A 42,816-nucleotide genomic window follows, 5' to 3' on the forward strand; every position below is an offset into this window, starting at 1 on the left:
TCGTCGTATCGTCTCGCATGGTGGTGGCACCTCTTCTGTCGTCTGAAATCAGTGATTGGTCTTACTAATTTCAGCAGGTGGGTGCCGCCTCCTTCAATCGCTCATACACCAGAAATGAGCGTAGCTCTCGCATCGCTTCTGAGTACCAGTTCGAGACCCGAACCGTTCGATGTGTGGTCGTACAGGCTCAGCACGGGGCGTCCGGTACCGGTCAGGCCCGCCAGCACCAGCTGGAAGCCGCCGTTGCCCTGTGAGACGAAGGCCACGGGATAAGCCGAGCTGGCGAAAGCCCGGTCGAGGGTGGATTGTGCGGGCATGGCGTATCGCCTTTCGTTGCGTGATGGGATCAGGCGGCGTCGATCAGACGATCCACGCGCGCACTGCTGGCGGCGCCTTTCCAGCCGCAGTCGCCGCAGCACATGCCGTTGCCGTCCGTCCAGCGGGTCATGTCCGGCGCGTCCGGGCGATCCACGCCGTCCACGCGGCGCAGACGCGCCTTGACGATGAACATCACGCTCAGGTCGTCCTGGGAACCGCAGTCCGGGCAGGCATAGTCAGCGGGGGTGTCGCGATCGCGCGGCGCTTCGTTGCGCTGTTTGAACAGTCCCTGAAGAAATCCCTTGCTCATGGTGGTGCTCGTGGTGTGCTTGAGTGCCTCCAGACTGCCCCGGCCCACGCGCGCCGCAAGCCTGCGCGAATCTGTTTGACGATCACGAGTGCCCCATCATCCACGCGATAGTTCGACACGTGCAGCGCGCAAGCCGATATGTCCCGCGTGGCTGCGACCAGCGGCTCGATGGAACGACGACAGATCCGGTCGATCGTGTCAGGTGTATTGCCTTGCCAGATCAGGTGGCGGGTCATGCGGCCCGAGAGCCTGCCACCCAGTCGCAGGGGCCAGATCAAGCGTCAATGGGTCGCCGGGCGCCTGAGTCAGTCCGTCGCGAGGTCATGACGAGGCGCTTGTGCAGGCAAAAAAAAGGGTGTTATATACTTAACGAACCCAGAGTATTTCGGTATGGTTGAGGCTCGTCAAAAACGAGAGCCACCATGTTTGACTACAAAGAGAATAAGAACGCGAAGCTTGACCTACCGTGTCCTAGTTGCGAGAGGAAGAGCCCGCACAGAATCGTCGATCTTGAGAAGAACGAATCTTTCGTCTGCCCTCATTGCGACACGACCGTTCAACTTGAGGGGGACGGATTGGATACTATCAAGCAGTTGAAAAAAACGATGGCAAATCTCGGCAAGCGATAGGCGCTCGCTCTGCGACTCCTTTAGTAGTGCCGCTACGCACTCTTTCGCTTCGTCATCGAATGACAAGTTTAGCTTGACCATATTTAGCCTCCACAAAAAAAGCCCGCTCACTTGGCGGGCTTTTTCTTGTCTTTAGGTTGCCGCTTGGGGGGCGGTGGCGTGTTGAGCATGCGCAATAAGACCGCTCGCTCCTTATGCTCAACGTTCTTATAGTCGGTCATCACTCGTCATCCTCAGGTTTAAAGACACGAGCCGAATGTATAACGACTTCATCGTTATCAAACGAATAAACGACTTGTACAACCGGCACATCGCTCATCACCCAGTTGGGTGTTTTCGCTGTGTAAACATTGCCCCTCGCGTGCGGGAGCTTTACGCCGTCCTCAGGTCTCCTGGCTAACCTCCATTTAAGACCTGAGAATACGTCATCTACACGAGGCCAACAGCGGGAAGCACTATCAATTATATCGCTAGCTGCCTCATCTTCTGCGACAGTTCTAGCATGGAAAAAGCCTTTGCCTACCATTACGCGGCAATATCCTTGGCCTCATCTTCAGCCCAGCTCATATCATGTTCATCGACTTCACCCAACTGGCTGACTAAGACCGCTTCGTAAGGAATTGATTCGCCAATCTTGGCCATTTCCCAAATCTCGTCGTGAGTCTTATCGCTTATAGAAGTCGCGGTGTAGTTGTTACAGATCTTATGCACGACCTCATCGATCAGTTCGATTTCATCGCTGCTAAATACCTCTGATACATCCGGCGTTTTGAGAGAAATAAATTCTTTTTTGGGATACCCAAAATGCTCAGCACGCCGGACGGTAATTAGCTTGTCGTCCGACAGAGAATTTAACGCACTCATTACACGAGATGGGACGGGGCCAAATTGTCTTTTGAGGTAGGTTTCCCCGGTTATTGGGCTGCCATGTTTCAAGTACGAGATGACGTCCGAATACCAAAGTATTTTGTTCAGCTTAGTCGCGCCAAGCTGAGAAACGTCCTCGCAGCTTGCGCATACGTAATGGATAAGCGATTTGAATTTATCTTCAGAGTAATTCATTTTTTGATGCCCCTGTTCAGGCTCGCATTTGTTTCAGCTTCCGTACAAAAGACGTTTACCGCCAATTTGCTTCAACAGAACTGCGGCGCGCTGATTGTCGTTGTAGCCATTGCGCGCCCGGTAATTGTAACGAAAATCGAATTCACCCGCGTATCGCTTTAGATGCTGTTCGCCCACATGATGGAACGTGCCGATCAGACCACGCTTGAGCAGGCTAAAGAAACCTTCAATCGTGTTCGTGTGAATCGGGCCGCGCACGTACTCGCCGATACCGTGGCTAACAACGCCGTGACTCGCGAACTTGCGGCCGATCTTCGTGTACTGAGACGCCTCATCGGTCATTAGGTTCGCATCTGCGGCGATCTGTTCTTCCATTATCGGCGCGAGCGTCTTTGAATTGACCGCAGGCACCGTGAAGCTGCGCGCCTTGCCGTCGCGCTCCAACAAGGTAAAGACCTTCATCTTGTGCGCGTAGCCGCGACCCTTCTTGCCCTGGGTGCGCTGCTTCTTGCTCTTGCCGCCCCAGAAGGTTTCGTCTACTTCGACCGTGCCGCCACCGCCGCCGAGCGGGCTACCGCCTTCGCTCATGGCCTCACGAATGCGGTGGGTCATGAACCACGCGGTTTTATACGTGACGCCAATCATGCGGTGAACCTGATGGCTGCTGATGCCTTTCTTGCTGGCGCACATTAGGTGAACAGCCATAAGCCACTTGTTCAGCGGTACGCGGCTGCGCTCGAAGACGGTGCCGACCGTTACCGTGAACTGCTTACGGCAGTCAGCGCACTTGTACAGGCCGGGGCGCGTGCTTTTGCCTTCCAGCTTGTAGGCATTGCCTTCTACGCCACAGTGCGGGCAGACCGGACCATTCGGCCACCGCAGAGCTTCCAAATACTCGCGGGCCTTGTCGGAGTCCTGAAACTCGGGCTTGGTTAGATCGCACATGGTCTTCTCTCCTTATGCGTCTATTATCTCCCGATCATCTGGGTTTGTAAAGTATATAACTCCCAAAAAAAAGCCCGCGTCATCGGAACGCGGGCCTTTCGGTAGTTTGGTGCGACGCTCAGTCTTCGTCGCCGGCGTGCCCGAGGCAGTAGACGACGGCAAGCATGGTTCCCATGCCGATAACGACAGTCGCACCGAAAGCGATGTAGTCCATCATGACCGTTCGACCTCTCTTACTGCGCGAGCATTTCGTATAAGCATAATACACACGCAGGCCAGAATCACGGCGCAGGCCAGCGTACCCCCCAGGCAGAGCCAGATCATGCCTGTCTCGCCCTTATAGAACGCGATGCCGCCGCGTCCGACGCAGGAAAGCAGGCCGACACTGAAAACCGTCAGAAGAATATTCAGTGAGCGTTGATAGAAATCAAGCTGCTGATAACGGGTCATAGCGGTACTGTCGTGGGTGGTTGTTCATGCCTACAGGTTAGGCCGTGCCGGCGTCGCCGCAAGCCGCTGGAAAATAGCGCATGGTGTGCATCGCGCTGGGGCTGCATCCGATGCCCGTGGGGGACATTGTGCCTCGGTGTGTTTGCGTGCTTGCGCACTGGCCCCGACGCGCGCCGTCAGGCTCTATTCGACACCGCGACCCCGAGCGACTCAGAAGGCCAGCGTCCCTACGGTCTTGTCGCTGAACAGGTGGGGCGGCTGGCCCCGGCGCTTGAGGCGCTCGAGGCAGTGTTGGAGCCATAGCGTCGTCACGCTGCTCTGCAAGACCTGAAGGGGGCTGGCCATCTCCCGGGGGTTGTCCGGCTGCAAGAGCGTGTCCACCAGCTCGATCAACGTATTGCGGCCGTCCCGTTCGGCGCGGATGTCGCCATGCGTGCGCATCGGTTTGTAGTGCGTGTCAGCGAGACTGTGAACCCGCCGTTGGGTCAGCAGCTCGATGGTCTGGCCGTGCTGACCCAGACGCAGGGTGATGTTATCGCTCTCAACGCGCATATCATCATCCCCCAGCCGGTAGACGCCGAAATGCACGGATCGCGGCGTGCTGATCATCGGCTGTTGATGCACGGACCAGTACGGGTTCTGATTGCCCTTGCCTGACAGGTACCGCTCGTTGAGGTCGGTCATGTCCATCGCCGGGCCGATGCTGTCCGGGCTCAGGGACTGGAAGTGCGACTTGCCGGCGGCGCTCATGACTTCGATCACGATTTCGGGCTTATCGTGGGCGCGCATGAGGCACGGGCGGGAGAAGGCGGGCATGTGAGTCATTGCGGTCATGGGATGCTCGTATCGGATGCTTGGATCAGTCGGGCCGGGTCGCTCAGAAGGCCAGCAGGCCATCGGCAGCGTTGAGCACAGGCGACTTTCTCGTGGGGGTCGCGGTCATTCGAGCCAGACAGGCATCCAGCCACATCGCCGAGCTGCCCAGCAGGTGCAGGGGGCTTTTCATCTGGTGCGGCTGGCCGCTGTGTATCAGGTCTTGGGCATGCGCCTGCACGATCTGGCGGCCTTCGTCGTCGGCTTGGATGAGGCCGAACGACTCGCTCGCTTCGACGCTGAGGGTGTCGTGGTCGTAATACTGGCGCTCGGTGCCCAGTTCGAGCGTGCCGGGTTCGCTACCCAGTGCGAGCGTGAGCACATCGGTTTCCACGCGAAAGCGATCGCTGTCGATGCGATAGATGCCCACGTTGATGCAACGCGGCCGGGGCAGGGGCGCCAGGTCTCGTTTGATCTCGAAATGCGGCATGCCGTCCTGTGCGGCCATCTGACGATGCCGGGTGAAGTCTTGCAGGGTCATCTTGGTGCTGATGCTGTTCGGACGCAGCCAGTGCCAGCACAGCGCGCCTTGTGCGTTGACGCACTGGATCACGATTTCGGGCTCGTCATTCAGGCGGAACAGACAGGGGCGGGTGATGATCGGATCGGGTGACAGCTGCATGATGGTCTCGCTGGAGGTGAGATCTACAGGCTGGCCCGCGCGGCGAGCGCCGCAAGGCAAAAAAAAAGCCGCCGGGCACTCAAGAACCCGACGGCTTAAATAGATCGCGCAGCACCCACTGCACTTGACCGAAGTTCACATTCCGCGGGTCCGTCGCGGGGGAGAGGGGTTGTAAACGACCCAGCCAGCACGCTTTACCCTTGGCCATCGGGCGAATCACTCGGGGCGTGCTCCCTTTGCTCTGATGGGTACAGATTGACCCGCCTGAAGCGCGCCGCAACCCCTATATCGCGACTTTTCGACAAAACCTGAAGAGCGGGCCGAGTTCGTTACAACGCGGCGTACGACGTGACCCTGGCCCTACAACAGCGCCCCCGATGTCAGCCTCACGCCGAACCGGGCCGCAGCCCCGACAGTCCATGTTTGGCCCCCGTCCCCACGATCGCGCACCCCACGCGAACCAACGGGCCAATGCCCGCCCGCACGTCATCACCGACCCGCGCGGCGTCAATGTCTGCCCGCACCCGGTCAGCCCTTTGCGCGCCCTGCCAAACCTGCCTTGAGCAACGCACGCCTCGTGCTGTGATCTCGCCTCAAGGCCAGCCCTCACCCCCGCACCCACCGTCGCGAGCCTATAGAGGGCGCAGACACTAGGGCGCCACGCCTGCCTGTCTCATGTCTGTCCGGGGGAGTGGGCCACCGGGGCGATAGCGCTCAGACAGGGGGAGCCACACACAGGTGAGCCCTGGCGCCTCGCCCCGCTTCGGGGGAGACCGACAGAGTCGTTCGCTGTCGTCACACCGGGGGGAGGTGACACTCGGTTGGAGAGAGCACAGGGGAGGAACCACACGCAAAGGGCAGGGCGCACGTCAGGCGCCCTGACCCGGTTGGAGATGGCTACCGAGGGGTAGGCGGGGCACCCAGGGTGGGTGTGGTCAACTCGGTGGAGGCGTGCCGGCCGGTTCTCCGGCCGGGGCGCTGGAACGGATCCGCTATGTCGTCAGACGATCGATCGGCGCGATAGTCAGCGACGACTGCGCGGCGGCGACCCTGGCGCCGCCGCGCCTCTCAGAAGCCCGGACTGGCCGATCCATTAGCGGAACCCTCGACAGCACCGTTGCTCCTGGTGGCAGCGGAGGGCGCCGCTGCTGCGGCGCCCGTAGCGTCCGTAGCTTTGCCCGCACCCGTGGCGCTGGTCGAAGTCGTGGCCTCGTCCTTCTTTGCGGTCGAGGTCTCGGCTGCTGCCGCATTCTTTTCCGTGGCCGAAGATGTGTCCTTCTTCGGCTTCGAGGCCTTCGGGTTTGCGTTGGTTGCGCTCTGCCCGTTCGAGGTCGTGGCCTTCTTGTTCGTCCCTTTCCCTTGGGTGGGATTCGCACGGCCATTGCTGCGCTGGGCTCGACTGCGGTTGCGGCCGCCGTCGTCGATTTCGGAGATGCCACTTTCCAGATGCCCAAGCATCGCGCGACATTTGCTGCGAATCTCTTCATAGCGCGATTCGCTCATCTGACCTCGGCCATACCGTTCGTCGGCACGACGCACGATTCGATCGAGTCGCTTTGCCTGTTCGACCAGGCGCGCGGTGTAGGGCGACGAGATGATTACCTTCTCGGACGGCTTGTTGGAGATCTGCTGGGGGATGTTGGCTTCGGCCATAGTTCTTCTCGCTGATGTACCTGCCCCATAAAAGGGGTCGGCACAACAGCATTCGAGTCTATTCTTGACCGAATCCCGGAATTGCGCTCGCGATTGAGACGCAGCGATCGTGAACATTCATCGAATGCTCGATCATCATCAGATGGAAATCATGCGCCTTCGGGATCACCAACTGCGGCAGATCCACAGTCACGGTGTTGTACGCGAGGTAGATCGGGTAGCACGCGACTTGTGGCCGGGCTGCTGCGGGGTTCAATGCGACCTGGACGCACATCAGGATGATCCCGATGACGGCGATGAGTCGTAGCGTTTTTGCGAAAGGGCCTGCGCCGCTGGCGTTATCAGCCATCGTGCGCCGTAAATCTGATGGTCATCCCGTACCTCACTCTCAGTTGGTGTCTGATCGCGTCGAGGGACATGCCGCTGCGGCTCATCGCTGATGCAACTCGCATCATGGATTCCTCGTCAGCGACAGGTTCGACTCCACAACTAGAAAGCAGGCGGTCGTGGAGCATTCGGGATACATCAGTGAGATTCAGCCGTAGCCGGTATAGCCGGGCGATACGGTCCGTGTGCGCGGCTGAGAACTCGTCGGTGAGGCGAATGATCTGCTGGGCAATGAACACGCCACCATTGATCGCGTCGTGCGTCATGTCGTGAACGGTCTCGACACGGCCCCCAGCGCGCAGAGCGTCGACGTCGTCCTCGCCCTCGCGAGTGACGCTGAAAGACGTGACGATTCCTAGAGGTTCGCAACACGCGATCGTGCGGAGAATACCCTCGTAGCCGGCCTCGCCCGCATCCGCCAGGAAAATCAGCTCACGCACTCCGTTGGACGCCAGGGTAGCCGCTTGGTCAGCGGTAACCTGGTTCTGACCCGTCGCTGCCGCGGGAATGCCCATGGTGCGCAGGGCGTATTGATCGAGGTGGCCTTCGACACACACAGATGGCCCTATAGCGCGCGCCCAGCCATAGGGGCGTGCTTTGGATGTGCCAACTGCGAATGTGTATTTTGGGTCGGCACCGTCAATGCTACGACCCCAGAGACGAATCGTACCGTCCGGCTGCTGCCAATAGCCCACAACGCGATTATCGAAACGCGACTCACTGCCACGTTTAGGCAGTACGTCCCATTCGCGACAGAGGGCGAGATCGGCGCCAGCTTCCTTGAGCTTGGCCCCAACAACCTGAGCCGAGGGGTAGAACCCAAGAACAGTGGTATCGATCTCAGCGTCGTCATAACGACGTGTGTGTGTCAGGTAGCGCCAGGCAGCGGTGTCGCACTTCAGGAATGCGCCCAACACATCTTGGACGATTGCAGCCGTTGATCGTGTGGTGCGGCTCGGGCGGTCGTCCTCATCGTCAGGCAGATCGATACCTGCCATCGCATGCAGGTCTTGAGCGATTTCCGCTGAGGTCATGCCCAGCGACTCGAGCACATCCCAGACCGATGGAGTAGCGCCGCAGTTATCGCGGCGGTTGCATACGACGTGAGATCCACCGGGGTAGTAAAAAGCGCGCCGACTACCCTTGCACTCGGGGCAGTCGAGTTTATAGGCCGAACCGGCCTTGATCGGATTGAGAGCACCCATGAGTTCCGAGGCGTCTACCCGCGGGTAGATTGCCTCGCGCATGTGCTGGGCAGTGATCGGCATCGCAGCTACTCGATGCGTTATGCGAGTGGGCTGTCGGGTAGGGTGCCACCCTGAGACTCGTAGATTTCCTGGAGGCGACGTCGCGCCTTACGCAACAGGCCGTGGACGTTGTTTGTTGAGCAGTTGAGCATGCGTGCTGAATCGGCAGGACCGAGACCGCCAACGATGCTCAGCTCGAGAACCTTGAACTGCTGAGCTGGGAATGCATCACGAAGCGTTTCGAGCTGCATGGTCGAACGCCGATCATGCTCGTGCTCTTCCCACTGCAGCAACGCCTCTTGTTCGATAGATATGCCGCAGGTCCGCAGACGCTCAGGCGCGTCGTGCGTGATGACACTTTCGACCTCATCGATATCGGCGTTCCCAACCGATGCGTACTGAGAATGAAATTTCCGACGCCACTGGGTGCGGATGATCTGCATGCAGTACGCGCGCAGAGAGCGGGCACGTGAATCCGGAGCCATATCAGCCTGGCGATCCATAATCACCTGTGGCTGAGCGATACACAGAATGATCTCGGTAGCGACGTCTTCCGCCTGGACGGTCGCGGCATAGGCCGAATTACCCAGCGTGGCCACAGCGCAACGCGCTAGCCACTCACGCTCCTCGTATAGCAGTACCCGTAAATCGACCGCGCGAACCTCGTCGGCGGTCATTCCATCCAAAGCCTCTAGCGACATCCCCCCTCCCTCAGTTTTTCTTTAACGTCCCCTAGTCCCGCAGGGGATGTAACGACAGCGGCGCTGCGGAATCCAGCATGCGCACAAAAATAACAGAATTCTGTATGTAATATATTTGACGGCGAGTTGAGCCCAAATCGCTGACAACGGGGCTTAGATCGCCGGCGTTGACGGGAGCCATAAAACAACAACTTACGACGGGCCGATGCGTTGGTATCGACAGCCTCTACGAAACAGCAGGAATTTTCCTAATAATGCAGAGTAATTCCGAGTTTTGCAGGTTTTTTCCGAAAAGGCTGGCGCTGACAGACGCGGCCCATCGCCCAGGCACTGGTTGGAGCCGGATTGCCGCAGGTTGTTGCAGACTAATTCCGGTTTACGCAGGTTTTTTCCGAGTATTTCCGAATAACGCGGAATCGGGATTTTGGGCGCTGTGAGCACGCCTGATGAGACACAGGAGGCGGTGGACAGCTATGTCACTCGGCTGGCAGCGCTACGCCAGTCGAGGCGGTCGCACTTCGCAGAACTGATCGAAACGGTGTCTGCTGTCGACTGGGACTTGGATGCGCTCGAGACGAAACTGCACGCGCTGCGATCCCGCTTCAATGGTGTCCGCCCTGGCGGCCGGGTTCGATTCCATCTGCGATGGCATCCGAGCCGGCGTTCAAGCGCCGGTCTGATCCATCACGGGGTAGGGCTCGAGGTCTTAGTCAGTGATCAATCTGCGCCGCGTCAGACGCGAAGGTTGAAAGCCTGGCCACGGTCCATCGAGCTCGACCGTACGACACATCCCGCGGATCGAGCCTACAGGCGGGACGTCATCAAGGAGATCAAGGTTCTCAACCGAACCTTCATCCGAGATCGGTCATGGCTCTATCAACTCGGTAATGCCGTGAGAAAAATCGCCTCGGACAATAGCCTTGAGGTCTTACCGATCGCGCCAACTCGGAACGACCTTACCTTTGATGCCGCCTGTCACTATCGGGCGGCAATATCCGCCCACGTCATTCGCGTTATCAAGGCCCTGCTCGAGCAGATGGAATCGATCGATCGCGAGCTGACGAAAGTGATGTACGAGTTCAACACCGTCGAGCCTAAACGCCGGAATGGTTCGCTAAGCATCGCTTTCACTATACGAGGGACACAGATGGAGCAACGCCTGGGACCGAATGGCCCATTCTTCTCCACTGTGTCCTTCAAGAACGGGAGGCGCTACGCGCACAGGCTCAAGTCAGGCAGCAAACGGTTTCCAAATCGCGTCAATCGCGATGTGCTCAGATCACGGCATCTCCGGCGTTACGCCAGGCCGCTGCTTCTGAAAGCGCGCCGAATTGAACAGCTTCGAAACAAGCGAGCTGAGTGCCAGGCCGCCGCTGAAAGCCTCTACCGTCACATTCGAACAATGCAACGGGAATTGAAATGACACAGACGGTAAATGCCGGCATCGACATCGGGTACGGGGCAGTAAAGGTGGTCGCCAGTGAACGCGCGCCTTTCTCTTTCCCTGCATATACGGCCAGGATTGAAGATGTCCAGATGTTGCCACCCGATATGAAACGAAGGGTGATCACGCTTGACGGCATCAACTACCTGGTCGGGGATGATGCTCGTAAGGTCAGACGCGTAACCGAGACCTATGTGGATAGCGATCGGATTCATCAGAATGAATACCGGCTGCTGGGCTTGCACGCCCTGCGGATGCTGGACGCTGAAAGGGTCAACCTGACCGCTGGCCTTCCTGTACGCGACTACACGCGCCATAGGGAAGCGCTCGCCGAGATTGTTCGCTCTTGGAATGGCGTCTATTGCAAGGTTGCCCTGCACAAGGTGGTCCCGCAGCCGTTCGGCACTTTCTGGGATATCGGGCTGAACCTGGACCCAGTGGAAACCAAGCAGTTCGAACACGGCAAGGTGGCCATTATCGATATCGGATCGGGTACCACCGACCTCATTGAAGTCAACGAAAACCAGTTCAACCCGGCCTCATATACGACCGATCCGTTCGCTGTTTCGATTGCGATGAAGCTGATCCGGAACCAGATTCAGGTGAAGCACAACGCCGAGTTCGACATCACGGCGATACCCAAGATCGCGGCCGACGGCGAGTTCATGTCCAAAGGCAAGCCGCTATCGGTGGCTCGGATCGTCTCTGAAGCGAAGCGCCATGTCGTGATCAACACGCTCGCGGTGGCTCAGAGACTGTGGGGTAGCCTCAATACATTCCGATACGTGGTCGTGACAGGTGGCGGTGCTCAGTTCCTGCGTGAAGAGCTGGAGCAGTATATTCCCAGTGAACAGCTTATGATCCCCACGGATCCCGAATTCAGCAACGCCCGCGGTTTCTTGGCGGCAACCTTAAAGACGAGCTGATATGGCAGCAAAGACTCTGCGCTCTACCATCCAGCTGGATGAGACGAAGGATAAGGCTCTGATTGAGCACCTTGAGTCCTGTCGCTCGTCTCAGTACCGGCGAGCGCAACTGCACGTCTTCATCCTTGCTGCTTTGGATGACGATGAGCCAGTCCGGCTTGATCTTCAGGCTCTGACAGAGACTCCGGAAAATCTCTACAAGATCGAACTGATGATCCCGCCGACGTCACCCCCGCGGATCCGCGAGCTTCATAAGCAGACCAGCCGGAATCTTCGGACAGTGACATTGCGCGCTCTGATCCGATATGGATTCAAGCTAATCAGCGAGAACAGGGGCCCGAAGATATCGACAATGTTCAACGCTCTTGAGCATCAGGCAGTCGAGATTGTGGAGCAGCCCGGCGAGCAGCACGTTGCCGAACAAATCGATCAGCCTGACCTGCAAAGCGATGGGCGCAAGTCTGATACCCCGTCAGGTGACCAGATAGCGGAACGAAACGACGATTCGGCATCACCTCCCCGCCATCAGACGAGTGATCGGCAGGGAGAGTTCGAGGAAATGGACGCGCTCGACGACCACGAGAGTGAATCGTCGAGCGGTCAGCCCGAGTTCGACATGAATCGACTGCTCGGTTCTTTCGGTTAATGCGTCAAACTGGCCAGGCTGCTGACGCTTCGTATGCGTCCTTCGGGACGCAGCCGTGCGATTCAGCAGGCGATTCGAGTGCAATCCATTCGTCCGCGAAGCCGGCGATGATTGTCTCCGCGGGATAGCGTTTCTGCGAGACCATGTAGTCGTAGGCATTCAGCATCGCAGCGCAGTCTTTCGACGAGCTCACTTCGAACGGCATGGCCTCGTAGAGATCCGGATCCGGCTTCGTGCGTAGAGTGACCATCTCAACGCGGCCTTTACCCTCACCCGAGAATCGGATTCGCGCCTGAACCATCATCGTCTCGCGCACGCGCGTCTGTTCGACGATCCATTTCGCGAGGTCCGAGAAAGGCATGTCCTCGACCTCAATTACATCGGGGTCGGTCGGCGTGCCGTAGCGCACCACGCCGTCCGGGACGGCCACTGTCGAACCAGCACAGCGGTACGCAGCGAGACTGACTACTTTGGTATCGGAATTGGTCATGGGTCGTGCCTTCGTTGGGTCGTATATCGGTGAGTTTGGGGTATCAGGGCTGGAAACAGTTAAAGAGGGTGCCGTCGCTGGATTGGTAGATGGACCGGCGTTGGTTACAAACAGACTCGGGTACTAAGCCGAACCAGGTTGGGGGCACGAGCTGCGTCAACATCGTTCCGAATCCGTTGATCAGTCGACTGGTTCGAGCAATCTGCTCGACGCCGACTGGTAGATCGAAGTCGGAATCCAATGTGCCATTGCCATCGAGCGGATTCAGCGCGGTCATCATCAGGATCGCGCCAACGAATCCGGCAACTACGACGCGGCCGCGGATGCTCATCTTTCTCCAGCGCACAAGCGTTAATAGGTTCAGCAGCAGGAACATGGTCGACAGGCATAGCGCCAACGGCATCACATAGGCGGCCTTGAGGGCATTTATACGAAGCTCCTTCATCTCGGCCGTGGCGATCGCAGCCGGGTTGGCGAGCACGTACTGATCGACTGTCTTCTCGACTTCGCGGCTCACGCGCGGCGCCCAGACATTCTGGAAGAACGAAGTGCCGCTCATCCCGAGGTCATGGCCTTGGCCGCCGGCGTCCATAGCTTGAACGCGATCACGAATCGGCGGCAACGTCAGGAACGACTTAAAACGCCGGTCGAAAGCGATGTAGGGCACCAGGGAAGGCGGAAGCCGGTCAGCCAGTTCTGCAGTGGCAGTCTCGAGCATGCGATCACGCTCTGATGCCAGACGATTGCCGTCCGCAACGATGCTCATCGCTGCAGGCGCGTTACCATCTGAGTACAGGCCTGACTGGACACGGACCTCCGGGCGGTTGAAGAACTCGCGCGCGGTCAGGTTTGGCGGCAGATCGACACGTTCAACGAACGTGCGGTAGGCGCGCTTGCGGTTCGACGCAGAAAGGCGAGGCAGCGCACGCTCGTAGTATTTCTGTGCCTTGCGATAGTCCTGGTACTTAGAAACGAGCAAGCGAAAACTCTCCAGTCGCGGCTCGAGAATGGCCTTGCGCGCCTTCCAGACTTTGTCGTCGACTGCGACGCTGACGTCATTCATCGTGCTCCAAAGAGCGACCAGCTCGCGCTGCGCAGCGACGAATCGACCGAGGTCAACACGAAAACGGGTGTGAAAGGCCTGGGCACGCATTGCCGCCGAGATCGCCTCACGGTTTCCGGCCAACCGGCGCGCGAAGCTGTCTGTGCCGATCGAGGCCACAGGCAGAAGTGACAGCATGGTCTCGCTATCATCAACCATCATGTCGTATCGATCGATCGAGGCATCCAGGCCAAATGCCTCGCCTACGCCGGACAGAACCAGTGTCTGAGCGATCCCGCCGGCATAGGCGCGGTAGGCCGTCCGATCGCTCGATAGATCGATCATCAGATTGATCGCGAACGATTGCAGCGCGAGGGCAGAGAGATAGACGCCAACGGCCACTCCGCCCAGAACGAGCCAGCGAGGCCGACCCAGCCCACGATGCACGCGCTTGGCGTTCCAACGCAGGTATAGACCGCCAATCAGGAGGGTCGCGCCAACCGCGGCTACCTGCCGGCCGAACAGGTGAAATCGCTCGATATCGTCTGCGTCGATCCCCGGCGTGCTGCCGAAGATCTGAAGCGTGTTGTTGTAGTACAGCTCGACAGCGATATAGAGCAGCTTCGCAACCACGAGCCCGATGCCTGCACAGAAGAACAGGACTGAACGCGAGTCACGGGCAGTGGTGTCCTCGTGAGGACCAGATGCGATGTTTTGATTGAGATCAGTCATTGTGTGCCCCGTTCGTATCGCGCGCGTCGCCAGTGGCCACCCACCGGCGATATTGGGAACTCAGGCCTTGAGGCACCCCCGAATTGGTGGGATCTGTCCACGGTTCAACGCGGCTTTCGAAAGCATCGCTGTTGATCGGCTTGAGGCCGGGCCATTGACTGATGACGCGCCAGCCGTTCTGTTCAAGCGCGTGGTGCAACGTGGCGGGCAGACGGACATGCTCTGTCCCATAAGTCGGGGCACCGGCAATGGCCGCGGGAGCAGTCACAAAAAGACCGCACACAACTAGCGCGGCGCGGGTGTGATCTCGGTAGGTTTTGAATCGTGCCGTCATGGCAATCGCCCAAAGTGTCCAGTGCCTCTTGCTGGGTACTCTGGGGCGATCGCAGCCGCAATGAATTCTAAAGAGACACTATTGGGCGATCTTGACTACCCGATTTATCCGATCCGGATAGTCGAATTTCGCGATGGGGGCGCGCTGGTACGGGTAGATCTGTTGCAGCACTGTCCGTGTCCGAGAGCGTGAGAGATCAATGCAACGTCGAATGCGAATAGCGAGCCGTTCTGGCGTGAGTTCCCATCGATGGGCGGTGCTGCCGCCTGGTACAAATATTGGGAAGTCGGCGTCACGAAAGCCGTGTTCATGGCAAAAGCCCGCAGGGCACACGATCAGCATCCCGTCGCGTGATGTCACAAAGCATGGCAAAGGGTGGCCGTTTCGATATCGAATCAAGGGCAGATTGATGTCCGGAGTAGAACTCCGGACTTCCCTCACCTGATCACTCGAAATCATCGCGTGCTCGACTCAGAGCATATCTATTTCGCTGGAACACCTCTGCCCGGACTACTTTGGCGATTTTTATCGTCCTCAATTTGGCCGAGATTTCTAGAGTTATTCACGGCGTAGCCCACTGCCTTACCGCCGACACGTGTCGCGACCTGGGTAGCCGCACCTGCAGCAATCATGGCGTTTCGTGCCGCGTCGCTACCAATAGAATCCGGCTTCAGGCTGCTTAGGCCCTTTGTTTCACTGAACACGATGAAGTAAGCGAGCATCGGTGCGGCCGTGAGCAAGACAATAAGCGCGATTAGTTGCGAGGCGACCGCCAAGGACACCTGGGCGGCGTAAAGGCTCGTCGGCATATAGCTCATCGTTTGAACCGAGAACATGGAAGCAGACGACGCAATCAGGCTCAGTTTGCAGGTGATATACATCAGCAGCAGCGTGAGCTTCCCGAACAATATGACCTTGATAATCGTTCCGAGAGTCGAGATGCGGCCCGGCAAGACTGAGAATACGATGACGAGAGGGAGCATGATGAAAAGGAGCGCCATGCCCATTGCCACGACGCTGTTTACAGCGGCCGGGGCCAGATCCAGACGCCACTCCTTCCATAGGGCGCTGAGGCCAAGCCCTAGAGACTTGACCCCAGCATCGAGAAAGCCGTTACTGGTATCCCCGCGGTTGTTGCCGCCCAGGCTCTGATAACCATTAGCTTCAGAGACCGCGCGGTTCAGTGGGACCATGCCATTCATGTAGGACGCTTCAGCAAGCTTCTCGACCTCCAGTGAGGCGATTTGCTGCGGTTGATCGAAGAGTACGTCCCTCAGCCAGCTAAAAGCTGATGAGTCACTTACGAGGTCACCTCGATCCGTTTCGATACCTTTGATGAATGCATAGTATTGACGGTTACCAAGCTGAACCATGTCATGAAGCTCGTCGCAGTCGCTTGCATAGAAGCGCGCCTGATCGGCGCTTGCTGCACTCGGGTTCGGGTGTTCGAACTGTGTTCCGGATACCTCGGCGCGGGTCAGGAAGCTGTTTGAGTCTGGACTCGCGCCTTGCTCGCGAGCGGAAAAGTAGCGGCTGCTTGGTATAAGCGAACCTGATGCTAGGAACACGCCGCTTTCGGATGCTGAGGCTTTTATCTTGGAGAGCTCAGTGTTTGAGAGGCTGTCACCACTGACTTCATGGATTCGAGAACTCATGGGCCAGAGGCTTCGCCAGAACGACACCTGATGCTCAGGGTCTTGTATGACATCACCGTCGTCGATGCCGATCATGATGCTGTTGTGGAATCCAAGCGCCTGCATTGCAGTCGTTGATAAGCCGAGCTTGGAGGCAGGTGTTTGGCAAGAGGAGCGGTAAAGCCTATGCAGCGACACCAATTCGGGCGACGCGGTCGCCAACGTCATCGAGTCATTTGCGATAGAGAGAATCCTGCTGGGCAGTACACCCTCAGAAAGTGAACCGTCGAACTCTGCCATTGCGGTGTTAACCGCGCTGTATAGCCCTCGCTCGAGGACTCCGACCACGTTAAAAAATACGACTATAGATCGCGGGTACTCAATATCGATGTTTGAGTTTCCGGTTACATCAGCGGGGTTTGATGGTACTGCGCTGCTAAACCAGAGCGCTGAATCACCGGTTTGGTAGTTCCCCGGCAAGAGGAGTATCACCGCTAGACAAAGGCTTACGAAGAAGCTCTTTATTTGCCCGTTCTGGAATACAAACCACATGATGAAGCATGCGATGAGGCCAAGATAGGCGACCGGTTCGAGCACTTTCAGGGCTGCGCTGTAGTACGCGCTCGCGTATGGCAATGCGATCTGGATCAAGAAATCCTGTGCTGCGCCGCCATGCGTAAGCATTGAAGCGGCGCCATCGAAAGTGTCGGTAATCGCCATGGATAAGCCTGCTGCTTAGAAGCTTCGACGTGCGTCTTCAACGATCTGGAGGACGTGCTCTTGGTATCGGGCCTTGTTGTCGACCATGTCTACCTGGGCGCGAAGTAGCTTGAGTTCGTTCATTCGGCGGTCCCACTCAGCATCGTTGAGAGCACCGGTTGTGGTTGTGCGTGCGTCCAGCAAGGCGATCTCGTACTTGTCGAGCACATGCCGCATGGAAACGATGGCCGACTCACGTGCCATCGCGCCGATTACCTGGGCATATTGCAGCGGCGTCTCTTGGCTGGCTTCGTAGAGATCCATAACGGCCTTGCCAGACAAGGTCGGTATTGCAGGCAGCTGGCTGAGTTTGCGATAGGCCTCGTTCTGTAGCAGCGACTGATCGCGGGCGCTGGCCACGATCGATTGATAATCCGTCGCGAACTCCTGTGTCATCTCGATGATCTTTTCTTCGACCTGTGCTTCTGGCGGGTCGATCGAGGTGCCGAGTTCGCTGGTGCCGGATCCGCCCGAACTGTCGCCGGCGCTGTTATCCGCGCCGCCGGAGCCACTACCGCCGCCGGAGCCGCCGCCCGCGCCGGAGCCCAGCAGCTCGTCGCCTGTAACGTCACGGATCACCTTTTCAAACGATTCACCTGTGACGACCTTCGCCTGCCGCGACCGCGTACCCATGCGCTCGAGAACAAGATCGGTAGGTGTTGCTCCGCTCATACCAGCCTGCTGATCGCGCTTTTGCTGACGCAGCTGTTGGGCCTGACGTGCATCACTCTCGATATTCGAACCCAATGAGCAGAATTCGGCGGTTTTACCACTCGCCAGACAGGTATCCATTGCTTGGGTCTCGTACTGGGCCTGTTGGGCGCCTTCACGCTGATCAGTTGCGTTCTCTCGCACGGACGAGCAGCTGGCCATCATCTGCTGCGTCAGGAAGGAGTGCTTCTGATTCAGGTTCTGGAGAAAGGAATAGAGCGTCGGATTCCGGTAGACCAGATAGTTGACGGCAAGTCCGAGCGCGTTCTGTTGCAGGTAGTCGAAAACGCGTTCGACTTCTGCACCGACATTCGCCACAGCACCGTACTGAGGAATGCCAGAGCAACCGAGTTTGAAGTTGCTCTCGGCGCCGACGCGCGCCATGTCGAACTCGCGATCACCGAGCTTCGGTATGTACGTGCTGTATTGCTCACCAAAGCCCTCAAGGGCCCCCTGGAAGGGGATGTCCTCGTTCATGTCCGAGACCTGAGCGATCGCCGGCGAAAGGCCGCACAGGGCAATGAGGGCGACAGCGCCAGTAGATTTGAATCGACGCATATCAGCTCTCCTGGGAAACACGGGCAATGGCCTTCTCGAGGTCGCGCATCGGTTGATAGCCACGCAGCACCGTGGTCTTGTTCGACTGTTCGTCCTGGATCCAGACAGTCGGCGTCATGGTTACGCGGTCCATGATCTGTTTGCGCTTGGCGCCTCTCAGCGTCGCTGCGTCCAGACCAAAAACAGAACGCACGCGGGACAGGAACGGCGTGTCGTCGTTAAGCTGCAGCAAGCGCATATCTAGATCGGGGTGCGCATCGGTCAGACGTTTCCACTCCGGCAGGCTCTTGCGGCAATAGCCACAGTTCGAGTCATAGAAGACATAAACCCGGACTTTGTCCGACGCTATGTCGTATTTCTTGACCGTGGAACCGAGCACCGAAACCTGCTCGCGCGCGTTTTTGTCACGTATCCCTTCGATGCTCTCGAGTCCGCCTTCGAACTCGCTGAAGCCGAACCCACCATCAAGTTCCTTGATTGCCTGGCGCGCGTACTGAGCTGCGTTCTTGTCTCGTTCGGCCATACGCCGCTCGCGCAGGACCATAGCGCGCGCCGTCTCGATACTCGGATCGAGCATGTGAGCGATAACGGTCGTAGGCGTCTGAGGTGCGAAGGTGTACTCGGTGCCATCAGGCGCCTTGGCGCGGATAGGCGCCTCGGGATGACGCTTCGCTTGCCGGTTGAGCGCTGAGCAGTTCTTCATCCAGTCGAACTGTTTGCAATCGAGCACATCGGGAAGCTCGTCGTAGCGCGGCGCGTCGGCCGCGGCCTGGTTTGCTGCTGCAGCGGAGGCACTGTTTTGTGCCATTGCGGGCGGTCCGATCATGAGAGCGGCACACAGCAAGAGGTAGATCGGTGAACGCATGAGCCCGGATGATGAGTAAGTCCTACTCCCTCAAAGCGCTCGGGTGTGTAGCGATCTGACGGAAACAACAAAAAAGCCCCGCAAGAGCGGGGCAATCAGAGTTGAATCTAGGATCCGTTGGTCAGGCTCGCGTATGAGCGTCTCACCTTCCGGTAGTAGTGGCGCCAACGTGGGCTCGAGCGGCTGTGGTAGTAGCCCACACCGCGAAAGAGACCGTATTGCTTGATCTGCGAGCGAAGCATCTGGGCCGCATACATGACGTTCGCGTGGGTTTGGCTCATCTGGTCGATCGACGAGAACTCTTTGCCATGCCATCGCCAGTTGACCTGCATGAGCCCGATATCGACGTTGTCGATGTCGATGTGAACCACCTTGGCGGAACGGACGGCACGGTCTGCGCGCTTGCGAAGGCCGAAGGCGCTCGCGTCATCCCCATGCTTGAAGAAAATTCGCCGCGAAGGGCGTTTGTCTCGGTAGACGACAGTCACGAGCCAAGGACGCGATCGTGAAGCCTTGAATGTTCGAACCATGGCCTCGCGATCGGGCAGGTAGAACGCGTTGCCGCCGAAGTTGAGGGTCCATGGGTAGACGCTCGACTCCGTCATGGAGATGCTGCGCAGGAGGGTGGGATCGACGCCGTAAAGCTCACCAGCTGACTCGAATACGCTTTCCGCATTCGCGGCACTGATGCTGGCAACGAGCACGAGGCCAGCCATGATCGTGCGGCGCATCAGATGTCCCATTCGTCTTCACCGTAGCCTTTGCGAGATAGCCATTCCGGCGCGGTCTTGCGATAGGGCGCCAAGCCTTTTTTGACCTCATACAGCCGTGACGAAGGTGTCGTGCATCGGGTAAGCCCCATCACGACGACATAACGGATGACGTAGCGTGGAACAGTGTCCTTGCACAGCGCGGGATGGACGCGAAGTTTGCTCCCCACCCGTTGGAGTGCCGGCGTATAGCTCAGTGTTATCGGCGTGGTCCCTCGGCCGACGATATTCGGAGACGAATACGGCACGGGTTCCGGTAGCTCGACAACGACCTCGATTTCACGGTTAGCCTTGGTGCCGTACAGCCGACGTGCCCAACTCACGGCACCAGCCAAACGCTCGCGCGTAGCTTCACTCGGGTTGCTTGCTAGTTCGATCATGAGCCGGGGTAGTAGGAGTGTTGAACAGAGCCGCGTACCAGCAGCAGACGGTCGCCCTGGATGTCCACGGTGTAACCCTCAAACGAGTCGCCCTTAGACAGGTGCATGGTTTTCCCGTCTTGTAGAACGGTGACCAGCGGCACACAGCTGGCGCAGTAGCGCGCGACGCTAATGCCCAAGAGCTTGATGTCCGGCTTCGTTCTCGTTGCCCGTGCCGACGTGCTGCGTGGTCGGTTAGACCGCTCGAGCCGAGCGATCTTCTGCTGGCTCTTGTGCAGCTCATTCTCGACTGCCTGAAGGCGCGACACGAGGCTGGCCTCGTCCGACGTGGCCGTCTCAGTCGTGTCGTCCTCCGCGGCAGCTAACGCCGGGCCTGATTCATCTTCGACTGTGTCGGCATCGGCGGCGCCGTCGTCGGCACTCGCGAGCGTATCTGGCGAGCTTGGCGAGACCGCCTCCGGCATCACGGCCTCGGCATCCTCAATTCCGCTCGGCGCATCGGCAATATCGGCGTCCGCGACAGCGGTCTCGGTCGAAGTTGTCTTCGAATCGGTAGACGCGACGTCCTGGGTGTCATCCTTGGCCGGCGCATTCTCGGCTGCCGCACTGCTATAAAACGGAGTCGAGTCGATAGCGGTGTATGTCGACATATCCTCGAATGTCGGTTCTTTGTCAGCCAGGGGCTCGTCCATGACCATCGCGACTTCTTCTTGCACGCCATCTGGGGTGCTAGAGAAAGAGCGGTCATCGAGTTCCGGCAATCCGTCGCTACCAAAGCTCGCGTCATCGCTGAAACCGTCCTGCTCGGAGGACGAGTTCTCCGCCAGCTGCGGCAAACCATTCGCAGAGCCCTCATCTTCTATTGAAAGGCCGGACTCGTTGGTCGACTCGTCGGCATTGGTGGTGCCGGCGAGGCTTGGCTGTGAGGGGCTGCCGAGCAGTGAGTTCAGGAACGGCGGCTCATATCCGGCCTTGTAGGCGACCGTGCCGACAACCCCGACGATCAATACAGCAGCCAGTGCCCTGGGCGCCTTCCCTTTGCCACTTTGGGGACGGTTTTGTTCGTCGGTCACGCTCGACTCCTGGTTCTTCTGACGAGCCTTGTTCGCCTTTAGCCGAGCCTTGCGTTGCTTGCGAGCTTCGCGATCCGACTGGGCCTCAATGGGTGTCTCTTGTTCGGATGACGAATCGTGTTCATCGCGCTCAAGCGATGGCGCCTGCCGACTGGTGTTCTTGCCAGCGGCCATCGCCTTGCCATGGGCCGCGAGCCGCTGAAAGACATTGCTTTCGCCCTCGCCTTGATTGGGCTGGAAAGCCTTCTTCACACGACCAACGAGAGAGGCAGCAGACCCCGCTCTCACCGAGTTCTCAGCCTCGAGAGGGTTGTCGTAAAAGACCGGCCGACCGGTACCGCTTCGCGATGCTGCGTCGCGATCAGCCGGTGCCGGTGCGTCATACTCGTCGCCGTGCGCCGCGTCAGCGGAATGGGTGGAATCGGCATCGTCGACAAGAGGCGATGAAGGGCCGCGGTGGGCATCGCTGGTATTGTCAGCCTGAGCTTGCTCTCGCTCTTCCTGGGGAGTCGCTTTTGCCCCTCTACCTTTTTTGAAGCGCTCAACCGCGGGGTTGTTATGCGCCCGGGATTCGACGCCGTTGTTATCGATATCGTCGCTCATCGTCTTCTCCGGCTACTCGTGACCGTAGGGCGAGTTCGGCAGGGCAACGCCGTTGCGTTCCTGCCATTCACCTGGGGCGATCAGTACGGGTTCCATGTGGGCCGGGACCAGCGCGCCGTTGACCACACGCGAGGGCATGTGGACGGTATCGACGATAGGTTTCTGCCACACGTATGTCCGCGTGGCGTTCATGCGCCCGCGGAACTCAGCCATGGTGTCGTTGACGCCCTCGCGGTATGCGGCCCGGGCCTGCTGGCTTGAGAGCATCCTGTAACCCTCACGGGCTTTCGTGTCCGCTCGCAGCACGCGCTGGATGCTGTCGTGCTCAGTGGAATAGGGGAGACCTTGATGCTTTTCAGCCCGCGCCTTCTCGATCGCGGCATCCCGTTGCTCGGCGTATCGAAGGCCGGGGTCGGAGACGCATGCAGTCAAGGCAACGACCGCGCCGATTAGCGCCGTGGCCTTAGCCGGCCAGTTGATAGTCATAACGCGAGCCATAGGGAAATTCCTGTGCCAGTTCCAGAATGGCCCGCCGGCGGGCCTCCTTCGGGGGGATGTTCTCCGCGACTTTTTTATCGATTCGTTCCTGCCGTGCCTTGCGGTCGAGCGGGTGAGTCGATGACAGCCAGAGCGTCACGGGATTGGAGTAAAGCCGCACCGCGCCGAAGTAGTTCTTCGATGCTGTCGTGCGAGCGACGTATAGAAACTCGGTGTAGAAGGGCGGCACGCTCAGGTTGTTTCGCCACAGGCGCTCGGCCTCGTCTTCCAGCTCGAGCAGATCACGCGCGCCGCGACGGTCAGCGGGATTCGAGCCAAGAAAGTAGTAGTGCGAGGTGTTCGCGCTGATGCCGTCATCGGCCTCGCCTTCGCTCGCCACGATCTTGGCGAAGTCAGAGAGCTTCTGACTGATGAGCGTGATACTGCAGTTGTACTTACGCGCTTCGCGATAGACCTGGCCGACCGCGCGGGCGTGTTGCGCCAGCACACGCCATGCCTCGTCGATGATGAGCATCTTGCGCATTTCGCTGGGCAGGCGGAACTTCATGTACTGGTCGATCTGGGCGAGGATCGAAAGCATCACCACGTCCATCGCCTGACGGTCGGCAAACCGTTCGGTTTCGATCACGATCATGGGGTTGTCCCAATCAACGTCGAGAGGTCCGTCGAACATCTCGCCGTAGATCCCCGTTTTGAGGAACTCGGTCATACGTCGAACAAGCTGAGTGCCTTCCTCGCCACGTTGACTTAGCGCTTCGGCAAAGTCGCTGAGCATCAATTCCTGCCCGAGCTGACGCGTGGCGAAGATCTCGATCAGCACGCTCTGAATCAGATTCACCGATGCCTTGGGAACCGATTCGGTCTTGCCCCCCTCATCGGCCGTGCCGGACTTACACATCGCCACGATGCTGTCCTGCATCGTTTCGATTTCTTCACTTGTCGCCTGGCGCGCTTCGGTGCTGCCCTCGACGTCGTTGATGTGCAGAGGGTTCAAACAGATCGGCTTGCGGCCGTCCGGCTGTTCTTGGGCAACGAGATAGACGTATTGCCCATCCGTCGATTCGCACAGATCCTCGAAAGAACGGCCCTTATCGATGATGATCGTCTTCGGGGCGTACTGGCTGCGCATCTGCATGGTGAGCGCGTTGACGAGGAACGACTTGCCCGAGCCGGTACCGCCGACGACCAGTTGGTGCGGCGCCGGCGTCATGTTGGTGAACGGATCCATCATGATCGGCGTGCCGTCGCTGTTGTTCATCAGCAGTCGGCCGTCCTTCATGCCCGGGAACCCACCATAGAGCGGGACTAGATCGGTCATGTTCGACGACAACATCCCGTGGGAGCGCCGCAGCATCTGCATGGCCCGAACGCGAAAATTCAGTGGCAATGTCTGGTGCAGGATCGCGTCAGCACGCAGATCCTCGCGGTAACCGCTTTCCCATAGCAGTGACTCAAGCGCACGCGCGCGGCGGCGCGCTTTTTCCTCGGACGAGTCGCGGCAGCACATATGAATGGCACAGTCGACGACCTTCGTCCGAGTGTGTTCTTCTGGATTGGTGACGTTGTCCAGATAAGCGATGTCTGCAGCATTCTTCTCCCGCTTGATCGCGTCACCGGCGAAGAAGCCGCGGTTCACGCCGGCATGATCTTCACTGCTTGACTGTCGGCCCTTACGCAGCCGGATAGCCATCCTGACCTTGCGCTGGTCACGAACCATGAAATTGAAACAACACCAGCCGGAACCCTCGGTTTCGGACAGGGCGTTCTGGATCAGGTGAGGACTCGGGCGCTCGGCCATGTGCTTGACCGAAGTCACGCGGTAGTAGTGACCATCGATCTTCCAGCCGTCGTCGTTGGCCTCAACCGACGACATGATCATCCTCGACGACAGCCGACCCTCGGCAACGATCGCGTCCGGGTCGGTGGTGCTCATGATTTCGCGAAGCGGGGCGCGTCCCGAGTAGCGGGGCGCGCGCTGGCTGAAACTCCGATTGGGATTGAGCATCGAGAACACGAGATCGATCAGACCTTGGCCCGTCTGTCGCTCGTGGGTGAAACCCATCGCCTGAAGGCTGCGTTCGATGCTATCGACGTGGCCCAGAAAATCATCGCGATGACGCTTGAAGCGGAGGCGGTAACGGTTGTCCGAACTCTCGGAGTTCGCAACCGCCCGAATGCGATCCACAGTCTTGGTCAGGACACCTTTCTCGCCGAAGTGCGGGTCCGTCATGAAGACGAGGAACAAGCGCTGACGCATGGCAAATTTGCCTGAACGCCCGCGAATGCTGTGATCGTTGACCAGATCAGCCGGGTCGATCTGCTCGTCTTCAGTCAGCCCTTGCGCATTCAGCTCTTCGAATTCGTTGCGCATCTGCTCGATTACGGCGTCCTCTGGAACCGTAGTCAGAAACCCTTGCGAGGCGCCGCGTGACTGCAGGTCGATGACCGAGTCCTGGATCTCGCGAGCAAACGTCGCGTCACTGCATCTCGATGCGTAGTCCTCGAGAATGTCTCGGTTGTCCGTGCCAGACACTCTCAGGATCTGGCCGTGGCTCCGATCCGGCATCTGGTCAATCACGTATGCCAGGCCATTCGAAATGGACGCCATGTCGTGGTCGGAGAACCCCTCGCGCGCGAGTAGACCGATCTCCCAGACCGCGGCCAGACGATAGTCGACCGTGGCGAAAATCTTGTCGCCACTCGAGTAGGCGAAAGCGTCGATCAATTCGGAGAAAGGGAGGCTTTGCCCGTAATTGAGCTTTTGATAGGCCGCTTCGGTGTAGTCAGCAACGCTCATTAGGATCCTCGCGGTCCGTAGACCATGATCAGTCGAGATTCAGGAAATATCGTGATCGGGATGTGCATGCGTTCGGTCAGCCATGCGACGACGTCGGCCACCTCGTGCTCACCGCGAATGGCATGTGGTACCAGTTGGCCTCGCACCCAGGGCGCAACGAAATGCGGTTGGTACCCCAGCGAGCGTGCGAGCGTGTCGATTACGATGCCCAGAGGCGTGTTCTCGGCGAAGAACAGCTGCACATCCGCCGAATCCAAGCCACCCGACGTGTTCGGGATATCTGTCTCATTCGCCAAGCGCATCTGATTACGGATGCGTTGGGCATCAGGTTCGCGGTTGGTCGCATGAGGGGCCTGGAAGTAGTTCTGGATCACCTGATTACGAATGGCGTCCTTGCTGATTTCATCGATACCGCTGTGCAAGCCCCCCTTGCCGGCGTGCCAGGGGGACGCATTGACCGGTAGGCTCATTGCCAGGCCCAGGCCTGCAGCAATCAGTAGTCGAGCTGCCATTGCGACTCCTTGATGACGGCGTACTGCCAGTGCCCATCGACCCGACGGCCGGTGGCCTTGTCGATATACGGCGGGATCCAGATGGGCATCACGGTTTCAGGCTGACGGATCGGTATGACCGGGTCAGAGGTTCCGGCTGCGGCTTGAGCCTGCAGGCCTTCACGGACCAGACGAACCGTGTCGCGCGCGCCCTGCTGTGTGACGCCGCTGTAAACCTCTTCGATCGAAGGCCCGACAATCGTGGGCCCCTTGGAGGCGCACCCGGTCAAAAGAGCCAACGCAGTCAACGCTGCGAATGCGCCGACGGTCTTATTGGACATTGCTTACCTCGGCATTTGAATTCTTGGCCAGATATTCGAAAGGTGTGGTGGTGATCATCGTCATGGGCAGGCCCGCCTGGATCCGCACGACTGGGATGATTCGAGCGGCCTGACGGTCATAGAACTCGGCGATCCGGCCGAAAGCCTCGCCGAATGCATCACCTGCAACCGCTGCAGGGATATTTCCCCCATCAATCGAACGCGCACTTCCGACACCGCCAGCCGCGCCGCCGCCAAAGATCTGCGTGTTGAACTGCGAATCGGAGAACACTTCGCCAGCAGCACTCATGCCTGCGGCGAACGAGGCGAGAGCGATCTCGCGGCCGCTGGCCTGGTCCAGGTAACCGGCAACGCCCATTTGATTGTCACGACGGTCGATCAGGTAGCCATTGATCGGGATGAACTGGGGCTTGCCATCGGGACCGACGTAGCTCAGACGTTCGATCTTCACGATGGCAGCGGGCCGATTCGATTCCTGGCCGACACAGGTGCCCGAGACGTGCGGCGAACCCATGTGATAGGTGGTGCCGTTAGGGCCGTGAAATTCGCCTTTGACGGGCAGCGTGATGGGGACTTCGGAAAGAAGGGCGCGCGGGCCGTCACCGCCACGCTGGCCCGACGCGTTTGCAACCGGGCAGGCAACCCCGTGCAGATCGGTAACGTGCACCCAGGAGTTTCCAGGCACAGTGATGCTGTCGTACTCCGGCTTCACTTCAACCACATCGCCCGTCAGCGGACTCATCGCGCCACCGGCCTCAGATGGCGGCGGCGGTGGCGTTGAGGTCGAGACCGGGCGGTTGGTCGCGGTACCAGAGCGCGAGCTAGAGGGGCTGCTGAACAGACCGCCGCTGGACTCTGCTGGCTGGGAACGCGCGCCAAGTTCCATATACGGGAACGCGTTATCGGGCTTGGCTTGGCCCTTGGTCGTCGTGCTGGAGGGCTGGTCATCAAGCGCGGGCAGGCCAGAAGTGCTTACGGTGCCGCCTTCGGGTTTCTGTCCGCCCAGCAGGGCATCCCGTTCTTCCAGAATGCGATCTTCGCCTTGGCGCTCAATAGCATTCGTGAGCTGGCTGAGCTTCTCCTCGACCGAGTTTTGAAGCTGCGCCATGTCACGTTGGCTATTACGCGTGTTCTCGTCGAGCGAGCGCCTGAGCTGCTCGATGCGCTCGTTCGCCGCGTTGACGCGCCGATCTACCGCAACAACAGACGATTCATTCGTGCGGTCATCGATGTTGAACGCCTCATCGACACCACTCTGGGCGATCTGATCCTCAGTGCGGCGCTGCTCTGCGCGCTCGCGATCGAAAGTCGTGGTCCGATCAGAATCGCGTTGCTGTACCTGTCCGCTGTTCGCACTCTGCGACTGGTCGTCGTCACCGGTGATAGCAGCGAACGTCTTCCAGACAAGCAAGCCGATGACGATCGCAACGACCGCTATCTTTACCGGGCTGCGACCTTTGTTCTCACCCTCACCGGCCGGGTCGGCATGCATGAGCTCGTCGTTATCTCGTGCCATGGAGGGTGCGCCGGTTACGATTGGAAACGATGTAGACCAGTCCCTTGTTCTGTGCACGCGCGGCATCAGCTGCGAACTCAGGGGCGGGGTCGAGGCGAAAATCTGACGGCATCATCGAGATTTCGCGCACGTGGCCAAATTGCTCGATCAGTTCACGTGAGCCGAACTCGATGTTGTCGATGGCCACGCGAAACGGAGTGCGGCCACGGTTTACCGCGAGAAGCACAATGCCTGTATCCCCACCCGCGCCGCGCCAAGTCTCCTCGAGGTAGAAAGCGACCGAGCCTTGCTCGAGAACAAGCCGCTGCTGCGGGGAGCCTGTGGCCTTCTGGATCTGGTAGCCGGAAGGCGTCGCGCCGCTCACCATGTACTTGATCAGGCGCTGCTTGCCGGGTTCGCGACCTTCGTCGCCGGATCCCACATGCTTCTGCGCTAGTGCCGGCGACTCATCGACGACGGAAACAGTGCCGTCAGCACAGGCACGCTCGATGACCTGCAGGCGGTATGAGTTGCCCGAAGCGCTCTGTACGAGCACCTGCGCGTTGTAGGACTGGCCGTCTTCCTCAGTCTTGATGAAAATGCGGTCAGGAAATGCAGCTTGATTGATCGAGATCCCTGCGGGCTGCTCGGGCAGCAGACCTCGCAACGCTTCAGGGAATTTAACCTCGGCGTACTGATCGTCAGCTGCGTAAACCGGCACAGCGCGGCCTTGATAGACGGTGACCCGATCGGTGCGATCACAGGCTGACCATGCCAGCGCAGGTGATGCTGCGACGAGTAAACCTAGCGCCCAACGCCTCATAGTTTTGTCTCCGTGATGCCGGTCACCCAGAGGCCAGCAGGGCGAGCCTCGGTCGGCGTGACTTTTTCCAGTCGCACAGCGATCTCGACTCGATAGGTCGTGTCATACGACGTCGCGACATAACGCTCGACGCGGCCGCGCATGCGGTAGAGATACCCAGTGTCACTCTCCTCCAGACCAGATTCCTGGAGGATCGTCGTCTTCTGGCTCAACTGGAGGTTCTGTATCCGCTCGGCCAGGTCACGCAGCTGACGGGCAACACCAACGGCCTTACCCGGCACAACCATGTTGGCCGCGCGTTTGAAATTCGCCTCGACGGTGTCGGCGTCGTAGTTGAAGCGGTTCGAAACGAAGTCTCGGGCATATCGCTTCACTGCTGCCGGCGGACGACGACGCGATGAAACCAACACGCCGTCTTCGTCCGGGAATGCGTACATGATCCGGTTGTTCGCCAGCTTCGTGTTCTGGGCATTCATGCTGAGCAGCGCAGCGCCCATCGCGACAACGGTGAGGATCAGGATGATCACCATCGCGACAAGGCCGAGAAAAAGACGCGTGTTGGAGCGTTCATAGCCGACCAGCGGTGATTCCCAGTCGAAGTCTTTGGTCGCCATAATCAGGGCTCGTATCGTTTCGATGCGCCCGGGGCCGGGGGGAGGCCGCAGCTTCCCCACGCCCGACTGAGCAGCGGTTGCAGAAACGGCAGATAACGCCGTGCAAAGGGGGACTCAGATGCACTTGAGGCCCAGAACGCGACAAAATTCGGCATACGGCCGGCGCTGGCCTTTTCGTACGCGTAGGCCAGTACGAGCGCGATCAGCGTGGCCTTGCCCATGCCCAGCATCGGCTTGCCGATGGCGATGATTGCCACCACGATGCCGGCGGTCTCCATTTGCAAGCCGAACGCCTTGAGCGGGGCCAGCGAATAGACGGGGCAGCGTCTGCTGCCCCAGTCAAAGTTGTCGCGAGACTCGTTCACGTGTTGGTCCGCTCAACGATCTCCATGCCACCGACCTGAAGGATCCACTGAACAGCCCACTCGCCGAAGCCGCCGATAATGGCAACAGCTGCGCCGATGTAGACCCACTTCGCGCCGAGGCCGAAGACGAGGCAGACGATCGCGACGATGGCGCCGATATAGACTGCCGAGTTAGCGACGATTCGCCAGATGGTGTAGAACGAGCTGACGATTTTTTCCGAGTCGGCATCATCGATCCCGAAATCGAGATTCGGGTTGTCGGCGAATGCCAGCATCGGCAGGAACCAAAGCGCCACCATGACCATTAGCGATCGGTTCACCCGGTTCCAACGGTCCAAAGTGGCGGCACTCATCGTGTTATTTCCCACTGCGAGCGGGGCGTCCGGCCGGCGGCCGGTAAACAGTTCATAGACAGACATTTTCTGCTCCATTGGTGGAGGTCACGGCACGGGTTTCAGTTGGTCGGTGCATCCGTTGCCCGCGGGGCGCCGGGCACGAAGTAGTCAGCAGACGGTGTGAGTGTTTGGTACTCGAGGCGACGCCGCTCCGGCATCAGCACAGGCGAGAGCTGACCGTTCAGGTACTGCAGGTCGTCGAGGAACAGGTCATAGCGAAAGCCCGGCAACGCGTAAGACGTGCGCGCGGCCTGCACTTCGCGTGCGGCATTGGCGAGCAGCTGCTGAGCACGCGATAGGTGTTCGAACGCCCGTTGGTAGAGCGGATTGCGTTGATCGATTCGCGGTATCGAGCCGAAGTCCTGAGCCGGGTAGCGATCGCCACGCTGACCCTGCTGGGCGTGCGCCGGCAGTGCCAGGCAAAGCGTCACAGCCAGGGTCGTAATGACGCCAGTCAGGGCGGTCTTGGTGAGTGCCACGGTCGATCCTCATGTCTCGGTTACCCCTACAAAGGGGGTCCGAGTGGAGCATCTGACCGGGATTTCCGAAATATTCTGAAAATTAGTGAATTGGCGACGATCTGGCGGGGTTGAGTAGGGAAACGATGCGAGTGCGATCTGCCGACCTGAACGAAAAAAGCCGCCGAGAGGGTGCCCTCGGCGGCTCTGCGTGGGATGCGGTCAGGATCTATCGGTAGATATCACACACACCGACCTGATCTTTTCTGAGCCATTCGAGTTCGGGATTCGAGGTGATGGTGAAATTGCTGTACTGAGGATTGAACAGTGCCCCCTTCGGCGCACGCGAGCGTATGCGGCCGATGAACGCGACTTTTACGTTGTCGCTGCCGATCTGTTCCACTGTTCCAACGTAGTTGCCCCAGGTGCAAACGCGGTCGCCAACGGAAAGGGGGGCTGACGACGCCCGTTCGAAGTTGCGCTTCGCTACTGCGTCGGCCTTTCGCTTCTTATCTGCCTTCGCTTTGGCCCAAGAATCGGAATTCGCCACATATTCTTGCTGGGCACTGACTACTTGGGGCTCTAGAGCGTTCATCCACTCAGCGGCCTCCAGCACGTTATCGAAACTGGAGTTGGTCACTCCGAAACTGTCGGATGGATTCACCAGGTGCCGGTAGGGGCGATCGTCCAGAATATCGATGATTTCGGCCGCCAGCCAAGCGCCGCAAGTGTCTATTTTTAATTCGGTCTGTTCTTGCGATAGTCACGGAACATACGCGCTGAATCGCGAACTCGAGCGAAGAAGAAGCGGTTGACCATCAGGCCCAGCCAGCTCACCACCAGGCCGACCATCGTCATCGCGACATAGACGATCGCGCCCCAAGATCGCGAGAGCATATTCGACGTCCAGTGGTGCGTCAGATCGAGCGAGAGGCCCACGAACACGACGAATAAAAACAGGCCGACATAGGCTGGCCAGCCAATGGTGTCGAGGTAGTACCAGGCGGTATCCATCCAGTGATCCCACAGATCCCATAGGTTCCAATCCCAGTGACGCAGGGAATTGACCCAATCGTTATCGGTCCATTGAAACTCAGCCATGATCAGACCCTCGCGGCTTGCAGCAGCGTGTTGTGTTCCTTGTCGAGGAGCTTGGTGGCGAGATTCAGCCCCGGCTTCGCCGCACGCTCGTAGCGGGGAAGGGTGATCTCGTCGAGGTTGGGCACATCGCCTTCGAAGCGCACCCGCGGTAGACGCAGCCGATACGTGCCCTGTTTGCCGATCAGGATTGCGTCACCGGCGTCCATGGCGAAGTCCTCCGGGTTGAGAAGGTCTTCACGCATTTCCCTATAGCCGTCCGACATCGTCTGACCGTGGGCCTCTGTGCGCAGCAGGCCGGACTCCCAGTTCTTGTAGTTCGAGCCGAAAGACGTGCCCATGTTCTTCTGGCGGAACTGGTTGATGACCGTGCCAGCGAGTTTGATGGCCGTGTCGCGCGTATCGGGATCACGCACGTCGAGATAGACATGGTTCCAGGCGTTGGTAAGGATGTTCGCCGTGAACTCTTTGCCGATCTTGTCGAGGAAGCCGCGGCCCTGCACCGAGCAGATCATCGATATGCCGGCGCCGCGCGCGGCCATGAACAGCTCCTCGTGGGTCTCGTCCGCGAACGACCCGTACTCATCGAGAAAGACCAGGTAGGGCAGCATGGCCTTGGTGCGGTCAGCGTAGAGCTGGCCGACCGCCCGCGACAGGTCAGCCAGAAACAGCCGACCGAATACCTCGACACCCTGTTTGTCCGAGAGCGCCGGCAGCGAAATCATGACGATCTTGGATTCGAGAATGCAGCTCTTCAGCTCGATATCCGGGTTGTAGTCGTTGATCAGCGCGCGGTACTCGCTATGGCAGAAGTCCATCAGCAATGAGCGCAGGCCGGTCAACAGATCGCGAAAGCGGTTGTAGTTGAGCTGCTGCACCCCGTCCTTGTCCGGCGAAATCCAGCCGATCAGGTACTGCATCACGAACTCACGCTCTTCCTGCATGTGCGCGGGCATCTGCGCGTAGTAGTCGATGAACAGACGCGGCTGCGAGATCAAGGCTGCGAGATCAGCGAAATTGAAGCGCGGATCGCCGGGCTGACAGCGTAAGCAGATGATCGCGGCGATCAGGGTGTTGCGGTTAAGGCGAGACCAGAACTCGTTATCGCCGCTCTTGCCGCCGCCTTCGAGCTTCATCGCCGTCGATACGAGCTGACGCACGGAACCATGAATGAGCGGGTTGTAGCTGTGCGACAGATCCGGGCGGTCGAGGTTGAGGTACATGCAGTCGTGCTCACGATGATGGTCGCGCGCCATCGTGTAGAGCTCGGTGAACATGCCTTCGTCGCCCTTGGCGTCGAACATGATCAGGCCACCACCGCGCCGGATCTGGCCATAGGCCATCGACTTATACATCTCCGATTTGCCGACACCCGTCGAACCGCCTACGAAGACGTGCCGGGTCGCGATATCGTCGGTCAGGAACAGCGGCCGCATCCGGTGAATCACCTTTCGGTTATAGGCGACACGGTCGTCTGTTGTGATCTGCCCCTTGAGCGCCTGAATGCGTGCCAGACCTTCGCGATACGAGGTGAAATCCATCGCATGGCCGACATAGAGATGATTGATCAGGCTCGGTTCTGAGGGCGTCTGGAAGCGATACATGCTGTCGATCGCCGGGGGCTGGCTCGAGCGCACACGCAGACGCTGAGCCAGACCCGCGAACAAGCCCACGGGTAAGCCGACAAGCGCGACGACGGGCAGCAGATGCATGGGCACGAATGGTGTGGCCAGTGCCACCGCCATCGGCACGATGAGCAAGGCAAGGCGCGCGCGCCCCGCAGATGCAATGCGGTCATCCAGCGTCATGCTGGAAGCGGTTCGAGCGCTCATGCGGCCTCGCTATTCTGGTGGTCCTTGATCAACTGCGCGAATCCAGACCAGACCTCCGGCCGTCGCCGGGTCAGTGCCTTGGTAAAGGCCTCGGCGTCACCGATCACGATCAGGTGGCGCTGTGCTGCACACGCGAGCGTGTAAAGCATGACCTGGTGGGCAAGTATCGGGTGCGTGTTCTCCGTCATCACCAGGATCACGGCATCCGCACGTTCGCCCATCAGCATTGACATAGATCGCATGCCATCGCGCTTCAGGCGTTTCTCTGCGTTGGCTGGAAGCTCGACAGTCGAACTCATTGGCTCGCCCTGACGATCGATGCGGGTGACTTTTATGGGTGGCCGGTCACGATCGATACGCACCCGGTAGCCCGCCTTGAGCCCCACGCTGTTGATGTCCTCCACGACACAGGCATGCCGGTCTTTACGCAGGGCGTATGTCTGGCCAGGGCTCTCACCGTGACGTTTCCCAAGCCATTCGCGCACGAGCGTGGCGTCAGACTCTCCCGACAAACTCGGGAGCATGAGCAGGCTGTTTTCGAGTTCGAGGCCGGGCAGGACGTGTTCGTAGACGTCATCCAACAACGCGCCGATCGCAGAAGACGGGCACTGGAGCATGCTGATCGGGCCGTCGAGGTTGTCGACCCAGTCCGCAGGATCGCAATGCCCCGCCCAGGCGGCCCCGATGGCTCGGGCAGGTGCTGCATTGGCGCTTAGCGACTGGGCTTTGTAGCAGGCCAGACGCTCGGTAAGCACCAGATCGAGGTAAGGGTGGCCAGGAGCAAGGGACGGCTGGCAGTAGATGTCACCCATCAAGATGAGGCCGCAGTCGTCGGGGATCGCTGCACACAGATCGCGCAGGCGCTCGATACCGAGCTGTTCGGCGTGGGTGACGATGATGCACTCGGCATCGATCGGCGCGTCTGGTCCGGCACCCGGCTGACGATCGTCGTCGTATGCCAGACACGATGAAAGGCTCAGGGCAGTGAGGCCGTCGCTGGCTTCGTTGAGAATTTCGGCGTGTAGCGCGTCCGCGGAGCAGACCACGCAGGACACGGAAAGTGCATCGAACAGATGGGCCAGCGACACAACCACCGCGTCATCGTCGCCGGCGCGAGGTATGTCGATCACGCACGCCGCGTGGGAGAGGGCGAATTCACAGATCGCCCGGTGATGATCGAGAATCCGTGGGCGGCCCATCGCCTGCATCGCGCCATCGATGCCCACCCAGTCGGTCGCCGATTCGTAGGCGGTGTCGTGACACTCGATACGGTCAATCGCCTCGAGCGCACGTAGCTCGGCGTCGTAGAGGCGAGGCAGGTAGATCCGTTCACCGATACGTGCCAGACGTGCGTCGAGCACGATGTTGTCCAGCGTCTTTTCTATGGCGGCTTCGGTGAGATGGTGGCGAGCCAGCATGCGAGACAAACGCGCGACCAGCTTGTCCTGCGGCACATAGGTATGCCCAAGCGTACACATCAGTCGAACGCGGCGAAGGATCAGTGCCCTCAGACGCGGTAGACCGGCCGGGTCGGCACCGTGAGCCTCGGCATAGCGCTCGACCGGGGTAAAGTCGACCGTGTCGTCGAGTACATAGGCCAGATACGGATTGGCCGATAGTTCGTCGGCAAGCCGTTCAAAATCCCCCGCAAACGATGATTCGAGCCGTTCCGTCTGGACGCTCGATAGGCGCATGCCGGCCATGATCGAGCGCGCACGATGTTGCAGTCGTGCAGCTTTCCAGGCGCTATCCATCACGCCCACGGTGACCGCATCGAGGCCTGGGATCTCGTTGAGCCGCTCGGGATTCTCATCGAGCACCGTGGTCGTGCGATCGCCGAACCGGGACACGATTAACGACGCGATAGAGCTATCGCAATCCAGCGCCTGCTGCAGGTAGCGGATCAGACCCTGGGCGTCGGTCGGCGGCGATGATTCAACCCGGTCGGCGTAGAACACGCACGCCGGCGGGGGATGATTCGACCAGTAGCCGGCCAGCACCACCCGTTCGCCCACATAAAGCGCCTGCGTTTCGCAAAGCGCGTTGAAAGCGCGGCCCTGTTCGGTCTGAATCGTGAGGATGCACCGACCGGTGCCTGGTGAGCGCCAGGCAACCTCTGTCAGCGTTCCGGAGATACGTTCACTGTCCATACCCCCATAAAGAGGGTGGCTGTGTTGCGATCGGCTTTCTGAGTGCTTTAATTGGTTTAAGAAAAGCACTTCGTTGCTGGCGGTATCAGCCTGCTACTTTCAATAGGGATAGGCTTGAAGGATCGCGGCGTGGGAAACCGGGCCGAGAAAAGCCGTGCAAGCTATTTCGATAACGACAGGCGTGGCAGCAGTAAAGTCGAGGGGGAGAAAGATGAGCAGCAACACTGCCGCCTGGGTACAGGCAATCTCTGCGATCGGACTGCCGTTGTTTATTTTATGGTTTCAGTCTATCCGGGACGCTGCGCGCGACCGTGAGTTCCAACGCCAGTCCGTGGGGAACATAACTGACCATGTGCGCGAACTCCGCGACACTTTCAAACATCTATCTGATAGCTACGAGACTGGCCAGCAAAGTTTCTATACAAACTGTGATGTGCTGAGTGAAACACTCGACAACCCTTATAGCGTCGCGCAGGTTCCGATTTACGCGATGCGTCTCGATTCTTACTGGCAAGTACGCTTAAAAAATCTGGCGGGATATTACAGGGAGACAGTAGAAATCGGTCTGAGTATCGAGCCCCTTAATCCAGAGAGATTGCACGAACGGGACTGGGAGTTAGCGGGGAAAACCATTGAGGCGGGTATGAAGTTAGCGTCTTCGATGTACGAAACGAGCAACGAAGAATTTTATGCCCCGTCGTGGACTCCGACCCGCTACCTGCTGCACCGCTACAAAGGGCCGATTGATTGGCTCACGTTCTTTTCTGCGTGAGCGTGAGCAATTCGATTGAGAGTCTATCGAGGGCGGGGATCAATCGGTGTCGCGACAGTTAGCAACAATACCGGTCGGGTCTCTTGCGATACGCACGCGCACGCACTCTACAGCGGGACCACGGAACACCATGATGGTCTCTCCGATCTCGCGAAGCGAGTCATCGGGCGAGAACTTCCGGCAGGAACATGAATGCCCCGTGTAGCGTCGGCTCAGTCCGCCGGGCGGGGCGTTAAACCTCCCAAGGCACGATACGCACGCGGGGATACTCATTCGCTGCGTATCCACTGCCCTCAAGGCACAGGACAGAGTGTTTCTCCAGACGATGGAGAAAGCCTTTTGCGTCGCTGTATCGCTGGGTTAGTGATTCATCGTCATCGGGCCAATCGAATAGGGTGCTGTAGAAGTCGCTCAATGCGATTTGGTCAGGAGATGTGTAATCGATGTGGCCGCCGAAAAGCCCGCGCAGGATCTCGTGATACCAGATCACCGATGTCCATACCCGGTAGTGCGTGCCCCATGAATAGCTCCATTCACCCGGGTCACTGGGCGGCGGAACCCGCAGCCATTCCTGTGCAACAACCTCCATCTGTTCGGAAGCTGAGAGGTAATGAAAATCCTCCAGGTATCCGATACCGCGCGAGAGCAGGGTCTTGTCCTTTCGGATGACCCCCTTCCTCGCGTTGCGTCGGAGTTTCTTTCGCCAGTGATCAACACCCAGCCAGCAGACGCGCAGGGATTGCCGGAACTCGGCCCTCGTGCGCCCCGGCGATACGGAAATGGCCAGTACCGGATGATCACGCGCCGGCACCAAGTCAAGCATGCCGCTCAGGCCGACCTCGATCGCAGCGGTGGGTTTGCCGCCCACGATCCCCGAGCCACGCCAGATATAGTCGTCACCCCGGCGCCACTTCGGATCCACCGAGGTCAACTGCGGCGAAGCGGTTGCCTGGTTGCCGTCCACGTAATCGTCGTCCGGCACGGTTTCGACCAAGGTCGGCCAGGGAAAACGGCTCGACGTCAGCCATTCTTCGTCGCGTAAACGCCGAACAGTCTGCTCGAGGAGTCGAACAAGGCTCGCATTGCGATCACGCACGTCAGAATCGAGCTTCGCCTTGGCCATTGTCTTCGCGCGCTCGGCTGCGGCGCAGTGAAGCCATTGCCTTGGCGCCTCTGACAGAACAGCGCGGCTCACTTCATCCGGTGTGGCGTTCCATGGCAACCGAGACAGATCGATTTCGATGGCGTCATGGCCATAGCCGAGATATTTCTCCCGCTCCGCGTCTCCTTTGGCATGCGTGACCCGAATCTCGACTGCAAGGGCGGGTTTTGGGCCTGTGTGATGCAACACAACATCGGCACGCAGATCGTTGCCCACCGCAGCCTCGCAAAGGGCCTTGCCAATCCTGTAGGTGCCTGCGTGAACCGACCACTTGTCGTGCTGAACATCGCCGCGGATGTCGGCCTGGCTCAGCTGCCCGGTGAGTTCGGGCGTGGCAACGCTTTCGCCGGCGGCGGCCGCGTCGACCAGAGCCTGTTTGCCGGCAAGGTGCAGCGCTGATTCGCCACGACACGTCGTCGTGGTCGCGTGCCTGAAATGCTTCGCGTACTTGTTGCCCTGGTGGGCGATCAGCGCTGTCTTGCAGTCGGGACAGACACAGCCGCACGCTTTGCCGCGCTCGACTTGCGAAGCGTGGCGGGCACGCCCGGCGGAATCCATCCCCCAAGCGATTCGAACGGTGCTTTGCATCCGTTCAGCCGGGCAGGCGCTCACCCGCGACCGGGATGGTCGCGCCTTGCAGCCGCGCGCGTGCCTCGGTTTGCAGCTTCACGGCCGTCGCATGGCCGATGCCCTCGATCGTCTTCAGCTCGTCGACACTGCTCTGGGCCAGTGCCTCCAGGCTCGTAAGACCGGCACCGCGAAGGCCCATCAGACGTGCCTTGCCGATGTTGGGTAGCGAGTCGACGGTCAGCCCGAACCTCGATTCGGGGAAACCCGCGTAGCTCTTGGTCAGCCGCTGGTAGTAATCGTCGAAGGCGTCTGAGTGAGTCGACAGCGCACGTATCTGCGCGAGCTTATCGTTGGCACTGAGCAGGCTCTCGACGATCTGACGATACGCCTTGAGAAAGGACAGGTAGCCGTCAGGCATGATCGAGCCTATATCCGAGGATGACGAGCTGTCCGGCAGGCCATTGCCATAGCCTGTCCAGGGAAGCCAGATGCCGTCCGCCGCGGTGCCGTATGTGGGCGCTTCGCTGGGGCGGCCGCGGAACACTTCGCCGTGATGCTGGAGCACATGAAAAGGGGTGCGAAGCTGCAGCGTCGCGGCGAACGCGTAGCCTTCAATCACGTCGGCGAACTCATCGTGTTGTCTCTCGGCCCGCACAGTGGACTGCGGGTGCCCGGACTCGCTCCGGCGCGACCCCAGTAACGACAGCAGCTTCTTCACGATGTGCAAAAGTTTCTCCCCTCGGCCAGGTATCCCCGCGTCAATAGCGCGCAGTGCCTACTATATCGAATGAACGTCGCAAAATTACTCGGCAAAAGCAAAAAATCAAGTTTGTATTAGGTATCAAGCGGTAAAACCCCGCGAATCGCGAGAGAAGGCGCTGATTAAAACTGCGCAATGAAGCGACTTTTGCCAAAACCGCACGCGACAGGCCAATTCTTACTTCTGTGTCGCTAGAGGGCGCGACACACGGGGTTATTCGTTCGCGAGATGGGACCGGGGGGTCATGATGAAACGAGTTATAGCTGGCGCTTTGGCGCTATGTGCCGCACTGCTTGCCGGGTGCGTGAGCTTCCACACAAACAATGGCGAAAATGCAGATGCCGAGAGCAGCAAGATGCCGGGGCTCTATTACTACCTGCCGAAGAAAGACTTGATCGTTACGCTCACTGTCGAGCAGAAAGGCAATTCTGAACCCGTTTACAGGTTCGACTTCGACACCTCCGCGGCTTATCCGAATTTGTCGCAGTCGTATCGGCTGAACCAGACAAAGCAGTTTTTCGCCAACGTGGAGGACAAGTACGAAATCAGCAAATCTGGGCTGTTGAACAGCGTCGACGTCAAATCTGAATCTAAAGTGGAGACCGTGCTGGACAACCTTACAGGTAAACCTACAAAGGGATTTGTTGAGAAACCTGTTAAATGTGCCGTAGGCACTCACGTGTTGGTAATCGATCCGGCTAGTAATGCTGAAAAATCCCCAGACAATGATGGGTATCGCAGCGCGGGAGAGCTTTGCCAATTCAAAATTATGTATCGGGTACTCAAATCCGGTAAGACCTATCATGAGCCGCCCTCTTTGGACGTCCCGCTCGCGGGCATCGTCTATCGCAATGATCAGCCATATGCGATCGAGATTCGGTCAGGCACAGTCCTGAAAGCCCGGAAGATCCTGTTTTCGCCCACGGGGGCACTGGCACGCAGGCTGCCTCTGAAGAAAGGCTTTTTCGCTCAGACCGACCACAAGTTCGTTATGGAAGACGGGCGACTCACCCATGTCGACTACACCAAAGACAGCGAGCTGGCGACGGTACTGACGGCGCCGGCGAAGTTGATTGGTGCCTATACCGGTGCCCTGGGCCAGATCCTGTCGGGCATACACGGGCCGTCGAACGAACGGCTTGAGGCAGACAAGATCGAGGCCAATCAGCAGTTGCTCAAGGCGAAAATCGAACAGTGTCGGGACGCGCTCGACGAGGGCGTCGAGGTGGCGGTCGCGCAGACGCTCTGCGCGTTCTGATCCGATGCGGGCCGGAGCGCATCCGGCCCGCTCGGTTTCGCGCTAGACGCGTGCGGTGATGCGCGCTTCCGTGGCCCGTGCGATGCGGTCCAGGTAAGCCAGCACCTGTGCGAGCGCCATGAAAAGCGCGCATTCGATCACACCGGCCACGATCCAGATCATGGATGGAATGAAATCGATGAGCGTGGGATCGTACCGATAGCTCGTTTCGGGCCACAGATTGACCCCGACGACCAATGACGCAACGAAAAAGAGAATGCCGATGACGCCAAGGGTGGTCGCCATACCCGGCATGGTCGATGTTTCGATCGGGGCCGAAGGCGGCGTGCTCACGGTAACTTCTGACATGGTGGGTTCCCCCGAAAACGCCCACATGGGCGCGTCAGAAGAGTAGCGCGGCCGCTCGCGTTTGTGCCCTGTGTCCGGGCAAAAAAAATCGCGCTTATTCGTCCACCGGCATGAACGGCAGCTTGTCCCAGCCCTCGACCAGCTCGCGCATGGTCATGTCCATGAGCACGCGCAGGCGCACGGCCACGGTGCGGATGATCTCCGGCTCGTGACGCCGGGCATGCAGATCGATCAGGCGCATGTACTTCACACCATCGGCCATCAGGCCGCTGTCGGTACGCAGCAGATGATTCCACAGCGCGCGCACATGCGGCAGATAGCCCTCACGCGAGGTGGGTAGCGGGCGATCACCGGCCAGGCCCTCGAGCACGCCGGCGGTGAGATTGCGCACCAGTGCGGCGTTGGTGCGGGTATCGCGATCCTGACTCATGGTCGCCAGGTAGGCATGCACGCAGGCGCTGGTGAAGGTGATGGCCACGAGCAGGCGTCGCGCGTTGGAGCCATCGCGAAACAGATCCTCGGGCAAAGCCCCGACGTCATGCTCGCAGACCTTTTCGATGAGTCGGCAGCACAGCAGGATCACGGCCTGGTCGTCCGGTCGGGGGGCGGCAATTTCATGGCGGATACGCGTCATCGGTGAGTGGTAGGGCAGTGCCAGTGAGGAACAGCCCAGACCCATCGCCTGATCCACGAGTCCGATCAGAATCGCCTCGGGGCGATCGTTGTCGCTATCGACGCCTTCGAGTGCCCCGGTGATCTCGATCAGATCGATGTTGAAGAACGGCCCGACACGCTTGCACGCCTGCGGGTCCAGTCCTTCGGCACAGGCGCCCACCCAATGCGGCGGCACCCCGTGATAGCGGCACTTCTCACGAAAGTCGACATCATTGACCAGCGCCGTCGTGTCCTTGACGACCATCTGGATCACGGGCGCCCCATCATCCGATGGCTCCGGCTGTCTGTCCTCTATCACTAAAGCGCACCCCGAACAGCAATCACGCGTAACACCCAGGCACCAACACCCATCCAATAATGAAGATTTTATATCATCCTACACAGCGCCCCGCCACCCAAGGCGGGCTGCCCACCCTCGAGTCCTATCTTATCGGCATCGGTGGCCATATCTGACCCCGTTTTTGCCGAACCTGCGAAGCCGAAAAAAACAGGGGAAAAAAAGGGGGAAAACCGCGACAAGATCGGGGCGCCGTTCCGTGAGGGTTCGGCACGGCGTGGTAGGTGGTGGTGGCTGTGTAGGTTGATATAAATATCGGGCTTGGGGTGGGGCGTTTGGGCTGTAAGGGTAGGGTGCATATAGTGGATTGGGAGACGAACAAAGCCGCACGGTCTGTGTAGGTTGATATAAATAATGCGGGGGTAGGGATGGACGACATCGCGACAATCAAGGCTGAGATCGCCCAGGCGGCGCGCGCGCTGGAAGGGTGGGTGCGTGAGTTCAACGATGCCCTGGCCCTGTATGCCGCCGACTGGCCCGCAGTCTGCTACGCGATCGAGCGCTTCAATCCCGACATGCCCCAACAGGCACTCACGGTGACGCGCAGTGTCGGCGAGCCGGCACGTTTGAACGCCCGCGCGATCTTCGCGGCGATCGACTACGCGCCCGAGCAGTCACCGAACACCGTGCGACGCATGGCCGGTGTCGTGTGCGCGCCACGCGAGGTGCTGCCGGCACTCGATGGCCTCAACGCCGCGAAAGAGGCGCTCAAGACGTCGGTGGGCAAACTGCCGCGCGGTCGCTGGCAGCGTGAGCGCGCCAGCATGTCGCGGGCGGCGACTCTGTCACTGCTGCAGGCCTACCGGCGGGTGCGGGTGCTGCCGGATGGGGCATCGCGTGTGAGCTTCACGTGGGATCGCCACGGCGCGTCCGGCCGGCGCCTGACTGTTGCCCAGGCGCGCGAGCTGGTCCAGGCGCCGGGCTATCACGGCCCGATTTCACAGGCCCGCCAGAACATCGAACGCGCCGCGCTCGTGGATCTGCCCGAAACCGAAGTGCTGCTCCAGCGCAAGCCGATCGCACCGACGCCGGCGGCCAATGTCTGGCTCACGCCCGACGCGCGCCCGATCGCCTTCCGCGTGGACATGCCGGTGGTGGTGATCACCGATGCCCCCGAGCAGGCGCCCAAGATCTACGATCTCGAAGACTTCGATCCGCAGACGCCGGCACGAAAGACCCGCTCGGATCGGCGGGTGGAAGATCAGCCCCTGATCGAGCGGCTGCATCTGTATCGCTACACCGCGGCCTGGCGCGGCTCTAACTCGCGCAACTGAGTGCAAAAAAAAGGTTCATCGCACTTTACCGGGAAACGCGGCTTTGATTTTGAGGAAGAAGTAGTCGGCGTTACGAAAGCCATAGGCTTGGCGTTTGATGACTTTAATGCGGTTGTTCATGCCTTCGAGCACGCTGGTA

General features: G+C 59.3%; 45 protein-coding genes. 6 read left to right on the top strand and 39 right to left on the bottom strand.

The features are described from left to right. Positions 1-101: 101 nt before the first annotated feature. From J7355_RS16620 to J7355_RS16670, 11 genes are all read right to left on the bottom strand, one after another. A complete protein-coding gene (locus J7355_RS16620) occupies positions 102-317 on the bottom strand; it encodes a hypothetical protein (protein ID WP_209064701.1) in 216 nt (71 codons plus the stop codon). A 29-nt stretch (positions 318-346) separates the two neighbouring features. Further along, complete coding sequence (locus J7355_RS16625; protein WP_209064703.1) at positions 347-628, bottom strand: hypothetical protein; 282 nt, start codon at positions 626-628, stop codon at positions 347-349. Positions 629-1,782: 1,154 nt separating this feature from the next. After that, positions 1,783-2,319: a Panacea domain-containing protein gene (locus J7355_RS16630; RefSeq protein WP_209064705.1), complete on the bottom strand. Its 537-nt coding sequence runs from the start codon at positions 2,317-2,319 to the stop codon at positions 1,783-1,785. Between the two features lie 33 nt (positions 2,320-2,352). After that, a complete protein-coding gene (locus J7355_RS16635) occupies positions 2,353-3,264 on the bottom strand; it encodes an IS1595 family transposase (protein WP_209064706.1) in 912 nt (303 codons plus the stop codon). 213 nt (positions 3,265-3,477) lie between these two features. Then, a complete protein-coding gene (locus tag J7355_RS16640) occupies positions 3,478-3,714 on the bottom strand; it encodes a hypothetical protein (protein WP_209064708.1) in 237 nt (78 codons plus the stop codon). 210 nt (positions 3,715-3,924) lie between these two features. After that, the gene (locus J7355_RS16645) at positions 3,925-4,548 is read right to left on the bottom strand and encodes a hypothetical protein (RefSeq protein WP_209064709.1); all 624 of its coding nucleotides are present in this window, start codon (positions 4,546-4,548) and stop codon (positions 3,925-3,927) included. Positions 4,549-4,591: 43 nt separating this feature from the next. Next, on the bottom strand, positions 4,592-5,209 hold the full coding sequence (locus J7355_RS16650; protein WP_209064711.1) for a hypothetical protein: 618 nt from the start codon (positions 5,207-5,209) through the stop codon (positions 4,592-4,594). A gap of 1,068 nt (positions 5,210-6,277) precedes the next feature. Next, positions 6,278-6,862: a hypothetical protein gene (locus J7355_RS16655; RefSeq protein ID WP_209064713.1), complete on the bottom strand. Its 585-nt coding sequence runs from the start codon at positions 6,860-6,862 to the stop codon at positions 6,278-6,280. Between the two features lie 58 nt (positions 6,863-6,920). Beyond that, on the bottom strand, positions 6,921-7,211 hold the full coding sequence (locus J7355_RS16660) for a hypothetical protein (RefSeq protein ID WP_209064715.1): 291 nt from the start codon (positions 7,209-7,211) through the stop codon (positions 6,921-6,923). Continuing rightward, entirely contained in the window at positions 7,204-8,517 is a 1,314-nt protein-coding gene (locus J7355_RS16665; RefSeq protein WP_209064717.1) for a hypothetical protein, read from the bottom strand. The genes J7355_RS16660 and J7355_RS16665 overlap by 8 nt, the downstream gene beginning before the upstream one ends. A 17-nt stretch (positions 8,518-8,534) precedes the next feature. Then, positions 8,535-9,197 (bottom strand): sigma-70 family RNA polymerase sigma factor, encoded by a 663-nt coding sequence (locus J7355_RS16670; protein WP_209064719.1) that lies wholly within the window; start codon positions 9,195-9,197, stop codon positions 8,535-8,537. 433 nt (positions 9,198-9,630) lie between these two features. Between J7355_RS16670 and J7355_RS16675 the strand changes: the two genes are divergently transcribed. Genes J7355_RS16675 through J7355_RS16685 form a run of 3 tightly spaced genes read left to right on the top strand, consistent with a single transcriptional unit; the run spans position 9,631 to position 12,213 of the window. Further along, a complete protein-coding gene (locus tag J7355_RS16675; RefSeq protein ID WP_209064721.1) occupies positions 9,631-10,620 on the top strand; it encodes a hypothetical protein in 990 nt (329 codons plus the stop codon). Then, entirely contained in the window at positions 10,617-11,567 is a 951-nt protein-coding gene (locus tag J7355_RS16680; RefSeq protein WP_209064723.1) for a ParM/StbA family protein, read from the top strand. Before J7355_RS16675 ends, J7355_RS16680 begins: the two co-directional genes overlap by 4 nt. Position 11,568: 1 nt before the next feature. Continuing rightward, a complete protein-coding gene (locus tag J7355_RS16685) occupies positions 11,569-12,213 on the top strand; it encodes a hypothetical protein (RefSeq protein WP_209064724.1) in 645 nt (214 codons plus the stop codon). Between the two features lie 4 nt (positions 12,214-12,217). Here the strand turns inward: J7355_RS16685 and J7355_RS16690 are convergent, their stop codons facing one another. From J7355_RS16690 to J7355_RS16800, 23 genes are all read right to left on the bottom strand, one after another. After that, on the bottom strand, positions 12,218-12,703 hold the full coding sequence (locus J7355_RS16690; RefSeq protein WP_209064726.1) for a hypothetical protein: 486 nt from the start codon (positions 12,701-12,703) through the stop codon (positions 12,218-12,220). Between the two features lie 43 nt (positions 12,704-12,746). Beyond that, positions 12,747-14,477, bottom strand: coding sequence for a hypothetical protein (locus J7355_RS16695; protein ID WP_209064728.1), 1,731 nt, complete (start codon positions 14,475-14,477; stop codon positions 12,747-12,749). Next, complete coding sequence (locus J7355_RS16700; protein ID WP_209064730.1) at positions 14,470-14,811, bottom strand: hypothetical protein; 342 nt, start codon at positions 14,809-14,811, stop codon at positions 14,470-14,472. Before J7355_RS16700 ends, J7355_RS16695 begins: the two co-directional genes overlap by 8 nt. A 482-nt stretch (positions 14,812-15,293) precedes the next feature. Beyond that, positions 15,294-17,165, bottom strand: a complete 1,872-nt coding sequence (locus J7355_RS16705; RefSeq protein ID WP_209064732.1) for a hypothetical protein — start codon at positions 17,163-17,165, stop codon at positions 15,294-15,296. A gap of 15 nt (positions 17,166-17,180) precedes the next feature. Next, positions 17,181-18,473 (bottom strand): hypothetical protein, encoded by a 1,293-nt coding sequence (locus J7355_RS16710; RefSeq protein ID WP_209064734.1) that lies wholly within the window; start codon positions 18,471-18,473, stop codon positions 17,181-17,183. 1 nt (position 18,474) lies between these two features. Next, positions 18,475-19,281 carry a thioredoxin family protein gene (locus J7355_RS16715; protein ID WP_209064736.1) on the bottom strand — a complete coding sequence of 269 codons (807 nt, stop codon included), beginning with the start codon at positions 19,279-19,281 and terminating at the stop codon, positions 18,475-18,477. A gap of 164 nt (positions 19,282-19,445) precedes the next feature. Beyond that, positions 19,446-20,069 carry a transglycosylase SLT domain-containing protein gene (locus tag J7355_RS16720; RefSeq protein ID WP_209064737.1) on the bottom strand — a complete coding sequence of 208 codons (624 nt, stop codon included), beginning with the start codon at positions 20,067-20,069 and terminating at the stop codon, positions 19,446-19,448. Next, positions 20,069-20,488 carry a hypothetical protein gene (locus J7355_RS16725; RefSeq protein WP_209064739.1) on the bottom strand — a complete coding sequence of 140 codons (420 nt, stop codon included), beginning with the start codon at positions 20,486-20,488 and terminating at the stop codon, positions 20,069-20,071. The genes J7355_RS16720 and J7355_RS16725 overlap by 1 nt, the downstream gene beginning before the upstream one ends. Beyond that, complete coding sequence (locus J7355_RS16730) at positions 20,485-22,164, bottom strand: hypothetical protein (RefSeq protein WP_209064741.1); 1,680 nt, start codon at positions 22,162-22,164, stop codon at positions 20,485-20,487. The genes J7355_RS16725 and J7355_RS16730 overlap by 4 nt, the downstream gene beginning before the upstream one ends. Positions 22,165-22,176: 12 nt before the next feature. Continuing rightward, positions 22,177-22,650: a hypothetical protein gene (locus tag J7355_RS16735; protein WP_209064743.1), complete on the bottom strand. Its 474-nt coding sequence runs from the start codon at positions 22,648-22,650 to the stop codon at positions 22,177-22,179. Then, the gene (locus tag J7355_RS16740; RefSeq protein ID WP_209064745.1) at positions 22,628-25,270 is read right to left on the bottom strand and encodes a TraC family protein; all 2,643 of its coding nucleotides are present in this window, start codon (positions 25,268-25,270) and stop codon (positions 22,628-22,630) included. Before J7355_RS16740 ends, J7355_RS16735 begins: the two co-directional genes overlap by 23 nt. A gap of 188 nt (positions 25,271-25,458) precedes the next feature. Further along, positions 25,459-25,971: a hypothetical protein gene (locus J7355_RS16745; RefSeq protein WP_209064747.1), complete on the bottom strand. Its 513-nt coding sequence runs from the start codon at positions 25,969-25,971 to the stop codon at positions 25,459-25,461. Further along, a complete protein-coding gene (locus J7355_RS16750) occupies positions 25,953-26,291 on the bottom strand; it encodes a TraV family lipoprotein (RefSeq protein WP_209064748.1) in 339 nt (112 codons plus the stop codon). The genes J7355_RS16745 and J7355_RS16750 overlap by 19 nt, the downstream gene beginning before the upstream one ends. Further along, positions 26,281-27,807 carry a hypothetical protein gene (locus tag J7355_RS16755; protein ID WP_209064750.1) on the bottom strand — a complete coding sequence of 509 codons (1,527 nt, stop codon included), beginning with the start codon at positions 27,805-27,807 and terminating at the stop codon, positions 26,281-26,283. Before J7355_RS16755 ends, J7355_RS16750 begins: the two co-directional genes overlap by 11 nt. Then, a complete protein-coding gene (locus J7355_RS16760) occupies positions 27,794-28,609 on the bottom strand; it encodes a hypothetical protein (RefSeq protein WP_209064752.1) in 816 nt (271 codons plus the stop codon). Before J7355_RS16760 ends, J7355_RS16755 begins: the two co-directional genes overlap by 14 nt. Then, complete coding sequence (locus tag J7355_RS16765; RefSeq protein ID WP_209064754.1) at positions 28,606-29,223, bottom strand: hypothetical protein; 618 nt, start codon at positions 29,221-29,223, stop codon at positions 28,606-28,608. Before J7355_RS16765 ends, J7355_RS16760 begins: the two co-directional genes overlap by 4 nt. Before the next feature lie 2 nt (positions 29,224-29,225). Beyond that, positions 29,226-29,588, bottom strand: coding sequence for a hypothetical protein (locus tag J7355_RS16770; protein WP_209064756.1), 363 nt, complete (start codon positions 29,586-29,588; stop codon positions 29,226-29,228). Beyond that, the gene (locus tag J7355_RS16775) at positions 29,585-30,007 is read right to left on the bottom strand and encodes a hypothetical protein (RefSeq protein WP_209064758.1); all 423 of its coding nucleotides are present in this window, start codon (positions 30,005-30,007) and stop codon (positions 29,585-29,587) included. Before J7355_RS16775 ends, J7355_RS16770 begins: the two co-directional genes overlap by 4 nt. Positions 30,008-30,042: 35 nt before the next feature. Further along, positions 30,043-30,462 (bottom strand): hypothetical protein, encoded by a 420-nt coding sequence (locus J7355_RS16780; protein ID WP_209064760.1) that lies wholly within the window; start codon positions 30,460-30,462, stop codon positions 30,043-30,045. A 208-nt stretch (positions 30,463-30,670) separates the two neighbouring features. Next, positions 30,671-31,105 carry a hypothetical protein gene (locus J7355_RS16785; protein WP_209064762.1) on the bottom strand — a complete coding sequence of 145 codons (435 nt, stop codon included), beginning with the start codon at positions 31,103-31,105 and terminating at the stop codon, positions 30,671-30,673. Between the two features lie 74 nt (positions 31,106-31,179). Continuing rightward, positions 31,180-31,542 (bottom strand): hypothetical protein, encoded by a 363-nt coding sequence (locus J7355_RS16790; RefSeq protein WP_209064764.1) that lies wholly within the window; start codon positions 31,540-31,542, stop codon positions 31,180-31,182. Positions 31,543-31,544: 2 nt separating this feature from the next. After that, positions 31,545-33,371 carry a TraM recognition domain-containing protein gene (locus J7355_RS16795; protein ID WP_209064766.1) on the bottom strand — a complete coding sequence of 609 codons (1,827 nt, stop codon included), beginning with the start codon at positions 33,369-33,371 and terminating at the stop codon, positions 31,545-31,547. Beyond that, positions 33,368-35,521, bottom strand: a complete 2,154-nt coding sequence (locus tag J7355_RS16800) for an ATP-dependent RecD-like DNA helicase (RefSeq protein WP_209064767.1) — start codon at positions 35,519-35,521, stop codon at positions 33,368-33,370. The genes J7355_RS16795 and J7355_RS16800 overlap by 4 nt, the downstream gene beginning before the upstream one ends. Positions 35,522-35,732: 211 nt before the next feature. Between J7355_RS16800 and J7355_RS16805 the strand changes: the two genes are divergently transcribed. After that, the gene (locus tag J7355_RS16805; RefSeq protein ID WP_209064769.1) at positions 35,733-36,293 is read left to right on the top strand and encodes a hypothetical protein; all 561 of its coding nucleotides are present in this window, start codon (positions 35,733-35,735) and stop codon (positions 36,291-36,293) included. Positions 36,294-36,525: 232 nt separating this feature from the next. Here the strand turns inward: J7355_RS16805 and J7355_RS16810 are convergent, their stop codons facing one another. Both J7355_RS16810 and J7355_RS16815 read right to left on the bottom strand, forming a co-directional pair. Then, positions 36,526-38,043 (bottom strand): competence protein CoiA family protein, encoded by a 1,518-nt coding sequence (locus J7355_RS16810; RefSeq protein WP_209064771.1) that lies wholly within the window; start codon positions 38,041-38,043, stop codon positions 36,526-36,528. Between the two features lie 4 nt (positions 38,044-38,047). Next, the gene (locus J7355_RS16815; RefSeq protein ID WP_348523050.1) at positions 38,048-38,743 is read right to left on the bottom strand and encodes a helix-hairpin-helix domain-containing protein; all 696 of its coding nucleotides are present in this window, start codon (positions 38,741-38,743) and stop codon (positions 38,048-38,050) included. Between the two features lie 289 nt (positions 38,744-39,032). Here J7355_RS16815 and J7355_RS16820 point away from each other — a divergent pair, with 289 nt between their 5' ends. Continuing rightward, positions 39,033-40,043: a hypothetical protein gene (locus J7355_RS16820; protein ID WP_209064775.1), complete on the top strand. Its 1,011-nt coding sequence runs from the start codon at positions 39,033-39,035 to the stop codon at positions 40,041-40,043. A gap of 42 nt (positions 40,044-40,085) precedes the next feature. On the opposite strand, the gene J7355_RS16825 is transcribed toward J7355_RS16820, so the two are convergent. Continuing rightward, complete coding sequence (locus tag J7355_RS16825) at positions 40,086-40,391, bottom strand: hypothetical protein (RefSeq protein ID WP_209064777.1); 306 nt, start codon at positions 40,389-40,391, stop codon at positions 40,086-40,088. Positions 40,392-40,485: 94 nt separating this feature from the next. Then, positions 40,486-41,319: a hypothetical protein gene (locus J7355_RS16830; RefSeq protein ID WP_209064779.1), complete on the bottom strand. Its 834-nt coding sequence runs from the start codon at positions 41,317-41,319 to the stop codon at positions 40,486-40,488. Positions 41,320-41,771: 452 nt separating this feature from the next. On the opposite strand from J7355_RS16830, the gene J7355_RS16835 reads away from it, so the two are divergent. Then, complete coding sequence (locus J7355_RS16835; RefSeq protein WP_209064781.1) at positions 41,772-42,677, top strand: DNA replication terminus site-binding protein; 906 nt, start codon at positions 41,772-41,774, stop codon at positions 42,675-42,677. Positions 42,678-42,692: 15 nt separating this feature from the next. Here J7355_RS16835 and J7355_RS16840 read toward each other — a convergent pair. Next, positions 42,693-42,816 (bottom strand): transposase (locus J7355_RS16840; protein WP_209060178.1); only part of this gene is annotated, 124 nt, incomplete at its 5' end.

The organism is Endozoicomonas sp. G2_2, assembly GCF_017744135.1.
Classification (GTDB): domain Bacteria; phylum Pseudomonadota; class Gammaproteobacteria; order Nevskiales; family Salinisphaeraceae; genus Salinisphaera.

Coding starts and splice junctions, on each gene's coding strand:
- J7355_RS16620 (WP_209064701.1), bottom strand. CDS start 317: ATGCCCGCACAATCCACCCTCGACCGGGCTTTCGCCAGCTCGGCTTAT.
- J7355_RS16625 (WP_209064703.1), bottom strand. CDS start 628: ATGAGCAAGGGATTTCTTCAGGGACTGTTCAAACAGCGCAACGAAGCG.
- J7355_RS16630 (WP_209064705.1), bottom strand. CDS start 2,319: ATGAATTACTCTGAAGATAAATTCAAATCGCTTATCCATTACGTATGC.
- J7355_RS16635 (WP_209064706.1), bottom strand. CDS start 3,264: ATGTGCGATCTAACCAAGCCCGAGTTTCAGGACTCCGACAAGGCCCGC.
- J7355_RS16640 (WP_209064708.1), bottom strand. CDS start 3,714: ATGACCCGTTATCAGCAGCTTGATTTCTATCAACGCTCACTGAATATT.
- J7355_RS16645 (WP_209064709.1), bottom strand. CDS start 4,548: ATGACCGCAATGACTCACATGCCCGCCTTCTCCCGCCCGTGCCTCATG.
- J7355_RS16650 (WP_209064711.1), bottom strand. CDS start 5,209: ATGCAGCTGTCACCCGATCCGATCATCACCCGCCCCTGTCTGTTCCGC.
- J7355_RS16655 (WP_209064713.1), bottom strand. CDS start 6,862: ATGGCCGAAGCCAACATCCCCCAGCAGATCTCCAACAAGCCGTCCGAG.
- J7355_RS16660 (WP_209064715.1), bottom strand. CDS start 7,211: ATGGCTGATAACGCCAGCGGCGCAGGCCCTTTCGCAAAAACGCTACGA.
- J7355_RS16665 (WP_209064717.1), bottom strand. CDS start 8,517: ATGCCGATCACTGCCCAGCACATGCGCGAGGCAATCTACCCGCGGGTA.
- J7355_RS16670 (WP_209064719.1), bottom strand. CDS start 9,197: ATGTCGCTAGAGGCTTTGGATGGAATGACCGCCGACGAGGTTCGCGCG.
- J7355_RS16680 (WP_209064723.1), top strand. CDS start 10,617: ATGACACAGACGGTAAATGCCGGCATCGACATCGGGTACGGGGCAGTA.
- J7355_RS16685 (WP_209064724.1), top strand. CDS start 11,569: ATGGCAGCAAAGACTCTGCGCTCTACCATCCAGCTGGATGAGACGAAG.
- J7355_RS16690 (WP_209064726.1), bottom strand. CDS start 12,703: ATGACCAATTCCGATACCAAAGTAGTCAGTCTCGCTGCGTACCGCTGT.
- J7355_RS16695 (WP_209064728.1), bottom strand. CDS start 14,477: ATGACTGATCTCAATCAAAACATCGCATCTGGTCCTCACGAGGACACC.
- J7355_RS16700 (WP_209064730.1), bottom strand. CDS start 14,811: ATGACGGCACGATTCAAAACCTACCGAGATCACACCCGCGCCGCGCTA.
- J7355_RS16705 (WP_209064732.1), bottom strand. CDS start 17,165: ATGGCGATTACCGACACTTTCGATGGCGCCGCTTCAATGCTTACGCAT.
- J7355_RS16710 (WP_209064734.1), bottom strand. CDS start 18,473: ATGCGTCGATTCAAATCTACTGGCGCTGTCGCCCTCATTGCCCTGTGC.
- J7355_RS16715 (WP_209064736.1), bottom strand. CDS start 19,281: ATGGCACAAAACAGTGCCTCCGCTGCAGCAGCAAACCAGGCCGCGGCC.
- J7355_RS16720 (WP_209064737.1), bottom strand. CDS start 20,069: ATGCGCCGCACGATCATGGCTGGCCTCGTGCTCGTTGCCAGCATCAGT.
- J7355_RS16725 (WP_209064739.1), bottom strand. CDS start 20,488: ATGATCGAACTAGCAAGCAACCCGAGTGAAGCTACGCGCGAGCGTTTG.
- J7355_RS16730 (WP_209064741.1), bottom strand. CDS start 22,164: ATGAGCGACGATATCGATAACAACGGCGTCGAATCCCGGGCGCATAAC.
- J7355_RS16735 (WP_209064743.1), bottom strand. CDS start 22,650: ATGACTATCAACTGGCCGGCTAAGGCCACGGCGCTAATCGGCGCGGTC.
- J7355_RS16740 (WP_209064745.1), bottom strand. CDS start 25,270: ATGGCGTCCATTTCGAATGGCCTGGCATACGTGATTGACCAGATGCCG.
- J7355_RS16745 (WP_209064747.1), bottom strand. CDS start 25,971: ATGGCAGCTCGACTACTGATTGCTGCAGGCCTGGGCCTGGCAATGAGC.
- J7355_RS16750 (WP_209064748.1), bottom strand. CDS start 26,291: ATGTCCAATAAGACCGTCGGCGCATTCGCAGCGTTGACTGCGTTGGCT.
- J7355_RS16755 (WP_209064750.1), bottom strand. CDS start 27,807: ATGGCACGAGATAACGACGAGCTCATGCATGCCGACCCGGCCGGTGAG.
- J7355_RS16760 (WP_209064752.1), bottom strand. CDS start 28,609: ATGAGGCGTTGGGCGCTAGGTTTACTCGTCGCAGCATCACCTGCGCTG.
- J7355_RS16765 (WP_209064754.1), bottom strand. CDS start 29,223: ATGGCGACCAAAGACTTCGACTGGGAATCACCGCTGGTCGGCTATGAA.
- J7355_RS16775 (WP_209064758.1), bottom strand. CDS start 30,007: ATGTCTGTCTATGAACTGTTTACCGGCCGCCGGCCGGACGCCCCGCTC.
- J7355_RS16790 (WP_209064764.1), bottom strand. CDS start 31,542: ATGGCTGAGTTTCAATGGACCGATAACGATTGGGTCAATTCCCTGCGT.
- J7355_RS16795 (WP_209064766.1), bottom strand. CDS start 33,371: ATGAGCGCTCGAACCGCTTCCAGCATGACGCTGGATGACCGCATTGCA.
- J7355_RS16800 (WP_209064767.1), bottom strand. CDS start 35,521: ATGGACAGTGAACGTATCTCCGGAACGCTGACAGAGGTTGCCTGGCGC.
- J7355_RS16805 (WP_209064769.1), top strand. CDS start 35,733: ATGAGCAGCAACACTGCCGCCTGGGTACAGGCAATCTCTGCGATCGGA.
- J7355_RS16810 (WP_209064771.1), bottom strand. CDS start 38,043: ATGCAAAGCACCGTTCGAATCGCTTGGGGGATGGATTCCGCCGGGCGT.
- J7355_RS16820 (WP_209064775.1), top strand. CDS start 39,033: ATGAAACGAGTTATAGCTGGCGCTTTGGCGCTATGTGCCGCACTGCTT.
- J7355_RS16825 (WP_209064777.1), bottom strand. CDS start 40,391: ATGTCAGAAGTTACCGTGAGCACGCCGCCTTCGGCCCCGATCGAAACA.
- J7355_RS16835 (WP_209064781.1), top strand. CDS start 41,772: ATGGACGACATCGCGACAATCAAGGCTGAGATCGCCCAGGCGGCGCGC.